The sequence below is a fragment of the bacterium genome (genome assembly GCA_035527515.1).
GTDB lineage: Bacteria > B130-G9 > B130-G9 > B130-G9 > B130-G9 > B130-G9.
The window spans coordinates 1-43,189 of the sequence record DATLAJ010000091.1 but is presented as its reverse complement, the minus strand read 5'-3'; the positions used below and the strand labels follow the sequence as shown (position 1 = coordinate 43,189).

The 43,189-nt window shown below is 57.0% G+C and carries 32 protein-coding genes, 1 tRNA gene and 1 pseudogene; 4 read left to right on the top strand and 30 right to left on the bottom strand.

Features of this window, described 5'->3' with window-relative positions; genetic code table 11:
- The 17 genes from VM163_06845 to VM163_06765 all read right to left on the bottom strand — a co-directional run.
- Positions 1-426 (bottom strand): DUF1565 domain-containing protein (locus VM163_06845; GenBank protein ID HUT03589.1); only part of this gene is annotated, 426 nt, incomplete at its 3' end.
- Positions 427-635: 209 nt separating this feature from the next.
- Positions 636-1,583 carry an LD-carboxypeptidase gene (locus tag VM163_06840; protein HUT03588.1) on the bottom strand — a complete coding sequence of 316 codons (948 nt, stop codon included), beginning with the start codon at positions 1,581-1,583 and terminating at the stop codon, positions 636-638.
- Positions 1,584-1,634: 51 nt separating this feature from the next.
- Entirely contained in the window at positions 1,635-2,189 is a 555-nt protein-coding gene (locus VM163_06835) for a DUF2284 domain-containing protein (GenBank protein HUT03587.1), read from the bottom strand.
- Between the two features lie 18 nt (positions 2,190-2,207).
- Positions 2,208-3,386, bottom strand: a complete 1,179-nt coding sequence (locus VM163_06830) for a cell division protein FtsZ (protein ID HUT03586.1) — start codon at positions 3,384-3,386, stop codon at positions 2,208-2,210.
- A gap of 17 nt (positions 3,387-3,403) precedes the next feature.
- A complete protein-coding gene (ftsA, locus tag VM163_06825) occupies positions 3,404-4,696 on the bottom strand; it encodes a cell division protein FtsA (GenBank protein HUT03585.1) in 1,293 nt (430 codons plus the stop codon).
- 16 nt (positions 4,697-4,712) lie between these two features.
- On the bottom strand, positions 4,713-5,558 hold the full coding sequence (locus tag VM163_06820; GenBank protein HUT03584.1) for an FtsQ-type POTRA domain-containing protein: 846 nt from the start codon (positions 5,556-5,558) through the stop codon (positions 4,713-4,715).
- A gap of 129 nt (positions 5,559-5,687) precedes the next feature.
- Entirely contained in the window at positions 5,688-6,635 is a 948-nt protein-coding gene (gene murB / locus VM163_06815; GenBank protein HUT03583.1) for a UDP-N-acetylmuramate dehydrogenase, read from the bottom strand.
- Positions 6,635-8,038, bottom strand: a complete 1,404-nt coding sequence (gene murC / locus VM163_06810) for a UDP-N-acetylmuramate--L-alanine ligase (GenBank protein HUT03582.1) — start codon at positions 8,036-8,038, stop codon at positions 6,635-6,637. Before murC ends, murB begins: the two co-directional genes overlap by 1 nt.
- Positions 8,038-9,174 (bottom strand): putative peptidoglycan glycosyltransferase FtsW, encoded by a 1,137-nt coding sequence (locus VM163_06805; protein HUT03581.1) that lies wholly within the window; start codon positions 9,172-9,174, stop codon positions 8,038-8,040. The genes murC and VM163_06805 overlap by 1 nt, the downstream gene beginning before the upstream one ends.
- Complete coding sequence (gene murD, locus VM163_06800) at positions 9,152-10,555, bottom strand: UDP-N-acetylmuramoyl-L-alanine--D-glutamate ligase (GenBank protein ID HUT03580.1); 1,404 nt, start codon at positions 10,553-10,555, stop codon at positions 9,152-9,154. Before murD ends, VM163_06805 begins: the two co-directional genes overlap by 23 nt.
- 10 nt (positions 10,556-10,565) lie before the next feature.
- Positions 10,566-11,648: a phospho-N-acetylmuramoyl-pentapeptide-transferase gene (gene mraY, locus VM163_06795; protein HUT03579.1), complete on the bottom strand. Its 1,083-nt coding sequence runs from the start codon at positions 11,646-11,648 to the stop codon at positions 10,566-10,568.
- A 36-nt stretch (positions 11,649-11,684) separates the two neighbouring features.
- Positions 11,685-13,133 carry a UDP-N-acetylmuramoyl-tripeptide--D-alanyl-D-alanine ligase gene (gene murF, locus VM163_06790; GenBank protein ID HUT03578.1) on the bottom strand — a complete coding sequence of 483 codons (1,449 nt, stop codon included), beginning with the start codon at positions 13,131-13,133 and terminating at the stop codon, positions 11,685-11,687.
- Positions 13,130-14,656: a UDP-N-acetylmuramoyl-L-alanyl-D-glutamate--2,6-diaminopimelate ligase gene (locus tag VM163_06785; GenBank protein ID HUT03577.1), complete on the bottom strand. Its 1,527-nt coding sequence runs from the start codon at positions 14,654-14,656 to the stop codon at positions 13,130-13,132. Before VM163_06785 ends, murF begins: the two co-directional genes overlap by 4 nt.
- The gene (locus VM163_06780) at positions 14,653-16,533 is read right to left on the bottom strand and encodes a penicillin-binding protein 2 (protein ID HUT03576.1); all 1,881 of its coding nucleotides are present in this window, start codon (positions 16,531-16,533) and stop codon (positions 14,653-14,655) included. The genes VM163_06785 and VM163_06780 overlap by 4 nt, the downstream gene beginning before the upstream one ends.
- Positions 16,499-16,825: a hypothetical protein gene (locus VM163_06775; GenBank protein ID HUT03575.1), complete on the bottom strand. Its 327-nt coding sequence runs from the start codon at positions 16,823-16,825 to the stop codon at positions 16,499-16,501. Before VM163_06775 ends, VM163_06780 begins: the two co-directional genes overlap by 35 nt.
- Positions 16,826-17,779 carry a 16S rRNA (cytosine(1402)-N(4))-methyltransferase RsmH gene (gene rsmH / locus VM163_06770; GenBank protein ID HUT03574.1) on the bottom strand — a complete coding sequence of 318 codons (954 nt, stop codon included), beginning with the start codon at positions 17,777-17,779 and terminating at the stop codon, positions 16,826-16,828.
- A gap of 35 nt (positions 17,780-17,814) precedes the next feature.
- Positions 17,815-18,372: a hypothetical protein gene (locus VM163_06765; protein ID HUT03573.1), complete on the bottom strand. Its 558-nt coding sequence runs from the start codon at positions 18,370-18,372 to the stop codon at positions 17,815-17,817.
- Between the two features lie 586 nt (positions 18,373-18,958).
- Between VM163_06765 and VM163_06760 the strand changes: the two genes are divergently transcribed.
- Positions 18,959-19,033: transfer RNA gene (locus VM163_06760), tRNA-Val, on the top strand.
- A 284-nt stretch (positions 19,034-19,317) separates the two neighbouring features.
- Positions 19,318-20,094, top strand: coding sequence for an FRG domain-containing protein (locus VM163_06755; GenBank protein HUT03572.1), 777 nt, complete (start codon positions 19,318-19,320; stop codon positions 20,092-20,094).
- Between the two features lie 243 nt (positions 20,095-20,337).
- Here VM163_06755 and VM163_06750 read toward each other — a convergent pair whose 3' ends face one another.
- From VM163_06750 to dnaA, 9 genes and pseudogenes are all read right to left on the bottom strand, one after another.
- Positions 20,338-23,682, bottom strand: coding sequence for a hypothetical protein (locus tag VM163_06750; GenBank protein HUT03571.1), 3,345 nt, complete (start codon positions 23,680-23,682; stop codon positions 20,338-20,340).
- 123 nt (positions 23,683-23,805) lie between these two features.
- Entirely contained in the window at positions 23,806-23,955 is a 150-nt protein-coding gene (locus VM163_06745) for a hypothetical protein (GenBank protein ID HUT03570.1), read from the bottom strand.
- Between the two features lie 12 nt (positions 23,956-23,967).
- A complete protein-coding gene (locus VM163_06740) occupies positions 23,968-24,696 on the bottom strand; it encodes a hypothetical protein (protein ID HUT03569.1) in 729 nt (242 codons plus the stop codon).
- On the bottom strand, positions 24,650-25,450 hold the full coding sequence (locus VM163_06735) for a type III pantothenate kinase (GenBank protein ID HUT03568.1): 801 nt from the start codon (positions 25,448-25,450) through the stop codon (positions 24,650-24,652). The genes VM163_06740 and VM163_06735 overlap by 47 nt, the downstream gene beginning before the upstream one ends.
- A complete protein-coding gene (locus VM163_06730) occupies positions 25,435-26,226 on the bottom strand; it encodes a biotin--[acetyl-CoA-carboxylase] ligase (GenBank protein ID HUT03567.1) in 792 nt (263 codons plus the stop codon). Before VM163_06730 ends, VM163_06735 begins: the two co-directional genes overlap by 16 nt.
- Positions 26,226-27,128 carry a phosphoribosylaminoimidazolesuccinocarboxamide synthase gene (locus VM163_06725; protein HUT03566.1) on the bottom strand — a complete coding sequence of 301 codons (903 nt, stop codon included), beginning with the start codon at positions 27,126-27,128 and terminating at the stop codon, positions 26,226-26,228. Before VM163_06725 ends, VM163_06730 begins: the two co-directional genes overlap by 1 nt.
- Positions 27,129-27,152: 24 nt before the next feature.
- Positions 27,153-27,794, bottom strand: a complete 642-nt coding sequence (locus tag VM163_06720; protein ID HUT03565.1) for a dockerin type I domain-containing protein — start codon at positions 27,792-27,794, stop codon at positions 27,153-27,155.
- Between the two features lie 812 nt (positions 27,795-28,606).
- Positions 28,607-28,882 (bottom strand): annotated as a pseudogene (locus VM163_06715) (septal ring lytic transglycosylase RlpA family protein).
- A 463-nt stretch (positions 28,883-29,345) separates the two neighbouring features.
- On the bottom strand, positions 29,346-30,749 hold the full coding sequence (dnaA, locus tag VM163_06710; GenBank protein HUT03564.1) for a chromosomal replication initiator protein DnaA: 1,404 nt from the start codon (positions 30,747-30,749) through the stop codon (positions 29,346-29,348).
- Positions 30,750-31,175: 426 nt separating this feature from the next.
- On the opposite strand from dnaA, the gene VM163_06705 reads away from it, so the two are divergent.
- Positions 31,176-32,540, top strand: a complete 1,365-nt coding sequence (locus VM163_06705; protein HUT03563.1) for a hypothetical protein — start codon at positions 31,176-31,178, stop codon at positions 32,538-32,540.
- Positions 32,537-33,607, top strand: coding sequence for a DUF933 domain-containing protein (locus VM163_06700; GenBank protein ID HUT03562.1), 1,071 nt, complete (start codon positions 32,537-32,539; stop codon positions 33,605-33,607). The genes VM163_06705 and VM163_06700 overlap by 4 nt, the downstream gene beginning before the upstream one ends.
- A 55-nt stretch (positions 33,608-33,662) precedes the next feature.
- Here the strand turns inward: VM163_06700 and VM163_06695 are convergent, their stop codons facing one another.
- From VM163_06695 to VM163_06680, 4 genes are all read right to left on the bottom strand, one after another.
- A complete protein-coding gene (locus VM163_06695; protein HUT03561.1) occupies positions 33,663-35,006 on the bottom strand; it encodes a hypothetical protein in 1,344 nt (447 codons plus the stop codon).
- 78 nt (positions 35,007-35,084) lie between these two features.
- A complete protein-coding gene (locus tag VM163_06690) occupies positions 35,085-36,623 on the bottom strand; it encodes a PQQ-binding-like beta-propeller repeat protein (protein ID HUT03560.1) in 1,539 nt (512 codons plus the stop codon).
- A gap of 19 nt (positions 36,624-36,642) precedes the next feature.
- Complete coding sequence (locus VM163_06685; GenBank protein ID HUT03559.1) at positions 36,643-36,867, bottom strand: hypothetical protein; 225 nt, start codon at positions 36,865-36,867, stop codon at positions 36,643-36,645.
- Positions 36,868-36,948: 81 nt separating this feature from the next.
- The coding region (locus tag VM163_06680; protein ID HUT03558.1) for a choice-of-anchor D domain-containing protein at positions 36,949-43,189 on the bottom strand (6,241 nt) is incomplete at its 5' end.

Sequence of the window (43,189 nt, the reverse complement as noted above, 5' to 3'; positions counted from 1 at the left end):
ACCGCCCTTGCCGTCGGTTCCAGAACCGTTTGCTCTTCCGCCCGTAACCGTTAGGCCCTCAATCGTGAGGCTATCCGCCTGGGCGCAATAGATGACGTGATATGCGGTTTCCTGGGCGTCGAGTATTACTGTGTCGGCCCCATCGCCTAAAAGCGATACATAGGACTTCATCTGAAGTGGGAAACTCTCGCCGCTGGCCGAGGGCGAATAGGTCCCGGCGGCTATGTGAATCGTAGCAGGACCGCCCTCTGTGCCACTTACAGAAGACAATGCGTGAGTGATCGTTTTCCACGGCGCAAGCGGCGATGCGCCGGTGTTTGCGTCAGTTCCGTCGTTTGAATCGACATAGTAATCCGCAGCCGGAAGAATGGCGACCACCAAGGACAAGCATACGGCAACTACGACGAGAAGATTCAAATGCTGCATTTTCCGCCCTCCATTTTCATTGTTACACGCTGCTGTCGCCCAGCGAATCCCAGTTTTCACAAGGAACGGCCATTTCTCCGATGTTCCCACACTGCCCTATCAATCATAGGCAGCTTGAGCTCGGTCCATCGACCTTAAACTAACCACATACACTGCGCCGCGGCCCTCAAGGAGTCAAACTCTGGGTCTATCTCGTGCGGAACCGCAGGCTATCTCACCCCTTCACTCATCTTACAGCACGAGCCAGCATACTCGATTCTCCCTCGGTTAGTATCTAGCGCGCACATGACCCCTTGCGGCACAGTGGTCTTCCGAGCAATATGGCCGAATGGGAGGCCGGAAAGGACTGGGTAAAGCCTGCCGGCGAACCTCTCCTTAAAAACGTCTCCGAGAGAAAGCGAAGGTTTGCCCCCGCGCGGGTAGCATCGCACGAAGCGGCCCAGCAACACGCCTGCAACGTGCGAGAGGACCCCGGCGAGCTCAAGCTGCATTAGGTAGCGGTCGATCCTGTATGGCGGCTCATCGACATCTTCCAAGAAGAGAATGGCGCCTCGGGTATCCGGGAAGTAGTCCGACCCAAGCAGCGAAACAAGGACCGATAGGCACCCCCCGATAAGCCTTCCGGTGCACTGACCGGCAGAGAGCGCTTCGATACTACTAGCCGGGGTCTCCGAGAACAGTCGTGCACCCGGACGGGCCTCAAGTGCACGCAGCATCCGGCCAAAGACCATTGAGGCGCTCCGGCCAGCGAGGTCAATCGAGGCGACCGGCCCGTAGAAGGTGACTAGATTGCAGCGGGCAAGAAGCGCCAGTTGAAGCGCCGTCGCGTCGCTGTATCCAATGAGAGGCTTGGGGTTCTGACTGACGAGATCATAATCAATGAGATCAAGCAGCCTCGCACACCCATAGCCGCCTCGGGCAAGGATGATCGCATCAACGGCTGGGTCGGCGAACATCGCGTTCATGTCCGAGGCGCGCTCCTTGTCAGTTCCCGCGAGGTATCCGTGCGCCTCAAACAGATGCGTAGCAAGCTTGACGCGATAGCCGCGCTGGGTCAGGAATTGCGCTGCCTTGTGTATCGAGACCTCATCAACGGGTCCCGAGGGGGCGGCTATCCCCACGGTGCCACCCGGCGGCAGTGGCCTCGGCTTCAACACCCCGATATCCTCCCGCAGTGTGGCAAGCTGTGTGCGATACCCCGTTGAGACCTATTCGATGAATACAAGCGAATACCAGTTCTGTTTCTCCGACCCGCCTGGGTGCTTCAAGGTCTCTATGGGTAAGCCCAGTCCGCGCGCGGTGGCAAAGACGTCTATACCCATCCCCTGCATTGCAGGCCTCGCCCGGACAGGGTCAACACATGGCTTGTCCATTTGAAAAGCACACGTCTCGCATATCGTGCAATCGCTCAGGCTGAATGCGAAGTAGTAGTCATCGACGTAGGCTTGGCTCTCTATCGCGAAGGAGATGTTCTGGTTGTCCTTTTGATTGTCGGCGTGTATTAGGAGCGCCCACGAGTATTTTCTTAGCACGGGCTCGGCGTCCCAGGGCATCAGGGCCTTTGGCGCGGACGGGCAGACCCAGCTGTTGTTCCAGCCGGAGCACCCATACATACACTTCAGTATCGTCCTATGGTCAAAGACTATGCCTTCGACTGGGATGATGAGGGCATCAAGGGCGCCCATGTTGAGAGCCTGCTTGGCGTAGCCGGAGAATAGTTCGCGAGCCTGCTCAATGTTCATGGGTTTCGGGGCTCTAGGCATAGAAAACCTCATCGAACTCTAACCATTGCTCTCGGACGGCGCCTTCAGCCGCAAGTAGGACGGTGTGTATATCCTGTGGGAGGGTCCCGCGCTGTTAATCTGCTCGATCGTGAACACCCTCTCGAGCTCTATCACCTCTGCCTGGGGCTCTGGCAATTCATCGAAGTGGGTCGCTATCAGCGTTACAGTAACACTATCGCCAGCTCCCTTTTCAAGCCTTGTGCCGCAGAAGACCTTGGCCATAGGACTGACAACGCGCGATATCCTCGACTTGAGCTCAGTGTCCTCGGAAGCGGTAACCTTGTAGCCGAGCGTTGTAACAAGAAGCACCGCCTGGGCTGCATCCATGGGCGGGTGATCGATGAGGTTTTTGTGGAGCAGCTGTTCGAGCAGTTCATCAACCACGCCCTCGCCGGACGCAGACGCCTGTGCAACCACCATCATCCCGCCATCCTCGATTACCGCCCTTATAGAGCCAAAATCTATCGACATTCTCGCAGGACGCAGGACGAGGTCCGTCACACTTCCTATGATGCGCACCAGCTGGTCATCACGCAGCTTGAGCGCCTCGTAGTAGGTCAGCCGGTCGCTCAGCGAGAACAGTCTGTCGTTGGGAATGACGATGATGCTGTCAGCAGAGGAGCGGAGCTTTGCTATTCCCTCGCTGGCGCTATCGGCCTTCTGACGGCCCTCATACTCGAATGGTGAGGAGACAACCGCGACCGTTAGCACGCCCATATCTCTCGCCATCTTCGCAAGATAAGCTGCCGCCCCGGACCCAGTGCCGCCTCCCATGCCTGCCACGATGATCACCATCCCATAGTTGGCGATTTTGTCGGCCCATTCTTCAGATGCCTCCTCCGCGGCGGCTCTGCCGAGGTCAGCATTGCCTCCGCTGCCTATGCTCCTAGCTGTGTGCTTACCAAGCAGGAGTTTCCACTCGATCGTGAGCCGCTCAAGAGACATGTAGTCAGTATCGATAGCGATGAAATCGAGCGATGAGGGAGCCATGCTTTGCATCTGCTCCACTGTGTTACAGCCGTCGCCGCCGACACCCGCGACGAGGACCTTCGTCTGCGGAGCATCACATTCATCACTGGCAAACCACACAAACGGACATTCCTGCCTGACCGACAACGGTAGTGTCCTAATAGGAAATGAGACCCCTGGCGGAACAATCTCTACTATGCTTCCCATTCTTCCTTACCTCCAAATTAAGTCAAAAATATGTTCTTACAGGTCAAAGCGTTCCACGCCCGACTGAGGAACGAGCGTTCTTGCCCCGCAAAGCTGCTAACACCGGCCGCCCGCTCATAGCCGAACGACAAAAGCCCCATCACGCTCGCAAAGCCTGGGTCGTCCAGAGCCCCGTCGAAAGACCTGGTATCGGCGCACTTGCCTGTCTGCGCCTGCATGCCGAATATGTACGACGCCAGCCCACAAAGGCCCGAGTCTTGCGAGGCGCGGCCGGTCAGAACCACGCCGCGCTTGATGAACTGCTCTGCGTCCGTCCGCCTAATGTCGTTTCTGAGCGTGAGGAGTATCTCAGCATTTCTGGACGACATTGCCCTGACAACCTTCGGGTCGGCCGTGGTCTCCTCGACCTCCGAGACCAATGACTCGAGGCGCCCCTCTGTCGGGCGAGGCATCTTTGAAGCGCGGCCGGTGCTGAGCTTGACCTCTTCCGCACTGCGCATGTCGCAACCGAGGCAGTGCGCCACATCCCTGGTGACGAATCCACCGGCCATAGCCACACAGCTGACGTATCGTGGAGACCCACCGAAATAGATGATTGCATCCGTTGTGCCCTTCCCAATATCTATCAGCAGGACACCATCTTCCATCTGGTCAGGTGTGAGGCACGCTCTAGCGGAAGCCAGGGACTCCAACATAACAAGCCTAGCCGAAAGATGCGCCTCCCCGAGGGCACACTCCAGATCGTTCAGGGCGCTCTGGGACGCCAGAATCACCTTCACGTGCGCATCGAGCCTTTGTCCTGTCTTGCCGACTGGGTTCTTGATGAACTTGCGGCTATCGACCGCGAAATCCTGGAGAATCGTATGCAGCATTCTCTCATCAGAGTGAACCGTAACGGACTTCGCGTCTTCAAGCGCGTGGCGAAGATCGCTCTCGACGATTGCTCGCATGGCGCAGGTGTCCTTGGACGAGGAAGACCCACTGAGCGATATAGTTCCCACGCTATCGACCGAGCGTGTGTGCCGACCGTTCAAGGATACGACAACATCTTTGACCCCGGTCGATGCCATCACCGAGGCCTGCTCGGTGGCTGTCCTGATCGAGTCTGCGACCTTGCTGATGTCAACGAACTCTCCCCGCTCGACACCCCTGGTTCTCACCTCGCCCACGCCGATGATCTTCAGCGGCGCAGTGCTCACCTCATCATCCCCCAGCTCCAAATCCTCCTCTACTATCTGGGCGATAGCAGCCCGTGTTGTTTCTGAACCTACATCTAGGGCCGAGACAATCCGCGGCGTTCGACCGAACATTCTCCCTCCAATCCTCTCAGGTCTTTTTTCTTAGGATGATCTGGCCCCTGAATCTGAGGTCCACTGACCGGAATTCTCCCTTTTGACGAGCGACGTAGTCTTTTGCCATAACATACTTATGTATCTGTCCATTGAATGCATCCAGCGAGAAAACGAGCGCCGTACCACCTGCGTGGGGCCACACACGAACCTCAATCTGGTCAACGACCTCCACCCGCGAATGAGGGCCTAGATAGCCCAAAGCTAAGAGCGAATCGCACAGCGAGACCAGGTCTGGGAGAAACTCCTCCTGCACCTTGCCACCAAGACCAACGTTGCTGAACGTGAGCCCCTGCAAAGAGGGAAGTCCGGCCGCCGCTAGCTCACTTGGCAAAGGCACAAGGACGCCGTCGTCAGAAAGGCCCCAACCTCTGCCCTTAAGCTCCGTCACAAACCTCGCCCTCCGGCCTTGAACGTTCACTACAAGGGTCGAGGGATACAGCTTCTTCACCGTTGCGCTCTTCACCGATGGCATACTCGCAAACTCGCTTCTCATGTCCCCGACCGAAACGTCGAGAAGCGATCGCCCAATGTTGCCCAAGCAGCTGGACGCCGCCTGGGTGGTGTCGATGTCGCCCGGCGCCTCGATCAGTATCTGGCGAACGGAGAATAAAGAGTCAAAGAGTTTCCCCAGGACAGCCCTTGTCGGTGCAAAGAGCATCAGCCCCACAAGCGCTCCTCCAACGGCCCCAACGGTAACCAAGCTCGCTATACCCTTTGGCCAGGTGCGGCTGTGTCGCTTCTTCACGGGCGGCCTGGGCAAGGGCGGTCTATAGCAGAAATCGATTCGTTGCCGCGCGGCTTCTATCCGCTTGATTCTCATCTAATCACCTTGCGAGTTGGCAGTCGCCAGTCATCGGTTGCCCGTTGTCAGTTGTCAGTTCGCCTTCATCCTTCATCCTTCATCCTTCCGCCTTCTACGAGTTCGTTTCTGACCCCAATAGACACAGCCTCAAACCTCCATCAACCCATATTCGCCAAGGACCTGCACCTCGGTTGTGAGCACCACCCCGGTCGATCTCTTGACCTCATCCCTGACAAGCCTAATCAACGACAGGATGTCCGCCGCCAACCCTCTACCTTCATTAAGGATGAAATTGCCGTGCTTATTCGATATCCTTGCCGAGCCAACGCTACGCCCCTTCAGCCCTGCCTTTTCGATGAGCTCTCCGGCGCTAAGGCCGGCGGGATTCTTGAATACGCATCCGGCGCTCTTGTGAGAGAGCGGTTGCGATTCAGCCCGGCGCTGTGAGTAACCCCGAACCGCCTCGGCTGCCTCGTTGGGATCGCACTCCTGCAGTCGAAACGTCGCTCCAAGCACTATCTCGCCCGGGATGATGCCTGAATCGCGATAGGACGACTGGAAGTCGGAGCTTTGGAAAGCCTCAATGCCGCCATCCCCGAACATGAGCCAGACCCTCTCGAGGCAGTCCCAGACCGAACGCCCGAACGCCCCCGCGTTCAGAAACACAGCGCCTCCCACAGTGCCTGGGATGTCCGTCAAGGGCTCTAGGCCCGAAAGGCCTTTTTTGACAGTAGAGCTAACAAGGGCGGCGAGGGGTCTGCCGGCGCGGATAAACTCTCCATCGGTCGTCGCGTTGGCCTCGTGTTCAAGCCTCTTCAGCGTCACTACGACCCCTCGGAAGCCCCTGTCGTTTACAATCACGTTTGTCCCGTTGCCAAGTATGAAAAGCGGCACCGAGTAGGCCCCACAGAACTCGCCGAGCGCCGCCAACTGCTCAACCGTTGCAGGCTCGACAAATCCATCGGCCGGCCCGCCAACCCCGAAGGACGTGTGCATGCTCAGTGGCTCATCCCAGATGGGATGGCACCCCACCTGGGTGCATAGCCCGGACAGATTCTCTCTCCAACCTGCTGCCCCGATGCTTGCCTGCGCCATCAGCCCTCCCCCCCAAATCTCTGCTGAAGTCCACTAAGAACGACCTCGCCTATCTTGTAGATGTCCCCTGCCCCCAAGATGATGATCATGTCCCCCGGCCGCGCCTCGTTCACGAGGCGCTGGGCCGCTTGGGTCATCTCCTTGACAAAATGCGCCGAGCTGTGCCCCGCTCGCCTCACGCCCTCAAGAATGAGCCGCGCGCTGACCCCCTTAATTGGCTTCTCTCCCGCCGGATAGATCGAGGTGATAATCAGGAAGTCGGCATCCCCAAACGCGGTGAAGAATCGTTTAAGAAGGTCCTGTGTTCTTGTGAAGCGATGCGGTTGGAAAGCGACCAGGAGCCTTCTTTGCCAGCCTAATTTTGCCGCCTTGAGCGTCTCCCTTATCTCAGTTGGGTGGTGCCCATAGTCAACGATCACCATTATGTCATGCACCATGCCCTTGAGCTCGAAGCGCCTCTTGGGGCGGACGAACTTCGCAAGCGACTTTCTGATGACGTCGAAATCGATACCGAGCTCCAGCCCAACAGCAGTTGCAGCCAGGGCGTTATAGATGCTAAGCATCCCGGGCGTTGGAATCTCGATGCGGCCCAACCGCTGACGCCCTCCGCCAGACCGCCTGTAAACATCAAAACGACTCACGAAGCTCTCGAAGGCCATATCCTGGGCCATGAGGTCGGCCTCGGCACTAAGACCATAGGTAACCAGCCGGCGTTTGATCCTTGGGATGAGCGCCTTGAGGTTCGGCTGATCGAGGCACACGATAATCGTCCCATAGAACGGGACCTCGTTGGCGAATGCCACGAAGGTGCTGAAGAGCTCCTCCTCGCTTGCGTAGTGGTTCATGTGTTCTCGCTCAAGCGAGGTTATGACGCCAATCGTCGGGGAGACCTTGAGTATTGTGCCGTCAGATTCGCACACCTCGGCTACCAGGACGTCCCCAGCGCCCAGCCGGCCACCGCTGCCCACGTCGCTGACGATGCCACCGATCACGACTGTCGGGTCAAGATTAGCCGTTTTAAGGACCTCGGCGATCATGCTCGCAGTCGATGTCTTGCCGTGGGTCCCGGCCACCGCGATGCCGCACTTGTTCATCCGCATCAGCCCGGCAAGCATCTCCGCTCGCGGTATGATGGGGATGCTGGCCTTTCTTGCCGCAACGAGCTCAGGATTATCTCTCGCGATCGCATTTGAGAAGACAACCAGATCGGAGCCAGCGACATTGGCCGCTGCGTGGGGTATGGATATCCTCGCGCCGTGGTTCGAGAGCCGGTGGAGCAGGTCGCTATCCTCGATATCGGAGCCAGAGACCTCGTAGTTAAGCCTGAGCAACACTTCGGCAATGCTGCTCATTCCGCTGCCGCCAATTCCGACAAAATGGATTTTCTTGATCCCTGCGAACATCATTTTCGCTTTCCTTCTGCGCGACTTCTGATGACCGACAGCAAGAGGCCCACCGTTATCATGTTTGCTAGCAACCCGCTCCCACCGTAACTTACGAAGGGCAAGCTGATACCAGTCGTGGGCATAAGCCCCAGAACAACGGCGATGTTCATGAAGCTCTGAAGCCCGAGGCTTGTCGCAAGGCCGAAGCCCAGAAGCCTTGCGAAGTGGATGTCCAGCGACATGCTGAGCATCAAGGCTCTGCTAGTAAGCGTGAGAAAGAGGGCTATAACTATGACTGCTGCCACGAACCCACCGTCCTCCGCGAGCGACGCGAAGGCGAAGTCATTGAAGCTCTCGGCAAGCAAGAGATGCTTTTGCATGCCCTTACCAAGGCCCATACCAAACAGCCCACCCGAGCCCATAGCGGTGAAGGCTTGCTTGAGATGCCAGGAGATGTTTGTGGGGTCCAACAGATAGAACGCAAAACCATCCACTCTGTCCTTGAAGTGATGTGAGTAATAATATGCACACGCGGCAGCTGACAGCGCCAAAGCGGCGAGCGCTCCGATATGTCTGAGTCGCTTTTGGGCCACGAAATAGATCGAGCCGCAGACCAGCGCCAATAGGCCAGTGGTGCTGTAATCAGGCTCAATAGCAACGAGGAAAAGAACGAGGAATACGACAGGCAGCGTTATCGTGAGGACCCTTGCTGAACCATGCCGCTTGTTTTGTTGGGCACATATCATTGATGCAAGGAACAGGGGAAGCGTGAACTTGGCCAGCTCGCTCGGCTGGAACGTGAAGTAGTAAAGGTCGAGCCATCTTGTTGCACCCCTGTGGGTCACGCCCACGCCCGGAACCTTGACGAGCGCAAGCAGCACGATTGTCAGAAGTATAAGTGGCCAGCTCAACCTCGGCAGGGTCTCTAGCCGCACGGTCGCCGCCGCAAGTCCAATCAACAGCGCAAACACGACTGATATGCCGTGTCTTACAATATAGTAGTAAGGGGTGCCGTAGTCATTCGCAGAACGAAGCATCGTTGCGCTGAAGACGGTTATGATTCCCACCGCTAGCAGGATGCCAACAAGCAACAAGATGACCCCGTCCAGACCCATCAATCGACGGGAGATGCTATCTGACCTGGCTAACGCCATGACCCCTCCCCTCGAGATAATCGAGAACAGCCTTCTTGAACCTGTTCCCTCGATCGCGAAAGTCCTTGAACATGTCGAAGCTGCTGCACCCCGGCGACAACAGAACAACGTCGCCACTAGCGGCGAGCGACGCAGCTTGAGCAACGATGTCTGCAACACCACCCACGTTAAGCAGCACTGGGAGGTCCTTGCCAAGCGCTGCCGCGATCCTCGAGCTTGCCTCACCAATCGCTATGACTGTCTTGATCTTGCCCCTAGCTGCCTCGAGAATCTCTGCCCAGTCGCAGCCCTTATCTCGCCCGCCAGCAATCAGGATAATCGGCCCCTCGAACGCCTCGAGCGCCTTCGTAACCGCTAGGGTGTTCGTCGCGTGGGAGTCATCTACGAAGGTTATCCCCTCAAACATGGCGAAGACCTCGAGTGTGTGAGGCGCAAGTTTGAACCCGTCCAGTGCCTCCCTTATCGCATCCACCGGGACTCGCCTAGCGATAGCCATCGCTGCCGCCGCCATCACGTTTTCAAGGTTATGAAGCCCGGGTAGCGTGATGTCCTTGCGCTTAAGGACCGGAGAACTCTTGCCCTCGCGGACGCAGATGATCTCCTCCGACGTCAGGAACACACCGTCCAGCTTATCGGGGGTACCCATGCCGAACCATACAACAGAACGGGCGACCCCACGCGCTAGCTCCACAAGCCGTGCGTCCCCGGCATTGAGCACGAGAACATCGCTGGCCTCCTGATTCTCGAAGATGCGGAGCTTTGCAGCGTGATACTCCTCGAGGCTCGAGTAGCGGTCGAGGTGGTCAACGCCCAGGTTGGTGATGCAGGCGACACGGGGCCTGAAGGTAACAATTGTCTCGAGCTGAAAGCTGCTGACCTCCGCCACAACTGCGGCCCCTGAAAGAAGCCTCATAACCTTGCCGCACAACGGCTCGTCAGGTAGATTCCCGCCAGCGACCACATCGAACCCAGCGACGGCTAGTATTCGATGTAGCAGCCGTGTAGTGGTCGATTTCCCCTTTGTGCCGGTGATCGCGAGGAAGTCGGCGTCTGAAAGCATGAACGACAGCTCAAGCTCCCCTATGACCGAGGCGCCGGCCTTGCGCGCCTGTTCGAGCGGCTCGATTGCGGTCGGCACGCCAGGACTCACAACGACCATCTTTGCAGACCGCATGACCTCGGCTGGGGCCATACCCAGGTAACACCTCGCACCGATCTGACGGAGCGACTCCGCGTGTTCCCTCAAGTCCGGGCTTTCACCCTGGTCCACAACGGATACTCTGGCGCCGAGGCCAATGAGTACCTGAGCCGCGGCACGCCCCGACGAACCGAGGCCGAATACAACTACGTCTTTCCCCTTGAAACTGCCCTTGTAACGCATTAGCCCTGTGTCATTTGACCTTAACAACAACGATAGCGATGAGACTAAAAATGAACGAGATTATCAGCATCCTTGAGACCACCTTTGCCTCGTGCCACCCCTTTAGCTCTAGGTGATGATGAAACGGGGCCATGCGGAAAACCCTCTTGCCGGTTGACTTGAAACCAATCACCTGGACGATCACTGAGATAGCCTCAATTACGAATACTCCGCCGAGGATCGGCAGCAGAAATTCGTGCTTGCACAGGAGCGCCACGGTGCCGATTGCCCCTCCGATGGCCATGGAGCCCGTGTCGCCCATGAAGACCTCCGCCGGGAATGTGTTCCACCAGAGGAAACCGAGGCCAGCCCCGAACAGACCGAGACAGACGACCGATACTTCGCCGCTGTTTTGGATGAACATCGTGTGCAGGTAGTTGGCAAGTATGCTGTGTCCGGCGACGTAGGCGAGCGCTCCAAGCGTGAGTATCGTCATGCTCGAGACGCCTGTTGCGAGACCGTCGAGGCCGTCTGTTAGGTTCACAGCGTTTGTAGTGGCGACGAGAACGAGCGCCACAACCACGAGATATGCGTAACCGAGATTCGGAGTTACATGTTTGGTGATGGGGAACTGAAGAGAGGTTGCGTTGTGCTCCCCGGAGAATGCGATGAGTGCGATGCCGACCGCCAGGGCAATGCCAAGTTGGAGGGCTATTTTGGACTTTGCCGAGAGCCCTTTAGAGCTTTTTCTAATCGTCTTCTGGACATCGTCGGCGAACCCCACAAGCCCGTATGTGACGAGTGCTCCGACCGTTATCCATACATATATGTTGCCGAGGTCTGCCCAAAGCAGCACGGAGATGACGACGCTGAGGACGATCATGATGCCGCCTGCAGTCGGCGTGCCCTTCTTAGCAAGATGTGCGCGAGGGCCATCGTCGCGTATGAACTGCGTAAGGCCCCACCTTTGGAGCCGGCGGATGACAAATGGTCCCATGATGAGACACAGGCACAGTGAGGTTACTAGGGCCCCTGCCCCTCGCAATGTGATGTACCTGAAAACGTTCAGCGGCGTGAAATACCTTTGCAACGGCAGAATGAGATGGTAGAACAAGTCGCCTATCTCCCCTCGATTGATCCCTTAACCATGTTACCTGATCAGCACCTTTTGGCGTGATTCGCCGCACAACCTGTCAACGAGGCGGTCCAATGCCCAGGCTCGGGAGCCCTTCACAAGCACCCAAGCGCCGTCCTGCACCTCGTCGAGCGCGCTCTTTAGGTCATAGATAGACTGACAGTGATGTATCCGTTCGGGCGCCATCCCCGAATCGCACGCCCCCCTTGCAGTATGCTTAGAAAGCGGCCCCAGCAGAAACAGCTGGTCTATGGGTCGCGAGCCGACGTAAACCCCGACTTTGTAGTGTTCCGATTCAGATAGCCGACCCAGCTCCAGCATGTCCCCAAGCACGAGAATGACTGACCTTGCGGGGTCAACATCGCCACGCAGCACGAGCAAGGTGTCGATGGCCGCGCGAACGGCCGCCGGCGATGAGTTGTAGGAGTCGTCCAGCACTCGAAGGCGCCCGTCACGACTGCCAACCAGATTGACGCGATGTGGAAGGGAACTGGTGTCCGCAAGCCCCGCTACGATCGCGTCCCAGGACATGCCTAGATGTCTGCCGACCGCAACGGCAGCCAGCGCATTCTTGACGTTGTGCGCCCCCAAAAGAGGGCACCTAAGCGAATGCGACTCGCCGCCATAGAACACCTCGAAGGCTGTGCCATTCTCCCCCAGCGACCTGAGGTTGTCGCCCCTGAACTCTCCCGCCGAAAGGCCGAATCCCACAACCTTGCACTTGGCAAGATGGGTCCGGCTCTCGAGCCGGCTATCGTCAGCGTTCACAAAGAGAGCTCCTTTCTCGGGCAGCTTCTCGAACAGCTCGGCCTTTGTGTCCGCCACATCGTCAAGCGACTCGAAGAACTCCGTGTGGCACGTGGATACGTTCGTTACCACTCCGTAATCAGGCTGACAGATGTCGGCGAGCTGGGCAATCTCGCCCTTAGCATTCATGCCGAGCTCCACCACGAGGTATTCACAATCCGGTCTGGCCTCAAAGATCGAAAGCGGCACCCCATAAACGTTGTTGTAGTTGCTTCGAGACTGATAGGTCTTGCCGGAGCGGCCAAGTACTGCGGCGAGCATCTCCCTGGTCGCAGTCTTGCCGATGCTTCCGGTAACGGCTATGACTTTGGCCCGTAGCTTCCTGCGGAAATATGTGCCGAGCTTGGCTAGGGCTTGGGTGGTGTCCGAAACCGCGATGAGTGGGCCAGGCCCGAGCTCTGCTATCTCCTGGCGCTTGGCCTTTAGATGCCACCTCAGCCTCGATACAATCGCGCAGCACGCTCCCTTCAGAAACGCCTTCTCAACGAAATCGTTCCCGTTGAAATGCGGGCCCTTGATCGCCACAAAGACATCCCCCTGCTTGAGGGTGCGCGTGTCGATCGAGAAGCTCGTCACGTAGATCGGGTGAAGCGGCGGATACAGCATCTGCCCGCCCACGATTCTCGCCAGCTGCTGTATCTGAACCGGCGACGTCATCGGGCTCTCCCGGTCCTGATGGGGTGTCTCATCGTCTCCAGAAGCTCTCGCGCCACCGTCCGGTCATCAAAAGGATGCCGAGTGGTTCCTACAATCTGATATGTCTCATGCCCCTTGCCAAGTATCAGGACGGCGTCTCCCGGGGCCGCTAGGCCGAGAGCAAATCCTATGGCGTCACGCCGGTCAGGTTCGACAACGACCTTAGCCGAACCCATGGACCGCGCGCCTCGCTCGACCTGTTGTATGATCTTGAGCGGGTCCTCCGTCCGTGGATTATCGGAGGTGATGACACAGACGTCGCTCAACTTCGCCGCCATTTGCCCCATTGGGCCGCGCTTGGCCGCGTCGCGGTCGCCGCCAGCGCCCAGCACGGAGACTATACGGCCGCGCACGAGCTGCCGCGCCGTTTCGAGCGTCTTGGCGATGGCGTCTGGCGTGTGAGCGAAATCTACCACCACGAGAAAATCCTGTCCGCAGGAGACCTTCTCGAACCGTCCTGGGACTCCCTTGAGCGACGCGATACCCGAGACCATCTGCTCCGAGCTCGCTCCAAGAGCGGCAGAGGCTGCGATCGCGGCGAGGCAGTTTTGGACCGAGTGTGCCCCGATGAGCGCAGTCTTGATGGGAAGCGTGGCGTCAGGGGTTCTGACCTCGAAGTCCGTGCCATCCTGAGATAGCCGTATTTGCCTGGCAAGGAAGTCGGCGGCGTCGTTTTCGAGCGAGTAGGTTCTGGTCTTCACCCTCGATGCGGCCAGGAATTGGGCCGAATACTTGTCATCGAGGTTTATCACAGCTGCGGCTTCTGCCGTCCTCGTCGGATCAAGATGACGCTCGAAGAAGCTGAGCTTGGCGGCTAGGTAGTTCTCGAAAGTGCCGTGAAAGTCGAGGTGCTCAGACGTGATGTTCGTGAATACCCCGAGGGCGAACCTGCACCCGTCCACTCGCCCCTGCACGAGGCCATGTGACGAGGTCTCCAGAATGACGGTCTCAACGCCTCGCTTGTGCATCTCCGCCAGCAATTGCTGAAGCCGGACCGGGTCCGGCGTTGTCAGCGAGGCGATGTCTTCGCTGCCAGGGTAGCGATAGCTGATCGTCCCGATCACGCCGACCCCAGCGAGCATTCCGAGGACCGACTCCAGAAGGTACGAGACGCTGGTCTTACCATTTGTGCCGACGATGCCGACGAGCTTCATGTGCTCGCTGGGGTTGCCGTTCAGGTTGGACGCAGCGACAGCGAGGGCGGAGCGTGCATCTTCAACGAGAACGAGTGGTGGCCAGCCTTCAGAAACATCCGAGCTGAGTCGCTCAAAGACATCCTCTCTGTCAAGCACAACTGCTGCGGCGCCCCTTTTGATCACATCAGGGATGAAGTCATGTCCGTCTTTTGTGAAGCCCCTAACGGCGAAAAAAGCCGTGGAACGTGAGGAGCTCTGGGACGAAGAGCATAGCTCCCTGACCTCCGGGCTCATCTCGCCCTTCGTGGCCCGGACTACAACCGCCCTTAAGACTTCGCTGAGCCTCAACTTGATGCTGCCTCCAATCGCTTGTCCTTGGCCATCTGAAGAAACGGCGACTTTCTGGCCTCAAGGTAGGCAAGGACGTGGCTTGCGACAGCGGAGAAAATGGGGGCAGCAACAGTGCTCCCCCATATCTCTCGCTGTGCGTGTCGCGGGCTGAAGACGCTTATGAGTAGCGCGATTTGCGGGTCTTCAGCCGGCGCGAAACCTATGAAGGAGGTGATGAGGTCTTCGTGCGAATAGTGCCCCGTCTGATGATCGAACACCTGTGCAGTGCCCGTCTTCCCACAGACAGACACCCCGTCAACAGCTGCCCTGTGTCCCGAGCCCTCAGTTACGACCCTGCGCATCATGCTCACGACTGTCCTCGCCGTGCTTGCCCTGATGACTCTTCTGATAACTCTCGGACGAGTCTGATAGACGATGTTTCCGCTGGAGTCCTGAACGGCCGCCACTAAATAGGGCTGCATGAGCATTCCGTCATTGGCAATCGCGGACATGGCCGACACAAGGGAAACTGCCGACAGTGAGAGCCCCTGTCCAAACGACACGAAACAGGTGTATTCCTCGTCCCACTGGGACAGTGCCTTGACCCGTGGCGCGGGTTCTCCGAACAGGCCCACTCCCGGCTTGTTCAGAAACCCGAAACGCATCAAGTACTCATGCAGCAGGCGAGGCGTGAGCCGCATCCCGATCTTGGACATCCCAATGTTGCTCGATTCGGCCAGAATATCCTCCACGGTCAGCTCGCCAAATGGATGCCAGTCGGAGATCCTCGACTTCCCCACCTTGAACGAACCGTTCTCGCAGAAAAACGTCTCGTAGCGCCTCACCTTGTTCATGTCCAGCGCTGCAGCGACCACGAATACCTTAAGAAGGGAGCCCGGCTCAAAAAGGTCGGTGAGGCAGCGTGCCTTGTAAAGGCCTCCGGGCTCACAAAGGTTGGCCAAATAGGCCGGAATATGGCCGAGGTCGTGAGCAGTATAGCTCTGTCTATGATTAGATGAGGAATAAGTTGGATAAGTCGCCATCCCCAGTATCGCGCCCGTTTTGGAGTCCATAATCAGGCCGAGGGCAAGCGGCGCGTTCCATGATTGACAGGCCTCGCGAAGATGCCTGTAGAGAATGTATTGGATGGCGCTATCAATCGTGAGAACAATGTTATTGCCGTTTACGGGAGGCTCCAACACCCCTTGTGTTAGCGGCGCACCCTCCAAACGCACGTAGGGATTTATTACCACCGTGCCAGGTTTGCCCGACAGCAGCTTGTCAAACTTGTGCTCCACCCCCTCAATGGCATCGCCCAAAGCGTTGACGAACCCGACGATGTTGCTCACCCAATCACAAGTGTAATAGCGCCTATGCTCAACTGTATAGCCGACCCCGGGCACCTGAAGGCTCTCAAGCCGCAGGGCAGTATTCTCGTCGCAGAAGCGACGCAGCCAGACTAACCGCGCCTTCTCGCCAAACGCCTCATCCAGACTTCCTTCTGAAATGCCCGGAAAGCCAGAAAGCCGGCTCCTGGCGATTTTCTTGTCGGCATCCGTCAACTCTTGTGCGTATGCCCAAAAGGACAGCGTCTCCCGGCTCCCCGCAAGCGTCCGGAGACGACAGTCAAGTATCTTGCCCCGCTTTGCCGGGAGCGCCAGCCTTCTGGTGTGAAGCGACTCGGCGATTCTCATGTAATCGTCGTGTTTCAACACCTGAATCCAAAGGAGTCTGAACACACTAAGACCCGCAAGCAAAATGAACACCAACAGCACGGCCAGCATCCGCAACGCCTGCGAATCGAGCTTCCTTGGCTGCCGAGTGTGGACTATCTGCCCCGCTTGCGGCCCGCGACGCTTACTACCGTTTATGACTAGCAACCCTCGTCGCCCCATCGTTTAGGTCCTCTTTGTGTAAGATCAGCATCTCACCGGGCTTGGGATGAACGAAGCCCAGCCTTATTGCCCTCTTCTCCAACTCCGGAAGATCGTTCAATCCCGCGAGCCTCACCTTCAAGCCATCCCCGCTACGTGCGAGGCTTTGATACTGGGACTTGAGGCCAGATATCTCCCACTTGAGGTTCATGATGCGAAAGCTCTGGCAGAGATAGAAGAGCGCGCTGGCAAGAAGGATGCCGATTGTAAATAAATAAAACATCGTATCGTTAAACCTGGCCTCGCCTCTCATCTAAAGACGCTCCGCAATCCTAAGTCCCCCACTCCGACTCCGAATGTTTCTAGCAACCTCGGACGCCGATGCTCCAATCGCCTTCCTGTTGACTATCCGAATCTCCGCACTTGGCTCGAACGTCCCCATGGCAGCATCCTCCGGGCGAACGTAGCCCCTCTCGTGCTCCCGGAACACCCGCTTGGTCAACCTGTGGCTGAGCGATTCATAGCAGACCACCAACAGGCGACCCCCGCTGGCAAGCGCGGCAATACTCTGCTGCAAGCCCGCATCGAGCACATCCAGCTCGCGGTTGACCGCAATCCGGAACGCCTGAAACACCTTCGCAAGAAAACTCTCAACCTTGCCGTGCCCCAACCGGCGCCCAATCGAGCGCCTCACGACCGCAGCCAGCTCGCCGGTGGTCCTGATCGCCGTCTTCCCTCGCGCCTCGACGATAGCGGCGGCCAGTCGGCCTGCGAATGGAACGTCGCCAAAATCACGCAGTATCTTGCGAAGTTCTCTTACGTTTTCACGATTGATGAGGTCTCTTGCCGATGCGAGCTGCGAGCTGCGGCTGTAACGCATGTCGAGCGGGCCATCGAGCATGAAGCTGAAGCCTCGCGCTGCCGTCCCAATATCATAACTAGAGAGCCCGGTGTCCATCAGAATTGAGTCCACAGTCCCGATACCAGCCTCAGAAAGAAGATCGCCCAAATCCCCGTAGGAACCCCTAATCGCCATGAATCTCTCTCCATAACGCTCGAGGCGCCTCTTGCAAAGCGCAAGTGCTTCGCTGTCGATATCAATCCCCACAACTGAGGCAGAGGGAAAGCGCTCGAGAACAGCCTGCGCATGGCCACCCAAACCTACGGTTGCATCGAGGAAGATGCCCTTGCCTGTTACAGGCCGGAGGTTCTCCAAAACCTCATCGACCAGAACTGGACAATGAATATCCCCAAAAGGCTCCCTCATTAATCCCCTCCGGAGAATGAAAGCAACAGCCTCTGCTACTGGTCAGATTCGTCCTTTGGTTCGCTCTGACCAAAAGCAGCAGCTCGCTCTGGAGCAGAAGACCGCGACCTGTCCGACTCGCAGATTCTTCTCTCGAAATCGTCCATTGAAGGTGCCGTAGAAAGCCACGCGTCGAACTTAGTGTCGGACCATAATTCCAACCAACCTCGCATCCAGAGCAGCACAGCCTGGAAACCTATCCCGCTAATCTTCTGCATCTCTTTCGACAGAGTCAGCCGCCCCTCCTGGTCAAGGCCCTTGATCTCAGTCCCAACCATGAACCTCCGTCTCGCATTCACGTCATCCGGGTCCGAACTGTCTTCCCTCATAAAGCGGCGATACTTGGCCTCGTATCTTTCTTTGGGAAGAACGTCTATCCTCGATTTATCCGCAACCAGATAGACAACCCAATCCCCGCGCAACTCGTCCTCGAAAATCGAACGGTAACGCACAGGGATAGTGATGCGCCCCTTACCATCGATCTGAACGCGCCTCATCCCCTGACCGAAGGTTAGTGATTCTGGTCCCGTGTCCCGAGAGCTCTTTCTAGGCATCTACAAAATCCCTTTGGGACGCCGAATTATCATTTCTGGGCGTCCGGGATTCCTGCACATTCCCAAAGATTCGATTCTGCCAAATGGGATTGGAAACCATAAGATGTCCCTTGTTAATAGTTTCCTTCTCGCATATTTCTGCAGATTATATGACGCCAAAGGGAGAGAATGCAAGAACATACGATTTTCAGCCTGTTTAATACACACAATAACCTTCCCAATTTCACCCCAATTAAACCCTCGACTTCCAAACCTAAGACAAATCAACCAAGAATCACAGCACAATCTTCCTACTCACCCACAAAAACACACCAACACCGGCACGCCTCGCCCGAAACGTGTCATATAGAGCACTATCCAGCCCAACACATCCCTGACTTCGCGTGGCTCAATTCTTATGATCGAAGAGAGGCCGAATACGGCGATATGTTGTGCCCAGATCCGAACACCCCACTATGTTGTGTTTTTATCTCCAGACAACGGTCAGAATCGCCCCGGACGATGGCATCAGCAATCCACTTGGGCGGGCCGGAAGGTTTGGGTTTTGACTCTTGTAACTGTTTGATATATTAGACTTGGTTTTGGTGGGCGATTGGCTCAGGGGTAGAGCACCGCCTTCACACGGCGGGGGTCACTGGTTCAAATCCAGTATCGCCCACCACCATATAGCCGCCTTTCCGAAGATACAGGCCCCCACAAACCACCGACTTCGGCCTTCGCCTCGCTTTGGTTCGGACGGCGCGATTCTGGGAAGCTGCGATTCGCGAAGATTGATGGACGCGAACCGATACCCTAATATGCAGCTGTCGAAGAGGTGGAAACACGGATTTCGTCAACGATAGGCTGAACAGTCATTATGATGATGGCAATGGCTAGGACCACAAATGACATTTTACAGAGGTCTGGATAACAGGGTTCTGCTTTCGAAAGCTGTGGAGGACGGAAATGAAAGAAGCCATTAGGACTGTTACCGTAGAAAACATTGCTCAATTCTTCGATGCCGTCGTTTCAGTAACCCATTCGTTTGAAGACGATAGGGCATGGTGGCGAGGGCATGCAGATCGGCAATGGGGCCTTACAGCCTCCCTGCACCGCGACAGCAGGGCCGTTGATGAACGTAACATGACTAATAGATTCCGCTCGCGGGCGCGAATTCGCCACACAAGCGTGCCTGACTTTGAGGACGATGCCGGCTGGCTTTACCTTATGCGGCATTATCGCCTCCCAACGCGCCTCCTGGATTGGACAGAGTCTCCTCTCATAGGGTTGTTTTTCGCGGTTAACGAATACTCCGACAGCGATGGAACACTGTGGGCCTTGATGGCTCCCCGTTTGAATATGAGTCAAGTCAACAGAATTCTTTTTGCGGAAAACGACAGCATGGTGCTTCCGGTATTAAAGGCAGCCTTCACTCGTCAGAAACTAGCAGATTCAGAGAAGACTCTCGCAATACTCACTAGGCATTTTGACTTGCGGCAGATGGTCCAGCGATCGGAATTCACAATCCACGGAGCATCACAGCCGCTAAATGAGTTCGATGATGCAGGGAAGTTCCTGGCACGGATAAATATTCCATCATCTGCGAAGGAGGGCTTGAAGCAGTCCTTGGATCTGTTACGGATAACTGAAGATCAGCTCTTTCCGGACCTTGAACATCTGGCGAGCGAGTTGATCAGTTACAAGTTTCTCCCCTACGAGAGACCTCCGGAGTTGAGCGAGTGAAGACAGACATGGCGGAAAGGCGCTCAGCCGTCGCCGTCTTATCTGGCTGATACTGATCTGGATTTCCTTACCCAAAGGAAGCCTCACCGCCGATGTGTCCACAGCGCTCGGTGAGAGGATCAATGGTGCCCGGAATCAGGACCGTTATCGGCTAGGCCATACAAGGACACGCCGGCCGAGGTGCAGGTGCTCGGGAGAGGCCCAAAGAACTCCGGGCATTGGAGAATATCGCCCGCGAGCAGGCTACCTCACCGTGAAGTATGGGTACCTGGCGCTGGAGTTGCCGGAGTTGTCAAAGGCTACGACCTCGAGCGTCATATTCCCTGCCGGGATACCTGCTGGCATGAGCGTCTGGAAGGTGTATATGCCGTCGCCGGCGTGGTCGTCGCCATCGGCACCGTCGTCGTGCAACGAAAGGCCCGTTGCGACGCCGCCCTCGAGGAAGAGCTCGACTCGCTCGATGTCAGACAGGCCGTCAGGATCGTCAGCATAGACCACGAGGCGCACCACGTCCCCCGGCTGAAAACATTCTCTGCCAAAGAAGCCGCCGCCAAGTATCACCGGGGCGTTATCGGCGGTCGCGGCCGGCTGCCAGATGTCCGTGTTCATGCAGCAGGTTGGGCTGCTGAGGCGCAGCGGAGTAGAGAGAGCGTTCAGATAAGGCCACGAGATGCTCTTGCCGCCGGCCATGTCGGTCGCTACGATCTCGAGCTTATAGACGCCCGGATAGAGCGTACCGGGCATGAACCTCTCGGAAAACGTGAATATGCCGTCGCCGGCGAGAGCGTCGCCGTATCTACCGTTGTCCCTAAGAAACTTGCCGAGCGGCACGCCGCCATAGCAGAGCTCGACGTCCCGCACGTCGTGCAAGCCGTCGTCGTCAAGCACGAACGCCTGAACGCCGAACTCAAAACTACCCGACGAGTCCACCTCAGCAGCGAAGAATCCCGCTGCATAGACGCTCGGTGCGACAAGGTTGTTGAACATAATGACGTAGGCATCTTGCGCCGGTATCCCGACGAAGTTCGAGTAACTTTCAATGGGAGTCCAGGCTTCGCCATCGCGTTCAGATACCGAGACGGCTATCGTTACGAATTGTTTGGCGAGAAGGGTATCTTCGTTCGAGAAAACGAGGTAGTAAATCTCACTATCCGGAATCTCGACCTCAAACTCATCGGACCTGTAATCTTCTCGCCATTGATATGCAGAGAATGGCTTGCCATCGCTATACTTCCTGAAGTTGTCGGCGTTCAAGATGAAGAAATCGACGTTGGCCGTCTCCTCCTTCTTCTCCGCGAAAGTCAGCGCACTCACGCTATACAGGGTCTCATAATCAGCTCTGAATGAGATATGCAGCTTGTATGGGTGCTGCGGAGCTGATGGGAACTCTATCGGCTCGATCTCAGGCAGCTGGGGGACGATTCCCTCCTCGATTGTCCAGGTATGATCGTAGTCCATGCCCTCCTGAGTATCCGTCAAGAGCTGCTCTTTTGGCGCATCCCCCGCCCTGCTCTCGACGTTGAACCAGTAGTCGCGGTGGTCGCCGAGGTCCAAGACCACCTCGCCCGACGAATCAGTGTAAGCGCACAGAGGGCTGTCCAGCGGCTCGCTGGGCTGGTTCTTCCAGCGAACCCACGGCCGAACCTCCGCACAGTCAATTGGATTGCCTCGAACGTCCTGAACTTTCGCGTGGAAGCGGCAGGATTTGCTGTATCTTGCCGTCGCATTCACGGGAAAGCTGTCGCCTCGGTCCTGCTCAATGGCGGACAAGTCCCTGGTTCCTCCGTAGTCCTTGTCGTTAAGCACCTTTTGGTCCGCTATCATGGCGCTCCCGACGTTGAAGCCGACCTGGTAGCCATACCAGTCCTGCTCCCAGAACTCGCACGTTACGTGGTCCCACGACTTGTTGCAGACGCCCGCCGTAGGCAAGAGGCAGGTTCTGGCTGCGGCGTTGAGCAGGTAGCGTATCTCGCCGCAGTTGCCGTCGTGCTCAAAGCAAATCTGGTTGGGCTGACTGGGCCGGCTGCCTCTTGCGCGGAAGTTGATCATTCTTGATGTCCAGTTGGAGATAACATCAACAGCCATCGAGTTGGGCTCAAACGGCCTTGAACCAGGCAGCGAGGCGTTCACGACGCTGTCATCCCAGAGGTAACTAGCGTTGCCTATCACCTCTCTAAGGACGGGGAAGCCGTAGAGCGCCACATCGTCGAGCTCCTCCGCCACGTAACCGAGCTTGAAGAGCTCAAGGTCCGCCCACGAATCTCCGGGATCGCAAGCTCCGTGGAACTCCAACGTGCCTCGGAAGTCATCCACCCACGATTCGAACTTGTCCATGAACTCGGCGCTGGCAACCGTTTCGTAAAACGCCCTGCTCTGGTGTGAGGGGATGATCACCTTGGAGAAGTATCCCCATTGGCCTGGATTCAGCATCTCCTCAGCGGAGACTACCCAATTTTGTATCCCGTTGTCATCCAGAACCTCCTGAATTGGGGACAGAATATCCCAGTTGCCCGAGCCATCTACGATAGCCACCTGGTCGTAGTAATCCGGATCGATCCCTTGCCTCAGAAGGAGGTCGTCCCACTGGCCGTTTGAACGCATCGTCAGGTTCTCCAGCATCTCCTCCTTGCCCGTAGCGTGGCCCCGCTCGACCTCCAGCGTTGTGATGATTACCCGAGCCTGTCCCCAGATGAACTCCACAAGCACGGGCCTCTCAGTGCCAGGCCCCCCGACTATCGCGCCGTCAGGGCACTTCTTTGAGCCGTCAACGAGGTAGCCGGCCGCGGTAGGTCCCCAGCCGTCAACGTCAGAATCGTCTATCCTGTTGGGCTCTCTGGTCATGTAGTTGAGGGTGTAGTCATACTCATCCGACGGGTTGTAGAAGAGGTATTCGCGCCAGAAGTAGCCATAAGTGTTCGCATCCTCCCTGGGCTGGGGACTCATCGATGGGTCCTCTTTGCCGAGCTTGGGATGCACCACAAACCAGTAATAGGTGGAAAGTGGAAGCTCGAACTGGCCCATCTCGCCGTCCCTGATCGTCCAGTATCGAACCGTGGAGTAAAAATCGGGGTCCACGCCAGCCTGGCCGTAATCCACAATGTCAGCGTAGGGTATCTCCGGATCGATCTGATACAGAAGCTCTGCGTTGCGGAGATAAAGCTCCGGGTCCGTTTGGCTCAGGACGCTCTTTGACGAGTGGGCAATCGTGAAGGCCACCTCGTCGATGAGGCGCAGATCGGATATCGAGAGCAGCAGCTGTCCGTAATCCTCCTGATCGCTCTGCGACATCCGCGTGAACATATCGTAAAGGTCCATCTTGAGCCATTCGGGAACGGTCTCGAGCGCCTCCTCGGCTGATGGTGAAATGGCCGCCCTGGAGGTGAGGTCCCGCAGGTGGTCGCCCTGCCCGTCAAGCGCAACCAATACGCCATTATGGGACGTCCTCTCCCCGCTCTGATGTTCTGCGTCAGGCGCCACAACCATGCCTGGAAGCGGCTGGACCGGAACCGAATACGGCCCCGCCTGGCTGGCGAGCTGCAAGCCCGTTGCCAAGCAAAAAATCGCTACTAACAAGACTATTCTGTTCATCCTATGTTCTCCTCATTATTGCCAGCGTGACCTGCAAGTATCACGCCGGAAAAGCAATGCACTCGTGTATGAATTATCGATCTTGCCGAGCATTATACGTTACAGGGTCCCGGCATCAACAGCTTACCTCACGGTGAAGTATGGATACCTGGCGCTCCCGTCGCCCGACTTGTCGAAGGCTACGAGCTCGAGCGTCAGGGCGCCCGTTGGGACGCCGGCCATTAACGGAGCAGAATCGGTGGTCGCGGCCGGCTGGCAGATGTCCGTGTTCATCGAGGTGGAACGTCAGATGTCGAAGAGGCCTATGACAGGAAGTCCGAACTCCTCTCGAACCGCCCCGTCCATCAGGTACTCAATCAAGGACCTATCCTGCGGTGCTTTCGTCTGCCTGGCCCTCTTTTTAGCCTGAGCAGCAAGCTGCACCCTCCGTCCGGGCGAGAGACAACCTCTTGCTGTCCTTAGAAGCTCCCTGTCCAGCTTGACCAAGCGAGTCTGAACTCGCTCCAGCCATTGGCCGGCCCTGCTCTTTCTTGTTTCCTCGGCGAGCGCACTCAGCTTCTGAGCCATTTGCGCGATACTATCCCTGCGAGCGACGAACTCCGGCCTTTCGGATAGCGCCTCAACCATCTTGGCGAGCGTGGTTAAGCGGTTCAGCACGTAGTAAACATCAGAATCCTCTGGCCTCGCTTCAGCCCCGATGGGCGCGCGGTCCTCCCCTTCAGCGGGGAAGAGACTCTGCGCCGAAAGATATGACTGGAAGGCTGCGCGGACCGGCTTGTCGCAGTAGGAGAGCGTCATCCGAAGCTTGCTGAACTCATGCCTTCTCGCAATCAGGCTCCGCATCGCCCTGTCGATCCCGCGGAACACGACCATCAGTGGGATTTCGTCGCGCTTCCACTGCTCGGCGACCGTCCACTCCTTCGGGGAGAGCAGCATCGGCGAAAGCCTCACCTGGACTATGTAGTCCTCAACCCTTTGGAGGTATTCGTCCTGGCCTCTTCGCGTTCTTCTCATAGATTATCCGCACGCCCTTCAGGGTGAGATATGGGTCAACCACATCTATGGTCTCGGTCTCACCTGCGAACAGCTCCGCCAGCCCGCCCGTCGCCAAGACCTTGGGTTTGCTCCCAAACTGCATCTCTGACACGATCCGTGCTATCATCCCCTCGACAATGCACAGATAGCCGAAAAAGAGGCCAGATTGGATGCTGGCTTCTGTCGTTCTGCCGACCACTGTGGCTGGCCTCGTAACCGCTACCCGAGGCAGCTTCGCGGTCCTTGCGAAGAGAGCATCAGCGCTTATCCCGACCCCCGGGACTATGCTCCCGCCAAGGTACTCGCCCTTCTCTGACACCACGCAGAACGTCGTTGCAGTGCCGAAATCAACGATGATGACCGGGCCGCGTGTCTCATAGTAGGCGGCAAGGGCGTTGGCGATCCTGTCTGAGCCGACCTCTGCTGGATTCTCGTAGAGTATCGGCATGCCAGTCTTGACGCCGGGGCCGACGAGCATCGCCTTTACGCCGAACAAGCTCTCTGCCATCTCTAGAAATACGTGAGAAAGAGGCGGAACAACGGAACAAACGCCAACTCCATCCACGTCCCCAGGAGCGAGTCCAGCGCTTGCTAGCAGGGAGCTCACAAGGAGCGAGTACTCATCCTTCGTCTTGCGGATGTCCGTCGCGAGGCGCCAGTGGTGGGACAGGGTCTCTCCCTCAAACAGCCCTAAAACTGTCTGCGTGTTGCCCACATCTATGACCAGGAGCATACTTCTCCCTCTGCTATTGCCGTTGTGAAGCCGCGAGCCTGCTCGATGACCAATGCGCACTGCGCATTGACACCCCTGCACCGGCCGGCGACAACCTGGTTTGCTGACTTGACCTCCACGTGCCTCCCCACCAGAAGCCCCCGTCGGTTGTAACTTTCGACCATCGCTGCAAAATCGCCACACTTCAACCTCTGATACCATACGACGAAGGAGCCCAGCACCCCTGTAAGCAGCTCGGTCGGGCTGGCGGCGCCGAGCTCCGAAAGCCAGACCGCGCTTCCTTGCAGGTGGTCTGGGACGCCAGAATCGGGCCTTTCAACGTTTACGCCGATGCCCACCAGCGCGAGCCTCACGCGTTGATCGGACAGCTCCGTCTCGGTCAGCACGCCGGCTACTTTCTTCCCTGAAAGGTAGATGTCGTTGGGCCACTTGAGCTGGGGGCTTGCTCCGATGGCTAGCTCAATCGCGTCTGCAACGGCCAGACCAGCAGCGACCGCAAGCAGATGCGATTGCCCCGCCGGAATCTCTGGGCGAAGGACCAATGTGAAATAAAGCCCGCCCTCGGGAGAAAACCAAGGACTCGAAAACCTCCCTCGACCGGCACTCTGCCTCCCGGCGACGACGACAGTCCCCTCCGCCGCGCCCGACTTGGCAAGCTCCCTCGCCACGTCGCTCGTCGATAAGACCTCCTCGAACCACTTGAGCGAGAAGTTCAAAGGCCTCGAGACCGAACGAGCGCCATCGTGACAATCGGTGCTGTGCCTGTGCGCGCTCATCAGAGCTTCAGTCGGGTTATTGCATCATGAACAATGTTGTAGCGGCGGGCCGTCTCTGAGACGATCTCTTCGGGGAGCTCTTTCGCCGGCGGGTTTCTGTCCCAACCGCTTTCGATCAGGTATTGGCGGACGAACTCCTTGTCGTAGGGATCGCTCCTGTTACCTTTAGAGTAGTCCGACTTAAGCCAAAACCGCGAGGAGTCAGGTGTCAGCATCTCGTCCATCACGCAGACCTCGCCTCGGCGGTTGTATCCGAACTCAAACTTCGTGTCGGCGAGAATGAGCCCTGCCTGACGAGCCGCCCGCTGCCCGAACTGATAGAGCTCCTGCGACATTTTGCGCACTAGCTCCGCATCTTCCTTGCCGATATCAGCCTCCAGCGCCTCGAACCCAACCGGCGCGTCGTGGCCCGATTCTGCCTTGGTTGTCGGCGTGAAAAGAGGTTTAGCGATCTTGTCGCCAAACTTGAGGCCTTGCGGAAGCTCAACCTCACCTACACTGCCGCTCTTCTCATACTCCCTAAACGCTGAACCGCAAAGATGCCCCCGAACTATGCACTCAAACGGTATGGGCTTCATTCGTTCGACCATCATCGTCCGACCAGCGAGCACCTCGAGCGCGTCGTCTTCGAGGTCGATGAAATCCTGCGGCCTGGTCGAGACAAAATGGTTTGGGCAGACGTCCTTGGTCTCCCGAAACCAGAACTTCGAGATATTGGTTAAGACCTTCCCTTTTGATGGGATGTCGGTCGGCAGCACGACGTCAAATGCCGAAATGCGGTCTGTGGCGACGATCAGGAGGATATTCTCAGTGAAACGGAATAGCTCACGGACCTTGCCGCTCCTGACGTGTTGAAGTTCACTAACAGATTGCACGCTGCTCAAGATTCGCTCTGCATCCATTTGTTCGCTCCTTTCCTCACCCCATTACCTCGGCAGCAAGCTCCCGTCTTGCCCAACGAGGTCCTGACATTTCATCGTTATTATAGAATATGATGTGCCCTTCTTCGCGGAATCTGCCGCAGTCTCAAAATACCACCCGCTAGCATAGAACAGAAGCGTCTTCGTAGCAGCAGGCCCAAGGTCCGACAGCAGCGCTCGAACCGAGAGAACTACTCCGTCCTGACCAACGCAGAACTCGAGCTTGACCTCGCATCTCGCATCTGACGCAGAGAAGAGTGCGCCAAACGGCAATTTCGGCGCGAAGACGAGCTCAGGACACCCACATGCGTGATAGCCTGCGGCGATCGCAACGCCCGGAAGCGACTTGCCCATGTTGGACTCAAGGATGAGCAGGTCCTTGAAGGTGATGAGGCCGTCCCCGTCGAGGTCGCACCGCGAGTCCCAGTCCGGGTCTGATGAGTTTGCGCCAATTGCCTTCTCCATGAGGGACTTATCTCTTGTGTCAACTTGGCCCGAACCGTCGATATCCCCCAAAAGCTCCCGACCTTTGCCTGAATCGCCTGCCTTTTCGCCAATCGATGGCACGACAAGAAAAATCAGACACAACCACAGAAAGAACACGCAGCTCAAAGGCGTCAAACGGCGCCTCGTTTTCACTATGCTCATAATCGAAGATATCTCCCTATTCTCTGCCCTACCGGCCTGCCACATCACGGCCATGCTCCGATCAGGCCAGTTAGAGACCTTCCGAGATGATAGCATCCTGGGCTATCGCTCACCTGGGAGCTTGACCCAATTGCGTATTGTTGCCGCAGTCGCGTGACACGTCAACAGCTTATGGCCCCATGAGGGCACAGGAGTCTTCGTATTCTTTGATTAAGGAGTGTTGCCTTGTTGGCTCCGGGGCTGGGTCGTCGTCAAGAAAAAAACTCGTGCTTCGTAACCTTTGCTACTCTGCGAAGCGCTGCGTAGCACGAGCGCAGAGTAACAGTGGAATTAGGGTTGACGTGATGCTGCGTTTCGAATCCCCGAGGGGGGCCACAATAATAGCCGTAGGTGGAACCTGCGGAACCCGTTCACGCCGGTATCCTCGCCACCCCGAAGGGGTCGAACTGGTCTGATCGTGGAGACCGTGTGCAGCCCTTTCAGGGCTGATGATGTTTCATTCTGCCCTCGGTCCGTAGGCTGGGCCCGCGGCCGGCGCCTACGGCTATTCAGGTTGATCCCCTTTCGGGGATTCGTTTTGGGATGCGACCATCTGCTTACTGTGTGACACAGCGATTAGATCCGCTCTCGTTCACACAGGCATCCCTTCTTCCTAACGTTCTTCCTTGACCGACTACCTCGGCGCAATTCACACACGATACTTGTTCCTCTTTTATGAAGCTATACGTTCTCTTGCCCTTTCTCAAGCGCCTGGACCGCCAGTTTCAATAATTCCTGGCGACGATCAAGACTCACCTCAAGCTCAGTATCTCCAACCTGACCTTCACGACGCCCGCCTCGAGCATGTCGAGCTGTTTGGCGGCGCCAAGCGATAGGTCGATTATCCTTTTTTTCTTGTCTATGAATGGCCCCCGGTCGTTTATGCGGACGACGACGCTCCGCCCGTTCTCGAGGTTAGTGACCCTGACAATTGTGTCGAACGGTAGCGTCCTGTGCGCCGCTGTCATGGCAAACATGTCGTAGGTCTCGCCGCTCGCAGTCCGGCGCCCGTGAAACTTGCCGCCATACCATGAGGCGCAGCCATACTGGACGCCTTTCTTGATCTTTGTTGAGTGGTGAAAGCAGCATCCGAGAGCCAGAACTAGAGCCAGCGCAACGGCCAAACTACCGCAGAGCCTGCTCTTTCGGCTTGGCATACAGAGCCTCCTACGCGTTGTTCATAGCGATGAGTTGTTCTAGGCTTTTGCACATTACTATGAGTGATCCTGCATTTATGTTCAACTTTCGGACGGAACGCAGCCGCCCATGCCGGGCTTGTAAGTCACCGTGAAAGTATTTCTGCTGAGTTGGGATGTGGCTCGATGGGTCGGCCTGGTCTTGGCGCGAGTCGCTTTAGGTCGTCGCCAGTTTGAGTAGCTCCGCAGAATGCAGAGGAAAAGGGGGCGACCATTGGGCAGGCCGCCCCGTGATCAAACGCCAATTGACGTGCCCCGAAGCCGACCGAAGCTGGCCGTGCCGTGCGGGAAACCGAAGTCTCGTGCCTCACGCGGGCTATGTCTTGGCGTCAAACTGAACGCAAAGTTGTCCTCCGTCCTTGGGTCTGGGCCCATAGTCGGCAAGCTCTTTCTTGAGCACATCGATAGTCTGCACGAAACGCGGGTCGCTCTTGAGCATGAAGACAACGCGGCCGCAAGAGTGCATCGCGGCCGCATGGCTCATCCCAGAGAAGCTCCTACCTATGCTTGGATACGACTCCCTGAGCAGCTCACGGCAGAGAAACATCGCCACCTGCCTCGCTCGGACAATGTTCCTGGCTCTGCTGCGGGAGAGAAGGTCATCAGTCCTAAGCCCATAATACAGGGCGACCTTGTTCTGAATAACTTCGGTCGAGAGCTTTTCTTGGGAGTTCAGTTTCCCGTATCCGTTAAGAGCCGCCTTTGCCGATTCGAGCGTAAGGTCGAGGTGCTTCCACTCGGTATAGGCCTTCACTCGTGTCAGCAAGCTCTCTAGCTGGCGCACATTGGAAGGTGCTCTGCTGGCCATGTAGTAGGCGATCTCTTCAGGCAGATCGAAACTCACCTTCTCAGCCTTCTTCAGAAGAATCCTCACTCTGACCTCGAGGTCAGGCGGTGCAAGGTCAACGACCAGCCCCGATCCGAGCCTTGAGAGCAGCTTGTCTTGAACAAATTGAAGGCCTTCGGGATGCCGATCGCAGGAAACAACTATCTGACGACCGAGATCGTAGAGCGCGTTGAAGGTATGCAGTAGCGACTCCTGCGTCGTCTTCTTGGCCTGAATGAACTGTATATCATCGATCAGGAAGACATCCTGATTGCGGTATCTGGCCCTGAAACCGGGCATCTGTCTGCTGCCAATCGAGTCGACCAGGTCGTTAGTGAAATCCTCGGCCGTCTCGTAAAGGACCGACAGAGCTTGATGATTATGGCGGATGTAGTGTGTTATCGCGGACAGCAAATGCGTCTTGCCAACCCCGTCCTGGCCATATATGAACAACGGATTATATGCTTTTGAAGGGCTCTGAGCCACCTTGACGCAGGCCGCGTGAGCAAACTCGTTGCACTCGCCCAAGACATAATTGTCAAACGTGAAATCGCCATTGGTATGAGGAAGTGCCGGCCCCTGCCTCAAGCTGTGAGCAACGGGCGCTTTGTGCAAAGACCTCTGCACAGCCGGCGCCTTCTCCTCAACGTCGTGCACCCCGTTGAGGCTTATCTGGACCTCGACATCGCGACTGCATATATCCCCTGCGGCCACCCTTATCAAAGAGAGATAGTTCTCGTTGACCCAATTCCGATGCGAGTCGTTCAGAACCGTGAGGCGCAGCACGCCCTTCCTGTATCCCTCGTAGTGCATGCTCTTGATCCATGTCTCAAAGCTGTGCCGGTTGATCGTCCGCTTTACGCGCCGAAGGACGCGGACCCACACGTTGTTCACTTGCGCAAGACCTCCAACCTGGGAAACGATCGCTGAGATGTAAGACCAGAAACTAAAAGCATGACTTCAACCAAAGAAGATGCCCCGCACCCCCCGTGTGTGAGCGGCTAGGGCTTGTGTAGGCTAGAGCTGCGCCCCCAAAGCCAGTCTATGCCATGACTAGCAATATGTGGTTTATCAACGATATGGGCAAAAACGCGAAAGAAGTCCAAACGAAAACTTGTAGCAATTCTTGCTGCTTTCATCACATCTTAAGATTAGTCTTCTATCCGGAATGTTCAAGAAATCTCCCGGCAGATTCTCAAGCGCTGCTCTATTGGATTGTGGTAGATTTGACCGGCTTGCAACATGTATTGGTATTAGTGATGAGTCCATCAAGATTTTGTAAATAGGCATGTTATTTACAGCCGTAAGCTTGCTGTCATCGTGAAGCTGAAAAAATGGGTCTGGATAGCTGAGGCGCTAGCGCTGGCGATTGTCGTTGGGCTTGTCGCTTTCCGTTCTTCGTTTGGATTCTCGTCCATGATAACGCTCGACGGGGCTTCATACCCGCGCCGTGACCTGTATGGCCCGCCCGCATTTGTGTGGACGCGAGACCTCTCTGGAAACCTCAGCCATCTCTTCCAATCGGAATACTCCCACCTCCTCAAGGTCACCTTCTCCGTTGACGGACGTCTTGTTGCGCCGTTGATTCGCCATGGCCCCCCGGAGGTGAGATGCAAGCTCTTTGAACTCCCCCAAAAGCCTGAACATGTCAACCTCACGCACCAAGCGAGTCCGGCCTCGTTGTTTTGGGCGGCCGCTGTCTGCCAGAAGAAATACTCCAAGCGAACCATTGTCACTCAGACAAAGGACCTACTGGGCAACGTATTCAAAGGGACTAAGACACCTCTTGCTCATATAGCGGGCCAGATGTTCGCGGCCACACAGAACGGACTCTGCCGGATAACCGCGGCACTTGGCTGCGGGCCGAATCCGAAAGGTGGGAAGCTCATGTTTCACCTCTTTGCAGCGGATGACCGTGATACCGATCTTTTCACTGAAGAGATCGATGTTAACAGTATCGGCCAGGAACAGAGAGTAAGCTTCGAGTTCGAGCCTATCAAGGACTCCAAGTTCAGGTCCTTCGGGTTCTATTTCACGTCTCCAGATTGCGATCCTGGCAGCGCCCCAAGGGTCTTGGCCGCCCGTAACAACATCGAGCCCAACGGCGAAGCCTGGATCAACTACCGATCGCAACCTTTTGATCTGGTGTTCAAGGCTCAATACTGCGGGGCGCAGGACGAGCCGCTGCCGATTCCGTTTGGGATCACCTTGACGCAGCTTGTGGACGTTGACCTCAGGGATTATGACCCAATAAGGGTGGGCGAGCCCGTCTATCTGGGCGGCGACAAGAGGCAATACTCGGCAGCATATACCTTTCCCGCCATCGCAGACTCCTCGACCAAATACTACCTTATGCTCGTGCAGATCAACGGTATCTCCGTCCCATGCGGACGCTTCCTGTGCAAGCATTCTGCCGGCACGCTCCTGGAGACAATGCGCCACGTCGTCCAGACTCTCATGATCGATAAGCCGCCGTGTGTCAAGAGGCAGCACATCGTCATTCTGGCCTGCGTTCTGTTCTTTCTGCTGGTTGTTTTCGTCAACTGGATCGGGCTACCATATTTCTGCGCTGAAGTCCCTCGCTCGGGGAATATCGCCAACCCGCCAAGCACGCTCCACGACTCCTCTGTTGACAGGACGCAAGCGCGCGAGCAACCTCGAAACTCAGAGGAGGTAACCAATTGAACATAGGCCTTTGCGGTTTCCCGAAGGTCGGTAAGACCAGCGTCTTTGAGGCGGTAACGGGGCTGCTGTCCGACGCACACGCCCATTCCACCAACCTGGCTGCCGTCCCTGTCCCTGATCAGCGACTCGACAGGCTTTTTGCGGACTTCCCAAAGTCCAGAGAAGTCCAGGCCAAGATCGAGTATTTCGACCCGTATCTGCACGAACCAAGCCCTGAGGACGCCATCGGGCCAAGCCTGAACGCCGTCAAGGGCGCCTCGGTGCTCGGGCTTGTCGTTCGTGGATTCGAGAATCCGAACGTGCCATACATCTTCCAGACCATAGACCTGAAGCGCGCCGTCGCCGTGTCCGTCGAGAGAATGTTTGAGGCAGACATCGTTGTCTGCGAGCGACGCGTCGAGAAAATCGACGTCATTTATCTAAAGGCCAAGTCCGACGACCTCGAGAGGGAGCGAGCGATTATCGTCAAGTGCCTCGACCACCTGAGAGGCGCCTCGCCGCTGTCCCGGCTCGAGCTTTCCCCAGAGGAGCGGGCCGCCATTCAGAGCATCGAGTTCTTGACGGCCAAGCCACTTCTGATCGTTCTGAACGTTGACGAGAAGGATGCCTCGACCGAAAGGCTAAAGAAAATTGCAGCCGACTTCAAGCCTCTGGCGCCTCAATACGCCAGCGTAGTCGCGCTGTGCGCCAGATTGGAGCGGGAGCTGCTCGAGCTGGAGGAGGAAGACCGTGCGATGTTCATGCAGGACGCCGGGCTGGCCGACCTGGCCAAGGAGCGCATCATTCGGGCGTCATACGACGCCACTGAGACGATCTGTTTCTTCACAATCGGCAACGATGAGGTCCGGGCGTGGCCGCTTAGGGCAGGCACGACGGCCATCAAAGCCGCTGGCACAGTCCACACGGATATGGCCCGTGGGTTCATACGGGCGGAGGTCATCGCCTTCGATGACTACGTGAAGGCTGACTCTATGCGCGAGGTCAAGGCGCAGAAGTTGAACCGCCTCGAGGGCAAGGACTACGTCGTCGCGGATGGCGACATCATTGAGTTTAGGTTTCACGTTTGATGCTGTGTGGTTGAGGCGCACCGTGTTCGACGACTGGCCTGAAAAAACGCATGATTCAGTTGGGATTTGAGACCACAATATCGTCCGTCGCGATGTTGCTGCTGAGAATGTCGAACCGGCCCTCGAGCGTGAAACCGATCAGCACGGCGTATTCTCCAGGTTGGTTCGGCGCAGGACCTATGTCGATGTAGCCCATGTAGAGCGGCGATCTTCGCCTGGCCCAGAGACCTGCGATGACTGGCTTGATCTCGCCGGAAGGGCCGGGCAAAAAGAGCAATTCGCCTGACTGCTTGTTCTGATATGCGATATAGAGGTCGGCTAAGATACCCACCCAGGACGCGTTCCTGACGAGGGCGTTGACCCCGACCGGTGTGCCCGGCAGGTAGGAGTCTTTTGTGCACTCGAAGTCCAGTCCAATGCCGTCCCAATCATTGCGCATCATAACGACCATCTCGTTGGTGATAACGTAGAGGTTCTCGAAATGGTCGAACACCATGTCCTGCACGCGACCAGTCAAGAAAGGGCATGTGTAGTGCGTCCACTGACTCCGATCGAACCTGGCTATTTGGCCGTTTCCGATAACACACCAGGGATTCCCAAACCGGTCGATCGCAATCCGCAGAACGGGGCCGTTCGGGATAGGCGCTCCCTCATCAATGATGTTGTGGAGGCCTCCGTCGGTATGGTGGTATAGGTCTCCATCGTCACCAAGCGCCCAGGCCAGCCTCTCGCTGTAAGGTTCGACCTGCCGGAGCCAGACGTCGTCGTTAATGGGGAATGACTCAATCCGAAGCAGCTGCCAGCCGGCGCCGTTTTCTTGGTAGTATAGACCGTCCGAGCAGCTTGCCCAACGGTGTGTGCCCCTCCAAGCATCTATCTCATATACGGCTCGTCCGGTTGGTCTATCGAGCCAATCGCCTCCTCCTAGCCGCCAGTTCGTGCGCTGGAGTCCATCTTCTGGACCTGACGAGAGAACCCACGTGTCGTCCTCAAAGCACGTCGTAAACTGCCAGTCGGAGTACGAATAGCGCATTTCGATTTCGTGATACTCCTCATCGCGCACGTAACCCAGGTTCCAGCTCTCACCGAGAAGCACGATGTTGTCCGGGCCTGCGCAGACGCTCCAAATCCCTTCCGGAACTGGGACCTTCGACCAACTTGTCCCGTCCCAGCGCCTCATCTCGGGGTCAACTGTGTATCCGGTGTTGCAGACGTAGAGGCGATTGCGCCCGTCGATGGCGGAGCACCGATCGCTGCAGGACAACCTGGTAACACCAGTGTCAGAGACAAGCTCCCAAACCTCGTCGCCCGGAACGGGGAATGTGTAGTATTCTGCGGTTGCGGTAACGCAGAACAGCAGCGGAATAATGACTGCAACAATTGACCTGACGAATCTCATGGCGCCTCCTTCTAAATAGGCATTGATGTCTCGAGGATGACTGCAGTGGACATGATTCGTGATTAACCAACGTTTTAGTCACGGGCGCCAGTTTGTGACGAAGTTGATGTTCTCCATGTCAGCGCTGCACAAGAACTCCATCGTTTGTGGCTTGGTGAGGGCTACGGCGAACCAGAATCTGGCCTGTCGGTTGATCGGCGGGCTGTCGGTCGGCAGCGTCAGCTCCGCGAAGCTCTCCAGCGTCCATCGCGTCCCGTATGGAATGTGAAAATCCGTCAGGCCGGGGGATACCCCGGGCTGCCAAGTAGGCCAGGAGTAAATGTTTCCATCGATATCCCACATCACCAGATAGAAATCGACGTCTGTGCTGCGCCCCATGTTTTCACCCGCGACTGTAAGCGACAGAGAGTCGCCGGGGTAGAACCAGCTCTGGGCGAGAAAAAGATCGATGTACATAGAACCATAATCTGCGATGGCGGTCAGGCCCCAGCCACTAATATACAACACGCCCTCTCCGCCTATCACCGGTTCTGAGGCTCCGCCTATCTCCGTGCGCCAGTTCTCTGTTCCATCTGGCTGAAACGAGAAAAGCGTATCACTGGTTCCCCCAGCAATGGCTCCTACGTATATGGTGCCGTTCGCGCCTATCGCGATGTTATTCCCTGGCGAGCCAGGAATTTCGAGTGACCATTTCAGATCCCCGGCCGAAGTGAGCGCGAAAAACAGACTCTCGTAGGGTGGATTTGGCGTGGACACGTACCAGGGCTTGTCTGCCAGAAGATAGATGGTGCCCTCCTCCGATGTGCCCAGGCAGGGATCGCCGGCGACCGCCTCATCGTAGGGAACGAAGCTCATTCCGGTGCTGAAGCTCCAGTTGAGTTCGCCGTTTGGGCCGTAGCAGTAAAGAATGCCCTGAGAGAGGGAATAGAAAATGACCGAGGAGTCGGAGGCAGCTAGAAGATCGCTAACCTCGAATCCCGAGACTGCCTGTTCCCATAGCAGGTTGCCCTTGGAATCAAGAGCCAGAAGCCGTCCATCCTCCAAAGACCAATAGTCCTCGAGCACATACACATTCCCATTCGGCGCCACAGCGGGTTCACGAACCTTCCGGCCGTCCGTATAATACTCCCACTTGACATCGCCTTCCGTGCTCAAGGCGCAGAATGATGACACTGTGCACGCGTAGATAGTCCCGTCTGGCCCAACCGTGATGTTTTGGACGCCAGGACCTCGCCATTTGAGCTCCCCCCGCGATGAGAATGCGTGCAAAGCGCCGCAAGGCACATACACTGTCCCGTCGTTGCCCAAGGCAACTGACGAAGGAAGGTTGCAGTCTTGAGACCACTTGAGCGCCCCGGAATTGTCGAGAGCAAAAAGCCCGTTCGGGAAAGCGACAGCGTAAATGGCGCCATCCTCCGCGACTACAACCGGCCCGGACAAAAGTTGGTCCGACAAGGTCCTCCAGGCGATGTTCGCGCGACTTGGCCCGTTGAACTTACTCTGACACGTGTGCCGGCAGTCGTGCATCATCATCTGCCAGATCGGCTCGCCCGCCAATGATACGGCGCTCGCCAGGGCCGCTATCACAATTCCGGTGATTATCACTGTTCTTCGCATTGCTCAAACCTCCCCTGTATTACGGCTTAGCACCTAAAACTGTGATCAAGTATTCGCCAATGCTGAGAATATCGGTCTGTAGCTTAAATGTCAACGCGAGCCGGGACCTGATATTGCCCTGGCGAATGAGGCGCGGCGCCGATGTCAGCAAGGCTATGGAACTCGCCACCCTCGTGGAGAAACAGGCGGGCGGCTCCGCCTCGATGGCAATGGGAGTCGAGAAGCGCCCGGCGAACGGTGTCATCGCCTCTACGCCAGCCTTAGGGGGTGTGTGGCAAGCAGCCCCACACCCCCTACATCACATTTGAATAGCGCCGGACGCTATCTACTCAAAGACCCACGTTGCTGAGGCGATATCGCCCTCAATCTGCATATCGTAGTTGTATGGATTTAGCACAGCGGCATAGAACACATACTGGCCCTTGGGCAGCGCATTGCTGAACGGAACCCGCAGAATCTCGATTGGGCCTATTGCGGCAGCCTCTGCAACTCTGATGAACACAGGCTGCGGTTCCATCGAGAACCCAGGATAGAACAGGAACGTCCCGTCAGGCAGAACGACCGCCCCTAAGAGATCGACCGCGAGCGCTGGGCCTGGATTCTGTATGCCAAACGAAATCGCCAGTTCCTCGCCGGCGTGAACGCTGAACTTGTCCGCAGAAACCGACAGCTCCGGGCCCCTATAGCCGGCAACGCCTGTGCCTGTGACCTCGATCCGCCCTGCCAACCAATCTGGGTCATTGGAACTCACCCCTATACCCTCATTGTAGAAACCCGACTCCGTTGGGCTGAACGTAACCGTCATTTCAACGGAGCTGCCCGGCAACACCCAAAACGGATACCAGGACACATCCTGACCGTCCCCAAACGGCTCAGGGGTGACCATGCGGTAGATGTAAAGAACTACTGCCCCGTCGTTCCGAGCAGTGATGGTCATCTCTTTCGTCGAGCCCACCGGCACTTCACCAAAGTCGAGAATCCGGGGACTCACGTTGAGAACCGGATAATCATCGTCACCGATACTTCCTACACCGCTGAGTGTAATCGTCAGCTGTGGAGAGCCCGGGTCGTTGCTGTTTACATGCACTTCCCCTGTCTCATCGCCCTCGCCGGCCGGATGGAAAGTTACGCTGATCCGCTCGCTTCCGCCAGGCGCGATGACAATCGGGAACGATCCATTATAGAAGGCGCCAAAGACGGTGGGCGTCGAACTCTCTACATCAAGGGACGAGACCTCGAGATCAGCAGTTCCCACGTTTGAGATCTCAACGCTTAAGTCCGCAACACCTCCAAGATGGACAACGCCGAACCTAATGTCGTCGTGGCTCAACCTAATATCCGGCCCGCCTGCGCCTGAGACGCCCTCTCCTGTCGTGGCAACTCTATAACTAGGGTTCTCGGGATCGTTGGATAGAATGGCAAATCTGCCCGGATAGGAGCCAGGGGTGGGGGGGGTGAACCTCCGGACCATCTCGGTAGATTCGCCGGGCTGTAGAACGTGAGGGTACCATGAGGGCGCTTGCCCATCAGTGTATGCCGTCTGCGAGCCCACAGTCTCCATCCCGGTAATAATCAGGTCCGCGCCACCCACGTTAGAGACGGTAACGCTCCTTTCAGCAGTTGTGCGCACCGTGACCCTGCCGAAATCCAGCCTATCCGGAGTGACATGGATACTGGGTCCACCCCCGGTAACGCCGGTGCCAGTGCAGGCGACTGTCGTGGCGCCTGGACTGGTCAGGTCCGTGTAGAAATCGTTGTGGCGGATAACGAAGAAAGTACTGTAATCACTCGCCGCGGTCGGCTTGAAGTTGATCCTGATCGTCATCGTCCCGCCGTTTGGTGGCACCACATGCGGATAGTAGCTCGCTCCTCGCGCGTCGCTGAATACGGACACCATCTGCTGATTCTGCACGCTATAGATGACCAGATCAGCTCCGCCAATGTTGGTTACAGTGAAGTTGCCCGCTTTCGTCTCACCAAGTGTTACCGTGCCAAAGCCGAGATCTTGAGGCGCAACCCGAATGCTGGGGTTTTGCATTGACGCAGCGCCCTGTCCAGTCAACGTGACCTCAACTAGAGGCTCATCCGGATCGTTGCTCGTGATAGCCAGGGTCGCATTAAACTGGCCCAGGCCAGGAGGCGAGAACGAGACATCGATCAGCTGGCTTGCCCCTGCGGCAATTGTCATCGCGCCCGCCGTGCTCGTGAAGGCTGGAATCATGGTATCGATCAATATATCAGAGATGTTCAGAGGCAAAAGGCCAACGTTCGACACCTCGATATACGCAGTTACAGTTCGGCCTAGAGCCGGAGGCAGTGTTCCGAAGTCGATCGACATCGGCGAGACGCTGATATCCGGCTCGTTGAGCGCATAAATCGTCTGGCAATCCGGCTCGAGCGGTCCTCTTTCAACGTTCCCAGCGTTGTCAACGCCGATCGTGTAGAAGTAGTAACTGCCCTGGCCGTCTTTCGGCATAAACGTTATCTGCCCCCTCGGACTCGTGCGGGTTATACGACTGCTCTCGAACTCGCCGTTCTCAAACTTATACCAGAGCGTCACACGAGCAAGGCCGCTCGTGATCTCATAAACGTTATAGTCGATCAGTATCTTCGGCTCATAGACTGTTCCGGGCGAAGTGCAGAACGACGCAGGAGGCGTTACGTCATAGATGACGCTGCAATCCGGCTCATCCTTGAGCGCCTCGACGTTACCGGCCCTGTCGTCTGCCCTCGTCTGGAGGTCATAGAAGCCCTCGCCGTCCTTCGCCCAAAGGCTAAACGTGCCCTCAGCAAGGTCCATCCTGACGCCCGAATCCTGCCAATCGCCGAACTCAACGCCAGCATATCTCTTGAACCGATACCACAGACAGGTGCCCCTGACGCCGCTGCCATCTATGGAAAAGGAAATGTCGGGGTCTTCGGCGTCGAACGCTATCGAAAGCGGCGACTTGTTTGCGTAGGTGCTGCTAGTGCACGTCGAGACCGGCGCGGTGGCATCGTAAAGAACAGAACACTCCATATCCTTGGCTGCCTCAACGTTTCCGCCGGAGTCGGTCGCGAGCGTGAAGAACGAGTAAATACCCTCGCCGTGCATAAGCTCGAAGTCAAAAGCGCCGGTGCCTGCCGTCATCGAAAGGCCGCTGTCCTCCGGAACGCCGAAGTTGAAGCTGAACCACAGGCTCACCGTTACGGAACCAAGCCCCTCATCACCAGCCAGGAAGGTAACGGTAACCTCCGTCGCGTTCGTCACGCTTGGGCAACTGCACTGAGAGAACGGCGCTTGCGTGTCGAGTATCGTTACCGTGTCCGGCATGTCGGGAATCCGCTCCCGATGCCCGGCCTCATCCACGCCGACTGTGTAAAACGCGTACTCGCCATCGCCCAAAATCGCGTCAAACGAAAACGCTCCGCTCGACTCATACCCCACGAGGCCCGTGTCCGTGAACTTCGCTCCGTTGTAGCTGCTGAAGAGCTTCGTCCTGTTCACGCCCGAGACTGCGTCCTGCGCCTCGTAGGCTATACTGATCACCGCGGACGAGGCGATCTCACCGGACGAGCAGCTGGAAACTGGCGCCTCTCTATCGAGAAGAACGACCGCGTCAGCTGTGTCAGGAACATCCTCTATATTGCCAAGGTAATCCTCGGCCGTCGTGTAGAAGCCATAGGCGCCGTCCCCATCGTAGAGCCTGACTTCAAACACGCCTTGGTCATTCCCATGACGAGAAAGTCCAGTATATTCCCAATCACCATCGTTGAACCTCTCGAAGAGCTTGACCTCCTTGACGCCGTTGTTCAGCTCCAAGACGTGGAAACCAACCTGAATCTCGTTGAAGGTCGCAATGGCCGGCGCCGAACAGTGCGATTCTGGAGCCTTGACGTCGAAGTATATCGAAAGCACATCCGGAAGCCCCGCAGGAGGCTCCACGTTCTCGGCCGCGTCAACGGCGACCGTGTAGAACTCATACGTTCCATCACCCAAGAGCGGGACGAACGTGAACATCCCGGAGCTGCCCGAGCCCTTCTTGGGGTGCATCGCCCAGTCTCCAAAGGCCAGGCGATACCAGAGTTGAACCTCGACAATGAGGTTGCTGTCAACAACATCATAGTTCAATAGAATCTCGGTATCCGTCAGGCTGTTGAGCGTGCAGGTCGATTCTGGGGCTGTTGCATCATAGACCACCGAGGCCTTTGCCGTGCTCGGGCCCAGCTCCACGTTCCCTGCATTGTCCTCGGAAACTGTTGTGAAATCGTATTTGACCTCTCCAGTTGCTGAGGTGTCGAACTCAAACGTGCCCTCAGCCCCGGTGGATGAAAGCCCGCTATCAATCCAGTCGCCCGAGCCGATACGGTAGTAAAGAACCGTCTCGTTCAAGCCACTTAGCCCGTCGTAGCCTCTGAACTGGATGGGTATAGTCGAATCGCTCGTGTAGTCGCCGTCAGCGGTAAGCCAGCAGCTCGAGACTGGGCGAATCATGTCATAAATTGTGGTCGTGTCCGGCTGGGTGCTCGCCGTAGGCCTCAGCTCCTCGTTCCCAATCGCATCGATCGCGACGGAGTAGAAATCGTAAGTCCCATTACCGAGGTTCACGCCGAAGTAGATCGTGCCCCCTGACGCCTGCTTGGCCTGGCCGCTGCATGTCCATGCGCCGCCGTTGTATCGATACCACAGAACGGTCTGGAAGATGCCATTCACGGCATTGCTGGTGAACTGAACAGGGATTGGCATCGCATTATCGTATTCGGGCGATGTGCAGGATGATTCGGGATATGCGGTGTTGTATAGACAGGAGCAATCTGCCGACGCTGGTGCACCCTCAACGTTGCCAGCGTAATCCTCGGCGATCGTGTAAAACTCGTAGATGCCCTCTTGCGTCGGGACGAAATTAAACGTCCCTATCTCGGCATATCCTACAAGCCCAGAATCAGTCCAATTGCCCCACGTGCCGCCAGAACTGTAGCGATACCAAAGCGACACGGACTTCACACCGCTCTTGTTGTCTCTGGAGACCCACGTAACGGGAATAAGCGGGCTCGTAACCTTGGCCGGACAGTCGCATGACGATTCGGGCGCCCTGGGGTCGGGGACCCACTCGTCAAAGACGAAGAGCTCGTGCCCGACCGTGATGTAAACGAATCCGTAGGAGTCGAGCGAAGGACTGGAATCGACCGGAATCCCGAAATCATAGCTCCAAAGTAGCGACCCATCGGGATTGAGACAGTAGAAGAACCCGTCGTCGCTGCCGAAATAGATACGACCGGCGATGTCAACAGCGGGCGAAGAGTGGATTGGACCACCCGTCGCATATTCCCAAACCGCAGCACTGGGCGAGGCGGGATCGACGCAATACAGCGAACCGTCTTCTGATGGGATGAACACCATGCCCACGTCGGGGTGGACGGCGACGGAGCCCACGATAGGCCCGCCCGTCGCGAAGTTCCATAGATTGCCGCCAGAATTCGTGTCAAGCGCGTACAGAACTCCATCCATACCGCCCACGTAAAGCTCCGCATCATCATGGCTCAGCGTCGGCGCAGCTGTTAAGATCACGGGTGGAACATGGCTCCGCCACCGGAGCGACACTGCCGAACGTGGATCAATGCAAAACACGTTGAAAACATCAACATTGCCCTCGGTTGTGAAATAGACGAAGCCTTCAGAATCGATCGCTGGGCTGCCAACAACCCGACCCGACACAGGAGGCGGAGGCGTGAAAGGATAGCCCATAATGGCCAAGCCTGAATCTGCGACCGCCGCAGCAATGGACGAATCCTCCAGCCCGAAAAAGGCGGCACCAGTATCTGAAATCGTGGGCGGCGCCGTGATCTCAGCCGGCAAAGGCGTTGACAGCGCCCAGTTCAAGGCTCCGTCGGGCCCGACCGATGACACCATGCCACCCCGAAGCGCCAGAACCGCGTTGCCCGCGTGGTCAACGACTGGACCCCAGTCCGACGCCAAGCCCGTCGGATACTGCCAATCGAGGCGCCCGTTCGGCAGAACTGCATAAAGGGTGCCATCCGTAGCGGAAACAAATATCCGGCCGGTCTGATCGAGCGAGGCGTAGGCATTGAGGTCAAACTGGCCGAACGTCCGGGCCCACTCGACTTTGTTCGTCGTCGGGCCTTCCGCGTTCATGTAGCCCCTGTGGCCTTTGTCGCAGCCCACCATCGGCCAGAGCTCGCTGCAAACAGCGATGTAATAATATGACCCGATCTCCCCAGATGTGTGCTGTCTAACCTCGACGTAGTAGGTCCCGGTCTCTTCGCAGAAGAACTCCACGCTTCCACTCTGGCCCAGGCCAGGAACATCGTCGCTCCCAATAAGTGTCAAGCTGCCGCAATCGCCGGAGTAAACATAAATGTCCGGGTCGGTGATGTATGGTTCGATGTCGTAGGTAAAGACTCGATAGGTAATGCCTCGAAGCCCATCGAACTTCAGCCAATCGATGTCATCGTGAGGCGCAAGCGTGTGGCGTTGCGCAACGCAATCGGCGCCAATCGAGCTGGCATCTCCGCAGACGTCATCGTCCTCGTATTGGTCAACCTCGTACTCACCGATCGCCACATCA

What these genes read in the sequence shown, in the direction of transcription:
- VM163_06835 (HUT03587.1), bottom strand. Translation starts at nt 2,189, where the DNA reads ATGCCTAGAGCCCCGAAACCCATGAACATTGAGCAGGCTCGCGAACTA.
- VM163_06830 (HUT03586.1), bottom strand. Translation starts at nt 3,386, where the DNA reads ATGGGAAGCATAGTAGAGATTGTTCCGCCAGGGGTCTCATTTCCTATT.
- ftsA (HUT03585.1), bottom strand. Translation starts at nt 4,696, where the DNA reads ATGTTCGGTCGAACGCCGCGGATTGTCTCGGCCCTAGATGTAGGTTCA.
- VM163_06820 (HUT03584.1), bottom strand. Translation starts at nt 5,558, where the DNA reads ATGAGAATCAAGCGGATAGAAGCCGCGCGGCAACGAATCGATTTCTGC.
- murB (HUT03583.1), bottom strand. Translation starts at nt 6,635, where the DNA reads ATGGCGCAGGCAAGCATCGGGGCAGCAGGTTGGAGAGAGAATCTGTCC.
- murC (HUT03582.1), bottom strand. Translation starts at nt 8,038, where the DNA reads ATGTTCGCAGGGATCAAGAAAATCCATTTTGTCGGAATTGGCGGCAGC.
- VM163_06805 (HUT03581.1), bottom strand. Translation starts at nt 9,174, where the DNA reads ATGGCGTTAGCCAGGTCAGATAGCATCTCCCGTCGATTGATGGGTCTG.
- murD (HUT03580.1), bottom strand. Translation starts at nt 10,555, where the DNA reads ATGCGTTACAAGGGCAGTTTCAAGGGGAAAGACGTAGTTGTATTCGGC.
- murF (HUT03578.1), bottom strand. Translation starts at nt 13,133, where the DNA reads ATGACGTCGCCGGTTCAGATACAGCAGCTGGCGAGAATCGTGGGCGGG.
- VM163_06780 (HUT03576.1), bottom strand. Translation starts at nt 16,533, where the DNA reads ATGGGGCGACGAGGGTTGCTAGTCATAAACGGTAGTAAGCGTCGCGGG.
- VM163_06775 (HUT03575.1), bottom strand. Translation starts at nt 16,825, where the DNA reads ATGAGAGGCGAGGCCAGGTTTAACGATACGATGTTTTATTTATTTACA.
- rsmH (HUT03574.1), bottom strand. Translation starts at nt 17,779, where the DNA reads ATGAGGGAGCCTTTTGGGGATATTCATTGTCCAGTTCTGGTCGATGAG.
- VM163_06765 (HUT03573.1), bottom strand. Translation starts at nt 18,372, where the DNA reads ATGCCTAGAAAGAGCTCTCGGGACACGGGACCAGAATCACTAACCTTC.
- VM163_06755 (HUT03572.1), top strand. Translation starts at nt 19,318, where the DNA reads ATGAAAGAAGCCATTAGGACTGTTACCGTAGAAAACATTGCTCAATTC.
- VM163_06750 (HUT03571.1), bottom strand. Translation starts at nt 23,682, where the DNA reads ATGAACAGAATAGTCTTGTTAGTAGCGATTTTTTGCTTGGCAACGGGC.
- VM163_06745 (HUT03570.1), bottom strand. Translation starts at nt 23,955, where the DNA reads ATGAACACGGACATCTGCCAGCCGGCCGCGACCACCGATTCTGCTCCG.
- VM163_06740 (HUT03569.1), bottom strand. Translation starts at nt 24,696, where the DNA reads ATGAGAAGAACGCGAAGAGGCCAGGACGAATACCTCCAAAGGGTTGAG.
- VM163_06735 (HUT03568.1), bottom strand. Translation starts at nt 25,450, where the DNA reads ATGCTCCTGGTCATAGATGTGGGCAACACGCAGACAGTTTTAGGGCTG.
- VM163_06730 (HUT03567.1), bottom strand. Translation starts at nt 26,226, where the DNA reads ATGAGCGCGCACAGGCACAGCACCGATTGTCACGATGGCGCTCGTTCG.
- VM163_06725 (HUT03566.1), bottom strand. Translation starts at nt 27,128, where the DNA reads ATGGATGCAGAGCGAATCTTGAGCAGCGTGCAATCTGTTAGTGAACTT.
- VM163_06720 (HUT03565.1), bottom strand. Translation starts at nt 27,794, where the DNA reads ATGAGCATAGTGAAAACGAGGCGCCGTTTGACGCCTTTGAGCTGCGTG.
- VM163_06695 (HUT03561.1), bottom strand. Translation starts at nt 35,006, where the DNA reads ATGAGATTCGTCAGGTCAATTGTTGCAGTCATTATTCCGCTGCTGTTC.
- VM163_06690 (HUT03560.1), bottom strand. Translation starts at nt 36,623, where the DNA reads ATGCGAAGAACAGTGATAATCACCGGAATTGTGATAGCGGCCCTGGCG.
- VM163_06685 (HUT03559.1), bottom strand. Translation starts at nt 36,867, where the DNA reads ATGACACCGTTCGCCGGGCGCTTCTCGACTCCCATTGCCATCGAGGCG.